Here is a 57,671-nt window from a genome sequence, read left to right as displayed (position 1 = left end):
AAGCCGCTCAGCACGGCTTCCATCACTTCTGACCGGCTCATCGTTCATCTCCAAGCATTCGATTTTTCTTAGATTATGGCAAAACCGCCACCAGATTGCAATGAGAAAACAATCACTAGCCGGGCAACCTTGGGACTTCGCCCTTTTTCCGTTCCAGACTCAGGAAAGTGTTTACATTTCCAATTTTTTGTGTTTATATTTAATCATAAATATAAAATATGTTTAAGTTTTATACACTTTTACCCGTAAGAAGGGAAGATGCGCGGATGGAAAGCTTATTGAGGAATGGTTTGTTATTTCTGTCTAAAAATCGCCTCGCCAACCGTGCCGCGAAGAAGTACGGCTTGCGATTCGGCGCCCGCCGCTTCGTCGCCGGCGAGCAGATTGAGGATGCCATCGCAGTGGTTCGGGAACTCAATGAAGCGGGGATTGAGGCCACATTGGATCATTTGGGCGAATTCATTCTAACAGAGGAAGAAGCGCTGGAATCGACCCAATTCTGCATACGAACGCTGCAGGAAATTGAGAGGAGCGGTGTTCGTTCGAACCTCTCCCTCAAGATGACCCAGCTCGGGCTGGATCTGTCCCGGGAGCTGTGCATGCGCAATATGCGGGCCATCCTGGACACCGCCGCCGCCTGCGGCAACTTCGTGCGCATCGATATGGAGGATTACGCCCATAATGAGGCCTCCATCGATATTTTCTGCGAGCTGCGCGAGGAATACGGCGACACGGTCGGTCTTGTCATTCAGGCTTACCTGTACAAGAGCGCGGACGACATCGACAGGCTGCACCGGTTCCGGCCGAATCTGCGGCTCGTGAAGGGCGCCTACAAGGAATCGCCGGACGTCGCCTACCCGAATAAGGCAGACGTTGACCGCAATTTCATCCGGATCATCGAGCAGCATCTCGGCAATGGTGACTATGCCGCTATTGCCACCCATGATGATGCCATCATTCAGCATGTCAAGCACTTCGTCGAAGAGCGCCAAATCCCGCGAAGCCAATTTGAATTTCAGATGCTCTACGGCATTCGCACCCAGGCGCAGCACGATCTCGCAAATGAAGGATATAAGATGCGGGTATACGTTCCATTCGGGAACGATTGGTATGGCTATTTCATGCGCCGCTTGGCGGAACGGCCGGCGAACGTAGGTTTTGTGCTGAAGTCTCTCTTCAAATCGTAGGTATTATTCATATTTCATAATAATCATATTGGAGGGATTGGGTATGACGATGGTGGAATACCGCAACGAACCGTTTACCGATTTCAAGCAGGAACATAATCGGCAGGCGATGCTTGCCGCGCTGGAGAGCGTCCGTGCCCGGTTGGGGCGCACCTATCCGCTTCGTATCAACGGCCGGAAGATCATGACCGACAGAAGCATCGTATCCGTCAACCCCGGGCGAGTCAAACAGATCGTCGGCTATGTCGCCCAGGCCGATGCCCATCTGGCGAACCAGGCGATTGCCGCTGCGGATGCCGCGTTCCGGGATTGGCAGCATGTCGCCCCGGAGGTTCGGGCGGGCTATTTGTTCAAGGCGGCCGCTCTCATCCGCCGGCGCAAGTTCGAGTTCTCCGCCTGGCTTGTGTATGAAGTCGGGAAGAATTGGGCCGAAGCGGATGCCGACGTCGCCGAGGCGATCGACTTCCTGGAGTTCTACGGCCGGGAGATGATCCGCCTCGCCCAGCCGCAGCCGTTGACTCCGCTTCCGGGCGAGGACAATCGGCTGACCTACATCCCGCTCGGCGTCGGCGTCGTCATACCGCCATGGAATTTCCCGCTCGCCATCATGGCCGGTATGACCTGCGCCGCTCTCGTCGCCGGCAATACGGTCGTGCTCAAGCCGGCTTCGGCATCGCCGGTCATTGCAGCCCAATTCGTCGAGCTGATGGAAGAAGCCGGGCTGCCGGCCGGCGTGCTGAATTTCGTCCCCGGCTCCGGAGGAGAGATCGGCGACCTGCTCGTAGATCATCCGCGCACCCGCTTCGTCTCGTTCACGGGCTCTCGCGATGTCGGATTGCGGATTAACGAGCGGATTGCGCGCCCGGCGGCAGGCCAGATCTGGATCAAGCGGCTGATCGCCGAGATGGGCGGCAAGGACGGCATTGTCGTGGACAGCAGCGCCGATCCTGCGGAGGCTGCGGACGCGATCGTCGCATCCGCCTTCGGCTTCCAGGGGCAGAAGTGCTCCGCCGGCTCCCGCGCCATCATCCATCAGGATCTGTATGAAGAGGTGCTCCGGCATATCGTCGAGAAGACGAAGCAATTAACCGTCGGCCTGCCGGAAGAAAACCATCCGATCGGACCGGTTATCGATGAGAGCGCCTATAACAAAATTCGGGAATACATGGATATCGGTGCGGGGGAAGGGCACCTGGTTGCCGGAGGAGACATCGCGGAAGGCGACGGCTACTATTTGCAGCCGACCGTAATCGCGGACGTACTGCCGAATGCCCGCATCATGCAGGAGGAGATTTTCGGCCCGGTGCTTGCCGTCTGCAAGGCGGATGATTTCAAGCAGTCGGTCGATATATTCAACAATACCGAGTATGGCCTGACCGGATCGGTGTTCAGCCGGAACCGCGAGCATCTGGAATACGCCCGGCGCCATATGCACTGCGGCAACCTATACTTCAACCGCAAATGCACCGGCGCGCTCGTCGGCGTCCATCCGTTCGGCGGATTCAATATGTCCGGTACCGACTCCAAAGCGGGCGGGCGCGATTACCTGCTCTTGTTCACCCAAGCGAAGCTTGTTTCTGAGAAATGGTAATACCGCCGGAAGTGTTGACAAAGAAAAATCCCGGGACAAAGGCCCCTTGCCGCCTCTGTCCCGGGCTCCTGTCGCCGTCCCCTAATCGCGCTCTTACAAGGGGACGGCGTCCATATAATTTATGATTGCCGTGCCGTCAGCCGACTTGATAGGCAACCGCCTTCTTCCAGCCGGCAAATTTGTCCTGACGTTCTTCTTCCCCCATCTTGGGAACGAAATGTCCGTCCTGGGCGCAAATTGATTTCAATTCCTCTTTATCCTTCCATAAGCCTACGGCCAGGCCGGCCAGGAATGCGGCGCCCAACGCGGTGGTTTCCTGCACCTTGGGCCGCAAGACCTCTGTTCCGATAATGTCCGCCTGGAATTGCATCAGGAAGTTATTTTGCACCGCACCGCCATCCACCTTAAGCTGCTGCAGGCTGATGCCGGACTCCTCTTCCATGACGCTCAGCACTTCCGCCGACTGATAGGCAATGGCTTCCAGCGCCGCACGAATCAAATGCGCCCTCTCCGTTCCCCGGCTTAATCCCGTAATCATGCCCCTGGCGTGAGGATTCCAGTAAGGGGTTCCCAGGCCGGTGAAGGCCGGTACGAAGTAAACGCCGTTCGTATCCGGAACGGACATTGCCGCTTGCTCACTGTCGGAGGCCCGTTCCACGATCCCCAAACCGTCGCGCAGCCATTGAATGACCGCCCCGGCCGTGAAGACGCTTCCTTCCAGCGCATATTCAATTTGCCCGTCGATTTCCCAAGCCACGGTAGTGAGCAGACCTCTGCGGGAAGCAATAGGCTTCGGACCGGTATTCATGAGCATAAAGCAACCGGTTCCGTAAGTATTCTTAGCCATTCCTGCGGAATAACACGCCTGACCGAACAGCGCCGCTTGCTGATCGCCAGCCGCTCCCGCAATAGGAATGTCGATCCCGTCTCCCAGCAAAGAAGTATAGCCATATACCTCACTGGACGATTTCACTTCAGGCAGCATGCTGCGAGGAATAGACAGGCGCTGCAGGATTTCATCATCCCAATCCCGTTCATGAATGTTAAACAGCATGGTCCGGGATGCATTCGATATGTCCGTAACGTGAATCTTCCCCCCGGTCAAATTCCAGATGAGCCAGCTATCGATCGTCCCGAACAACGCTTGGCCGGAATCAGCCTTCTCCCGGATGTGCGGATGATTCATCAGCAGCCATTGCAGCTTGGTGCCCGAGAAATACGGATCGGTCACAAGCCCCGTCTTCTGGCGGATTTTCTCCTCCCATCCATCCGCTTTCAACTGATCGCATAGATCGGCCGTCCTCCGGCACTGCCAGACGATGGCCCGATGTAAAGGCTTCCCGGTTTCCCGATCCCAAACAACAGTGGTTTCCCGTTGGTTCGTAATCCCGATACCGGCAATATCTTCCGCCTTCACCTGAGCAGCGGCATCCCGCATAACCTCCAGCTGCACCCGCCATATTTCTTCCGCATCATGCTCTATCCAACCCGTCTGCGGAAAATGCTGGGTAAACTCCTTCTGAGCCATGGCCACCCCTTGCCCCGAACGGTCGAAGAGAATAGCCCTGCAGCTTGTCGTCCCCTGATCCAGCGCTAGAATATATTGTTTCGGCATTGTACCCCTCCCGCTTTCGAAAAAAAAGATCATGAATTCCTATATATCCATTCTAACATACTTCAAGCCGGTCAAGGGCTGGCAAACCTTGCAGCCAGCCCCGTCCGGGCCTCTGTCCTTCTTACTGTCCAGGATAGGATTTGGCAGGAACCGCCCGTACCGTTTCGAACGCTTTGTTCAACCGCTCTCTCTGCCGTTCGGTCTCCGCTTCGTCCCAAGCCAGGCGATCGACCATAATATGAAGCACCGATTCGCTGATTTCCCGGGCGCGTTTCACGTTAAAGAACATCAATCCGGTGCGCCGGACGATAAAATCAACAGCCGATGCGGCCATCTCATGCTCGATGCAGTAATGCACCTCGGCAATGAGCGCCTTCTGCTCCACATCTAGCGCAGCTTCCTTCTCCCACTCGCGGATTTTGTTATAAATGACAGGAGTGTTGGAGCCATAACGGGAATACAGATAAGCGGCCGTTTCCCGCGCCAATCCGAGCCCCTCTCCTTCCCGGATAATCCGCTCCTTGTATTCCTCGTAGCTTACGCCGCCGGTTTCCCCGCCGCTGATGACCTCCTGATCCGTACTGCATGGAGGGTAGCTGGTCCCTTCCTCTGCGCCAAGCTGCTTGGCGACCAGATCGACCACCTTCTCCGCCATCTTGCGGAAGCCGGTCAGTTTACCGCCGGCAATCGTAATAAGACCCGATTCGGCTACAAAAATTTCGTCCTTCCGGGATACCTCGGACGGCTTCTTCCCATCTTCGTGGATAAGCGGGCGGAGACCGGACCACATCGACTCGACGTCCGAAGCCTTCAGCTTCACGTTTCGGAACGCGGCATTCACTGCATCGATCAAGTAATCGCGGTCGGCATCCGTTGTCCGCGGCTCTTCAATGGCATCCTTGTAGAACGTGTCCGTCGTTCCAATATATGTCTTACCGTCCCGGGGAATGACGAAGATCATCCGGCCGTCGGGAACATCGAAATAGGCCGCCTGCCGAATGGGAAGCTTCGAATAATCGACGACCAGGTGCACTCCTTTGGTCAGCAGCATTCTCTTGCCGACGATGGCATGGTCCTTTTCTCTGACCTTATCCACCCAAGGCCCGGCTGCGTTCACGATTTTCTTCGCATACAGATCGTAGCTCTCTCCGGTTAATTGATCGGTTACCCTGACGCCCACCACTTTGCCGTTGTCATACAGGAATTGTTCCGCTTTCGCATAATTGACCAGCTTCGCCCCGTTCCGGTTGGCGCATTTGGCAATTTCCATCGTCAGCCGGGCGTCGTCCGTCCGGTATTCGTAATAGTATCCCGAGCCTTTCAGCCCTTCTGTCTTGAACAGAGGCTCGATCTCCATCGTTTTCTCCCGGTTGAACATTTTGCGGCGTTCTTTTCTCTTCACTCCCGCCAGCAAATCATAGACGTACAACCCGACGGAGGAGGCCAGGTAACCATAAGTGCCTCCTTTATAAACGGGGAGCAGCATCGGAGCGGGAATAACGATATGCGGCGCATTGCGGTGCAGAAGCGCCCGTTCCCTGCCGACCTCCATGACCAGCTTAACCTCACCCTGCTTCAAATACCGCAGCCCGCCGTGAACCAGCTTCGTGGAACGGCTGCTCGTTCCCCATGCGAAATCGTTCATTTCGACCAGCGCTGTTTTCAAGCCCCGCCGGCTGGCGTCCCAAGCTGTGCCCACACCGGTAATCCCTCCGCCGATAATCAGCACGTCCTGCTTCTCCGCCTGCATCGCTTCCAGAATTTCCGAACGTTTCAATGCCGAAAATGTTTGACTCATCGCTGTATTTCCCCCTTTGTTCTCTATTATTTGCGGAGCGGAGAAAATACAAAAAACCCTTTGGCTCAAACTGTACACCTAAATAAAGGTGCAAGTTCAGCAAAGGGTTCTCTTATCGTCTCCGCCCATAGCTTTATGCATCGTTAATTTCATTATAGCTTAGCGCTTTTCCGTTGTCTATAACTTCATTTGCCACAGATCCGGTTCGCCTACCGAAACGGCCAGCGCCCCTGCCTTCAGAGCTTCGTGGACCTCTTCCTCTTCCCTAATCAGTCCGCCGGCAATAATCGGCAATTCCGTCATCTCGGTCAGCTCGCGAATCACCTTGGGCATCAGGCCGGGCATGATCTCCACCGCATCCGCGCCCGATGAGCGAATCGCTTTCATCCCATTGCGAATCGCCGTGCTGTCAATCAGAAAAAGCCGTTGAATGGCTTTCATCCCGTTTTCCTTGGCCATCCCGATCAAATGATTGCGCGTGGAGAGAATCCCGTCCGGATGAATATGGTTTGCTATATACTGAACCCCGCTCCGGTCCGAGGCAATCCCTTCAATGAAATCGAGGTGAACAAACACACGCCGGCCGCTGTCTCTTACTTTGGTGACCAGCTCCTGCAGATTGCCTATCGAGCCCATCAGCAGAAAAATAACATTTACCCGGCTGCCGAGAGCCTCCGCCAATTCTTCCTCCGACCGAACCGCAGCGATCACTTGATGCTCGACCATATCGACTATCCGCTCCACAGTCACGCCTCCCGCAAGGGCACGGCCGCATTGCAGCTATCCCCCGTTAGTCTCGTTGCTTTGCTGTATAGTATTTTAGCATAGAAAGCAAGTTTCATCTAAACTTATAGATATCATTCCGGTAGTATTTACTTTAATTTCCGTAACTAAGCAACCTTATCGGGATTGGATCGAAATTCCTTATGTCATACGGGTGAATGAGCCTGGTCCATGTTATTATCCCCGTCCTCCTTTCATGAATGAAGCACAGGGAGAATGGAAACCTTAAGCTTATCGCGAATGGATGATTAACAATAGATAAGGGGATGAACAAGATAATGAAAAAAGTGATGGTCTTTATCTTCTGTCTGCTGCTTATAGCCGCTTTGGCTGCTTGCGCCGGCAAGAAGGACGATGCCGGAACCGCAAGCCCTGCCCCGGGAGCACCTAACGGGGAAACCGGAAAGCAGCCGGCGACCACCGTCGATGCGGAAGCATTGTTTAAGCAGCACTGCATAGCATGTCATGGAGCTAATCTGGAAGGAAAGCTTGGAGGCAATACGAACCTGACGAAGGTCGGCGGCAAGCTGTCCAAGGATCAGATCGCGACCAAAATCGAGAACGGCGGCAACGGGATGACCGCCTTCAAGAACACTCTGAGCGCCGATCAAATCGATGCATTGGCCGATTGGTTGTCTACCAAGAAGTAGAAGGGCGCTTGATCCTTCATTAAAACCTCCACCCCGCTTATTTAGCGGATGGAGGTTTTATCTGCTTGATCGGCAAGCTTACGGGATTCCCTATGCTCGTACCCCGGTCTTCCTGCCCCGACGAATACCGGCCTGTCCGTTATGTGCCGTCACTCCGCCCTTTCGATTACCGCAAAAGCCGTCGCCATAGTTTCGCTATGGGAGATGCTTAGATGGATCTGTATATTTGCCAGGCCCAACCGGGTTAATGAAGCCTCCGACAATCGGCATTGCGGCTGCCCGTTCGAATCGGGAAGCACCCCGATGTCCTGAAAGCCTACCTGTCTGCCTATCCCGCAGCCCAAAGCCTTCGCCACAGCCTCCTTGGCGGCGAAGCGTCCGGCTACATATTCATGGAGCCTGGCCTGACGCTGTTCGGCCAGCTTTCGCTCATCGGGAGTAAGAACCCGCTCTACAAAGCGGGGGCCCGATGGCTCCTCCATCAGCTTCCGTACTCTCGCAATTTCAATAATATCGGTCCCGACTCCAATGATCACGTCTGTGTCCCTTCCTATCTAGGCAGGCGGCCTCGAAATTTGTCCGGTTCAAGTACTTATTCTAAACTCAACTTTCGCAGACTCAGATTGACGGGGATCCCTTATAGATAAAGGAAAATGCCCCGAAATAATAGGGTCTTGACAGAACAACACCGCTTTGTTTGGTTAAGTGGAAGTGTCAATAAACCATTCTAAACAAAGAAATAGCTTGATGATGCACCAAAATTTTAAATCACAGCTATAGGGGATGGCGTCCATTTTTATTGGCACTAAGCCTGAAAATCGTGCTTCATTATGATCTGTTTGCGGAACGTTATCCGGATGGATGACCCGGAAGCAGATAAAAACCCGCTTCCCGCGCCTTCGCTTGGGCTGCGTCTTCCACCGAGCTTTAAATATTTCTTATTCATCGTCCCGGCCGGGCTGTCCAGGAGCTGGATAACCCCGCCAGCTTACACAAGCTTTGTGACGCTACCTTCATTAGTGTGAAATTTGAAAACTACCTTAAAAAAATCTATTTATTTCCATTATCTGATGGTGCCACAGCCAGAGGCATGAGCGTCTAAATGGATTTCATCCAGTTAATTTTCTATATTCGGGGGAAATAGGAATATTAAATGGAAAACCTACAGTTAGTTTGCGCCAAAACAGCCGTTTCGCCCAAAGTTGCCCATTCTAACTGTAGTTTTTCCAGGTAGTTTGATCATTTTCGCCCATTCGCTTGAATTTAACTGTACAAAATACAGTTAGTCCCCCATGCAAGCTTGGTCGCACCGAAAGTTGAGTGCTAAAGACCAACACATTTGCAGGTCCAGCAGAGGATTTTCATCGAACTGATTCCACCGACCTTATTAAATGCCGGGGATCTTTTCCCGTTTATGCTTCGTACGGAGGTAATGCTTCTCTAGCTTCTCGGCGCTGGCCGGGTCAATCTCCTTACCTTCCAGGTAGCTGCTGTTATCCTCATACGAGACGCCCAGCTCCTTCTCGTCGGTCTGTCCTTCCCACAGTCCGGCTGTAGGCACCTTGTCGATGACGCTGCGCGGAACACCGAGCTTCTCGGCCAGTTGACTGATCTGCCGCTTGTTCAGCGAGCTGAGCGGGTTGATGTCGACCGCACCGTCCCCATATTTGGTGAAAAATCCGGTTAGTGCCTCAGAAGCATGATCGGTGCCGACAACGATCAAATTCAGCTCGAAAGCCAGGGCATACTGTACGACCATTCTTGTACGGGCCTTGATGTTTCCTTTGCCCGGAATGCTGATATGTTTGTGAATTCCAAGCCCCTTCAGGCTGTGTTCGACCTCCAGGGCGATTTCATCCACCGCCTCCTCAATATTCGTCTCCGTCTTATATTTCAAGTCGAACGCCTGCGCTACCGCGTAGCTGTCCTCAATATCCTCCTGCCGGCCATACGGCTGGAAAACTCCGAGGGTCATATATTCCTTACCCTCTTCCTGCGATAATTCGTCCGTTGCCTGCTTGCACAGACCGGCGGCTACCGCGCTGTCCAGTCCTCCGCTGATGGCTATGAGCAAACCGGAGGTCCCGCTATCCTTGACATACTTCTTAAGAAAATCGACTCTCTTGCGGATTTCCGCATCCACATCTATGACCGGCTGTACTCCGAGTGCTTCAATAATTTGACGCTGCAACGACATGGCCACTTCACCCTTTCCCTTTCATTTCAATAAATGGATTCAAGCACCGAATTTATCGGCTTGCTTTTGTTTCTCTGCTATCAGTTTAACCTTAGTTTGCGGAAAGCGCCCGCCAAAATCAAGTGGATTTTTACCTGTACTTTTGTTAGGATGACAGAAAAGACCCTGGTAGCATAGAGTCAATGGATAACATTCCATAATAGAGAGGAGAATCAGGATGATTGATATCCATTGCCACATCTTAGACGGTGTAGACGACGGGGCGAGCGACCTGAAGGAATCTGTCGCCATGGCCAGAATAGCTTATGAAGACGGTGTCCGCCATATTGTGGCCACTCCCCATTTCAACACGGTGTATCATGTCCCTAAATCCGTGACTTATCATAAAGTAAGACAGCTTCAGGATGCGCTGGAGAAAGAGGGCCTTCCGATCACCGTATCCTGCGGCCACGAAGTGACGCTTAAGAGCGCCGAGCAGTTCTATCAGCAGACGGAGAATGAAGAATACTGGCACTTGGACAGTGATAAAACCTTTATTCTGCTGGAGCAGCCCTGGGCGAATTATATGCCGGATTCCATTGAGGTCATTGACTTCCTGATCGCTAAGGGAGTAAGACCGATCATTCCCCATCCGGAAAGACACGGATTCTTCCGGGAGATGCCGGCCTTGTTAACCGGTCTCATCGAACGGGGAGCCTGGACCCAGGTATCGGCAGACAGCCTAGCCGGCCGCAATAACGAAGATGCCAAGAAATTCGCTCTATGGCTGCTGGAGAACGACCTCGTTCACACACTGGCTTCCGATGCCCATAACGTCCGGCGCAAGCCTAATGTCGGAGAAGGCTACCGGATCATCGCCGAGCATGCCGGGGAAGCCAGGAAACATGAAATCATCGAACGAATGAATCAAATTATCCCCGATGACGGGCAAGCAAATAAAAATCCTGTTACGGCTTAACCGCCTAACAGGATTTTTGGTTACCTTTTTAAATCTGAAGGTCTAACTTTAAAACGCGCCTATCACCGGCAATATTTATCGAAGGCTTGAGTCAGATCGTTCGCGATCATCTCGGCGGAACGGTCTTCAATCTGATGGCGCTGGATGAAATGGACCAGTTCCCCGTCTTTAAACAAGGCAATGGAAGGAGATGAAGGCGGATACCCGGTAATATATTCGCGGGCTTTAGCCGTCGCTTCCTTATCCTGCCCGGCAAATACGGTGAAGAGATGGTCCGGCTTGGCATCGTGCTCAAGAGCTCTAGCCACTCCCGGACGGCATTGGCCCGCGGCACAGCCGCACACCGAATTGACGACAAGCAGCGCGGTTCCCTTGGCGTTCTCCAAGTTCTCGACCACTTCTTCCGGGGTCCGCAGCTCCTTCACACCGATTCGGGTCAGTTCATCCCGCATCGGCTGAACCATATCTCTCATATATGCGTCAAAGGACATTGACATATCGTTCACTCCCTATATGCTAGTGTATAATCTTTATTTATTATACCGCCCCGGGGAGTGAATGCAAAGGCAGTCTTTGCAGGAAGCCCGGGCTTTGCTCGGCCCATCCTTCCTTATTCTTGTTCTTGCCCGTTTTTTCGCTTCCCTGAATCCTCTTCCGGCTCCCCCCTGCCCAGATTGAACTTGTAGGAGGAGTTTTTGTCCGGATGCATGAAAATCCCGCTTTGCGGAGGAATGCCTTTCTCAAAGTAATCGCGATTCTCATTCGAATGAAACCCGGTATCTTTGAACGGATGGACCCATTGATCCCCTGCCATCACTGCCGGATCGGTGTCTGTTGTCCACTGCTCCAGCGGAGAATTCTCGGATTCATAATCATGGTCTCCGATAACCACTCCGAACGAATTGACGAATGGCTTCCGAGGACCGCGACCCTTACGGAATTCCGGCAGAAAGTTTATTTCGAATGGATCGAGGTCTTCTTGTCCTGTCTGATCCCTTATCGATCCCTCGTCCATCTCCTGTTTACGTTCATCCATCTTCTTACCAACCTCCTAGGTAGATGGGCGGTTAGGTCCGTCCAGCTTCTTGCCGCGAGCCATCTCCTGCTCCTTACTGCGCCGCTCGTTCTGCTTTTCCTGCAGCTGCTGTTCCTTGGAGTTGTTGGATCGGTTCTTCATCGTCATCGCTCCTTTCTGCCAGTATTATGTGCCAACCCTATGCGATTTATCAGCCGCTTGAAGAAGATTCATTTCTATTCCTAAGGCCTTTAAGGTACAATATAACGGTCTACAAGTTCTGAAGTGAAATGAGGTTCGTAATGGAATGGACTATGATGTAATCGTCATTGGAGGAGGTCCTTCCGGCTTAATGGCCAGTATTGCCGCCGCCTCTCACGGGGCGCGGGTGCTCGTTGCGGATAAGGGAAACAAGCTTGGCCGCAAGCTTGGAATTTCCGGAGGCGGCCGATGCAATGTAACGAATGCGAAAGACATAGATGAGATCATTCTTAATATTCCGGGGAACGGGCGGTTTTTGTACAGTGCCTTCGCCGAGTTCAGCAACAAGGATATTATTGCCTTCTTCGAAGGCTTGGGAATTCCGCTTAAAGAAGAGGACCGGGGTCGAATGTTTCCGGTATCGGACCGGGCGCAAACCGTAGTGGATGCCTTGATCCGCAAGGTTCGCAGCCTCGGAGTCGACATTCTCGTCAACCAACCGGTGGAGCGCGTGCTCTACAAGGATGGGCGAACCGCCGGAATCCGTCTGGCATCAGGGCAAGAAATACGGTCGTCCTGCGTCATTATCGCTACAGGCGGCAAGTCGGTGCCGCATACCGGAAGCACCGGAGACGGGTATCCGTGGGCGGAGGAAGCCGGGCATACCATCACCGAATTATATCCGACCGAGGTGCCCATAACGTCTGGTGAATCCTTCATCCAGAGCAAGGAGCTTCAAGGGCTGTCCCTGCGTAATATTACTCTTTCCGTTTGGAATGCCAAAGGGAAAAAAATCATTACCCATGAAGGAGACATGATTTTCACGCATTTCGGCCTGTCCGGTCCGGCAGCGCTTCGCTGCAGCCAATTCGTCGTCAAGGAGCTTAAACGCTCCAACAAGACGACGGTCACTCTGACCATCGATCTCCTCCCGGAGCAAAACGCCGGGCAGCTTAGCGATGAATTGCTGGCACTGGCGCGGAAAGAATCCAGGAAAGCGATCAAGAATGTCCTTAGAGAGAGGCTTCCGGACAAAATGATTCCCCTTCTATTAAAGAAGGCGGGCCTTCGCGAAGACGTTACCTATGATCACCTTCCCAAGCAGCCTTGGGAGGAGCTTGTCCGGACGATCAAAGCCTTCCCCGTCGAAGCGAATGGTACGCTGTCGCTTAAAGAAGCATTCGTTACCGGGGGAGGCGTCCATCTGAAAGAGGTTGATCCGCGAACGATGCAGTCCAAGAAGATGCCCGGCCTATTTTTCTGCGGAGAGGTGCTGGACATCCATGGCTATACGGGGGGTTATAACATTACGGCGGCCTTCGCCACAGGCTATACCGCAGGCAAGAACGCCGCGGCTGCCAGCCGGTAGTAGCCTCCTAGGGTCGCGCGGAGGCTTGGACGGGGACGGACAACGTCCTTTTCTTAAGATCCGATAAGTAGTCGCCGAACCGCGCCGCCATAGGGCCGTTCTTGTCTTCTCCTCAAGAGGAATTAGTTAAAGTTGAAAAAAGACCCGCAATTGTGCAGGTCTTTTTCATGGTTTTGCTTGAAATCGGCCAAAGACATGCAATTGTGCAGGTAAATTCCGCCATTTTACTTGAATTTCGCGATTTTACGGTGAAAGACCTGCACTTTTGCTCGTCTTCTTCAATGTTGGCGCAGGAGCACTAGCGCCAGCACCGGTGCCGCACCAGTGCACCATTTTCAGCGGATGATTAGAGCAGAGACAGCCCCAAACCGGCGAGCGCGGCGAACGCTACCACCATCCAGGGTGGAAGCTTCCCGTATACCAGGAGTGCGAAAGAAGCCAGAGCCAGGCTGAAATCAGCGGAAGTATGAATCGAACTCGTCCATACCGGGTTATAAAGGGCAGCCAGCAGTATGCCTACCACCGCCGCGTTCACCGCCGCAAGCATTCCTCGGGCTGCGGCATGACGGCGGATGCGTTCCCAATACGGCATCACCCCGATCACGAGTAAAAAGGCGGGCAGGAAGATAGCGAGGGTAGCCACTATCGCTCCCCACCAGCCGTTCGCTACTGTCCCCAGATATGCCGCGAAGGTAAACAGCGGGCCGGGCACAGCCTGTGCAGCCCCGTAACCGGCGATAAACTGCTCCTGCGTAATCCAGCCTGCGGGAACTACTTCCCTCTCCAGAAGCGGAAGGACTACGTGCCCGCCCCCAAATACGAGCGAGCCTGAGCGGTAGAAGCTGTCGAACAGAGCGAGCGTATCCCAGGCAAGCAGCGACCGCAGCACAGGCAGCAGCACGAGCAGCAAGCCAAACACAGCCAGCGATACCGCCCCGGCTGATCTGCTGATCGGCACTCGGGAGAAGGGGCCGGGCTCCCCGTTATTCTGCCTGTACAGCACCCAGCCTAGTCCGCCCGCTGCGGCCAGCAGAAGGAGCTGGGTCCAGGCGGAGGGCCACAGCAGAGAAGTGATCGCAGCCCCGAACAATATGGCTATGCGACCGCGGTCCGGTGCCAGACTTCTCCCCATCCCGAGCACCGCCTGCGCCACCACCGCAACGGCGGCAATTTTCAATCCGTGAACCCAGCCTGTATCGGCCCATCCCAAGCCTTCAACCGCATAAGCAAACAGAATCATAAGCAGGACAGAGGGCAGAGTAAAGCCCAGCCATGCCGCCACAGCCCCGGTCCAGCCTCCCCTCATCAGGCCGATTCCAATGCCGACCTGTGAGCTTGCAGGTCCGGGCAGAAACTGGCATAGCGCGACCAGATCCGCATAGCTGCGGTCATCCAGCCATTGTCTGCGCTCAACATACTCATTGCGGAAATAGCCCAAATGGGCAACCGGTCCCCCGAAGGAGGTCAGTCCCAGCCTGGCCGAGACTTTAGTTATTTCCCATAGCGAAGCCCAGGCGGGCTGCCTGGTTTTCCTGCGGCCTCGGTGATGCTCCACCCTACTTCCCCCGTTCCTAAAAAACTCATCAAAATTCCTTATGGCGCTAATCATATACCACATCAAGTAAAATGAAAACAGGGGCTGTCCAAAAAGTCCATTTTAGAGTAAATTGCAGTGAAATGAAAAACCCAAGAATGTTGATTTTACGGCATCCTTGGGTTTTGCTTTTTTTTAGTTAGCGGGCTGAAATACCACTTTTCGGACAACCCCATTTTAATCTAACCTTAATAAACTTTCATCGATTTCTCGTATTCCTTCTTCTCCCCATTCGCCAAAGTGACTCGTACCTCTACGGTCCATTCCCCGGGGAATGCCAGCGAGGAGCCCTCGTAACTATATACATACTGTGTATATCCGGGAAACCAGCCCTGTTCCTTATTGGCGGAAGCCGGCTGCAGCGGAATCGGGATCGGTTCAATTCCGTCTTCGTTAATATGCTTAAGAATCATCTGAACCTTCTGCGGCTCTCCCTCTTCCTTAGGAACCCAGACTTGAAGGGTGAACGTGTTGCGCGCTCCAGGTATATTCGGAGCAATCTTGGCCGTCATATGGAGCTCTTCCCCCATCTCATGCCAGTTCAATGGCTTATTGGGGGGCAGCGGATTCAGAGCGGTCAGCACTCCGACAATGGAAACTATCGCTACCATAAGCCCGATTTCGATTTTGACGGCCGTCATTAAAGAACTGAATTTCTTCTTCTTAATAAAGCGTCTGACGACAATCCCGGCTACAATCACGATGAGCACCAGACTTATCTTGATCAGCAGCGCGGTTCCCCACTGGGTATACAGCAAATAAGCAGGGTTCGGAAGGAACAGGAGCAGAATGAACACGCCTGACAGAACGAGCAATATCATGCTGTCCAACGCCAGGAAAGAAAATTGCGGCAGAAACTGCAGAGCATGCTCTCTGTTCCTGCGCCAATGCGCCGTAAGGTATAGCAGTCCCCCGACCCAGACGGCCGCAGCCAACAGATGGATCAGATCTATCAGCACCGCATTCTTGCCGTCTACCAGGCCATTCGCGTGGCCGGTGAAGCTCTTGGCTGCCAATAGCAGCACAAGCCAGGCCGCATCGGCCAGCCTGGAACGATGCAGAATAACAAATCCGAGCAGGGACAAGCCGATGGATACCATCCATGAAATGGCCTTGGAGGTCCCGATGAATGAAGTGAGGTTCTCCGTCGTCCATTCTCCCAATGCGGACGGCAGCTCCACTGCGACGAGCAGGATAAGCACCAGAAGATAGGCCCGCTGCAAGCCTAACGACCACTTCCGGTCAATCTGGGCGACCAATTCGGGTGTCCTGCGATAAAACAATCTCCAGAACACCCATCCGGTCAAGCAAAGCAAGCTAATGTAATAAAGTATTTTGATGAGATAAGCAGCATATTCTAACAGCCCCATCTTCCAGGAAAGCTTGCCGGAGCCGCTTAATGCCGATCTCTGGGCCGCCAATTGGGCGGGATCCGGCTCTCCGATGGTGAATACGTAAGATCCGGCGACGGTATGACCATCCGCGGAAGAAACGCGGTACGTGACGGTGTACGTACCATTCTGAAGCTTGGGCAGCCCGACACTAAGCTCCTGCCTGTCCTCGCTCAAAACTGCTTTCTCCCGGGTGACTTCGTTCTTGCGGTAATCCACCACTTTGATCTGCACGTTAGGCTCCAGCGCCTGATTAAACGTAAGCACAATCCTTTCCGGAGATTCCTCCAGCTGGCTATCCTCTCCGGGAACTGCCTGGATCAAGGATGCATGTGCCGATACCTGCTGAGGCCATATAAACAGCATCAGCAGCGCTATAATTAACCAATGCCTTGCTTTAAGCAATTGCTTCGGTCCCCTTCCTGCCTTTATCTAGTCTGAATGTTACAATAAATTCGGCTAAATGCACAACGATTTTATATTGGAGAAAAGTGCATGTCTTACGCCTATCTCTTCACCATATCGATTGACGCCCACGAACGGTATGGCCCATTAGGGCTATAATCATGAACTTTTAATGGCAAAACAAAGAGCCAAACCGGGATATGCCGGTTCGGCCTTCTTGTCAATCGCGCCTTGTTCCAGGCTGATGGATTATCATTATGATTATCTTTCATCCAATCTTATACGGTAAGCGTCATTATGATACCTTTCTTCGTCTTGCCCAGCTTCAAATGATTCCAAATGCCGGGCTTGTCCGAAATGACCTCAATGAGTTCCCCGTTATCATCATATACGAAGATCACGTTGTTGCGGTCAAACTCGGTATCACATTGAACGCAGTACCAATGCTTAATCGATGAGATGAAATTAACGTTATGTGTTTTCTGGCAAACCGGACATTTCTTAGCCTCTTGCTTCTGTTTCCTTCTTCTGGATCTTGTGGATGCTTTCGCTTCCTGAGGCTTTGCCGCAGATTTTACATTAAATTTATCCAGCCAGGATTTGACGGTTTGTGGTGTGGTGATCATCATCCTTTCCTCCCTTGCATTGAAAATGCCAAAGACAATTTCAACTGATTTCTTATAAGGATACATTGCTTACCTTAATTTGAAATTAAAAAAATGTGACTAAAAAGTACACATTTTCTTAAAAATTTATTAAGTTTTTAAGATTTTCGGCACATTCGGCGATTTCTTTAAGTTTTTTGCAGCTTTTCAAAAGTTTGTACTTATACAGAATATCGTAGTCAGAGCTTTTTCACAATAGTTTGGTTAAAGACACCGTCACTCCTTCCGGCCGACGATATTCTAAAGGCGGTTGCAAATTGGTTAAACGGGCTGTAACTTTTACCAATCTTAAACGTGTATTGGGTGAAGGGGGGAGTCAATGAAACGAAAATCGTTGGACGAAATCTATCAACTATACATGAAAGACGTGTACCGTTATTTGCTCTCCCTTTCCTGCGACCATCATACGGCTGAAGATTTGGTCCAGGAAACCTTCTATCGGGCGTATTTGTTCTTGGAGCAGTGCCGGGAAGACAAAATCAAACCCTGGCTTTTTAAGGTGGCTTATAACGCATTTGTTGATTTCAAGAGAAAAGAAAAACGAAGCGATGCAAAAGAAGCCGGTTATTTTGAACAGCTTTCCGATGCCGGCACCCCGGAAACGGAAATCATGCGCCGGGAATATTGGGGAGGCATTGAACGGACGATTGCCGGTCTGCCCGACCATCAGAAGCAAGCGATATTGCTGTACGATTTTCACCAGTTGTCCTATAAAGAAGCCGCCGGCATTATGGGAGTCAGTTTGTCCCATTTTAAAATATTGCTGTTCCGGGCGAGGCAAAAACTGCGGCTAAATCGAGAAAGGAATGATGTCGATTGAGCGAGCGCTTTAAACAACAACTGAAAGATTACGCCGAAGGCAAGCTTTCAGCCGAAGAAAAGGCGGAAATGGAAAAAGAGCTGGAGAAGATGGAAGCATATCAAGCCTATTTAGATGAAGTCATGGGCGAAGAAAACCGGCTGGCCAGGCAAGAATCCCAGCAAGATGAGAGTGATCCCCACGCGGCCAAAAGAGAAAGAAGGATCATTCAGAAAGGGAAATGGCGCGCCCGGATCAGCAATGCATGCACGGTACTGGCGATTTTTATAATCTTCTCGATCGTCAGCTCCCTCATTACTGCACTGTATTTCGGCACAGGCTCTCCGAACCGTGCTGAACTATATCGAGACGTTATTCGTTCGGCCGTAGCTGTTAGTCAACCCAATGTCTCGTTAAATTTAAGCTTTAATACCAACGCATATTACAACGTCGATTTCAAAGGCCAACTGAACAAACAGATCGGCGATGCGCGCATCAATATCGGCGATTTTTCCATGAATATGTTTCTTGGCCTGCCCCGCAGCAAAGACGTTGTATGGCGAACGGAAACGGAACCGCAGCGTTTCGTATTTGTCGACCCGAACCGGACTAAACTGTATCAGGGGGAAAAGAAGAAGAGTGCGGAATCGGGGTTTGCGGGAGAATGGGCGACTCTGGATAAGCTGCCTGAAGGTACGGTGGCGGAAGCTTTTCTTTCCCTGGACCGATTTTATTCGACTGAGGAGCTTCTGAAGATATTCGATGGCAAAAATATGTCTCCGGAATGGTTCGCCGTCTATACCGGAGATGATTCCGGAACCATGAGTCCGATTGGCTTTCCCTATTATCCGATGTGGCACCATGACGATTGGACCATGACCGGTCAAACGGTAGAGAAACGCGGTCTGTTCGGAAAAACTGTCTCACGGGGGTATTCCGCCCCTCCGGTCGATTCATTGGACGGCAAGATTCGGAACGAAAATTTTATGAAGACACTGTACTTGCTGCAGAAGTATAAAAGGATTGCGAATTATGTGGCGTTTGATCTGAATTTAGATGCACGGATTTCCTACCTTGAAGAGAACGGAATCCAATTGTATGGAGTTGCTGTTACCGGGCCGACCAAAGAACTGTTAAAGCTGCGGGACGAAGACTGGATCGCTTCGATACAACTGGGCGAAGTCCGCTTATGGAACTGGAATGATCGTTAGCCGCCGTCCAAGAATAAATCCATCCATCCAAGGAATATTAAAAACGGATTTCATATTCAATGGAGGAGGGATTTCATGGCGGTTACTGAAGCCATAAACCAGGCAGCGGCCGCGCTGCCCCGGCTCAAGGATCAAATTGCTGTCGTTACGGGGGCGGGCTCCGGAATCGGGCGTGCGGCCGCGTTGAAACTAGCGGAGCACGGAGCGAAAGTATGCCTTGTCGATTTGAAGAACAACCGCAGCGAAGCCGTCGAGCAGCAGATTAAACAGGCGGGGGGCGAAGCGGTCTTCGTCGATACGGACATTTCCGACCCTCAGCGGGTCCAACAAGCCATCCGGGCAGCAGCCGACCAATGGGGGAGGATTGACATCGTCTTCGCCAATGCGGGAATTAACGGCACCCTGTCCCCTATCGAAGACCTGACCCCCGAAGATTGGGATCAGACGCTAGCGACGAATCTGAAGGGTACTTTCTTAACGGTCAAATATGCCATTCCGCATATGAAACAGAACGGGGGCAGCATCATCATTACAAGCTCCATTAACGGCAGCCGCAAGTTTTCCGGCTTCGGCATGTCCGCTTACAGCACGTCGAAAGCGGGACAGCTCGCCTTTGCCAAGATGGCCGCTCTGGAATTGGCGCGTTATAAGATCCGGGTAAACGTCATTTGTCCGGGAGCCATTCAGACGAATATACAGGAAAATACCCATCCGACACCGGCCGTAGAAGCTATTAAAATTCCGGTTAACTATCCGCAAGGCAATCAGCCGTTGGAGCATGGGCCGGGGCAGCCGGAGCAGGTCGCCGATCTGGTCCTGTTCCTCGCCTCTAACGAATCCAGCCATATAACCGGTACGGAAATATTCATTGATGGCGCCGAATCGCTTCTATAAGCCAAAGAGGGGCCGCCCTGCAGATCATCGTCGATGATTTGACGGGACGGCCTTTCCCATTTTCGAAACTATTGAGCCCTAATCTTGCTTAAAGCCTATAATAGCTTTCATAGAGCTCCAGCGCTTCCGATCTCTCTTCATCATTGCCGTAAAATAGGTTTTTAAGCAGAGCCTTCTTCCTTTTAATGGAAAATGGCTTTCGGGGCTGCAGCAGCGGAAGCTCCTCTTCCTTGACATCGTTCCATAGCCGATAGATCAATACTTCCGCATTGCGGTCATACCGGATCAGACGGGATGGACGGAAGCGCAGCCCGGCAAATAACGGCAGATTCTCGGGCATGGCCGGACCGCACTCATCCCGGACAAGCGCCTCCAGCGTCCGCTCATTCTCGAAGGTCACCGCAATCGCCTGGCATATGCGTGTTTCCCAGGCCGGATGAAGCTTCCCGTGCCGGGAAGTAATTCTTCTGCGGGAAATTCTCGTCAAATCCGACACCAGCAGGGTGGTTTGGCCTTGCGGAAGTCCGCGAAGCTTCCCCACCGTAAAGACGTTGGCATATTCCGTCTTGCGCTGGCTGGTGGCCGGGATGACGGTAATATCCTCAAAATACGGATTATCCTCCCATACCACAGCATAGTGCCCCCCGCTATATTCCGATCCGACACCCGAAAATTTGCAGTGGACGATATCCCTCCGCTCGTAATGGGGAGTAAATTTGCCCCGGGCATCTTTAGCGAGCCTCACCTGCTCGCATTCCGAAAATAAACGCAGCTTAAACCATAAGGAGTTTATGTTTGGTGTATATTCGCCCTCCAGGAAGGGGGCTGCCGACGGCCCGATCAGCATTGGAGCGGGCAGTCCCATCGCAGAAGGCGCTTCCTGGGGCTTTCCATTTCGGGATCCGTTCTCATGAAGTACGCTTGAAGCTTCGCTCATGAACCCGTCAGGCATTCCAAACGTATTGTGCTGCGCCTGATGATCCCCTGTCGGAAACAGCGAATGATCCACGGCCACCGGCTCCTTTCTTTCCCTGCTCGCCAAGATGTGCTTTTCAGAGATTTAGTTTGCCGGCAGACCGTTCTCTTTATTCAATGGAAAAGGCAATTCTCCCATGGTCCGTTGGAACATCCCCCATCTCTTCGACGCGGCGGAACTCCAATTCGGATATAAGGACGCCTTCCCTTAACACCTGCTCAAAACGGCGAACGGCCTGCTTCCCTTCATCATCCCCATCGATAACCAGTCGAATCCGCTTATCGATGGGCAGCTTCATTTTTTTCCGCTGATCCTGAACCGCCCTTACCAGCTCGCGCACTGCTCCCTCCTGCACAAGTTCAAGGGTAAGGCGGGTATCGAGGGTGACGGTGATCCCCGCTCCGGATGCGGAAGCAAAGCCTTCTTTGGGACGCTGATCCACCAGCAGCTCATCCAATTCAACCCTCATCGCTTCCCCGTCTTCCATCCATTCGAAGAAGCCCTTACTCAGTTCCTCCCGAATCTCGTCGGGGCTCAAGTCCTGCAGACGCCGTTGTATTGCCGAGGCCGCCTTACCGAATTTGGGACCGGCCATTTTCCAATTCAGCTTGACGGTATAGTCTACGAAGCGCTCCAGATCATCGGATCGTTGAACGGTCTTCACATTGATTTCTTCCGCAATGGTTTCCTCATAGGCAGCAAGATCGAAGTCGTCGGCCAGTGTCACCGTAAGTCCGGATAATGGCTGTCTCGTTTTGATCCCGGTTTCGTTGCGAACACTACGGGCCAACTCTACAATCTTGCGGGCGGTTCCCATCCCCTGCTCCAGACCAGGGTCGATCTGCGCTTCATCATATACGGGGAATGGCGCCAGATGGACGCTGGACTTCTCCCCTCCCAGATTGAGGTACAAATCTTCCGCGATAAACGGGGAATATGGAGCGATCAGCCGGCTAACCGTCAGAAGAACGGTCCTCAATGTCTGGTAAGCGGAAATTTTGTCCCTGGTCAGGCCGCTTCCCCAGAAGCGGTCCCGGGAGCGGCGGATGTACCAATTGCTCAGTTCATCTATGAACGCTTCTATAGTTTTGGCCGGATTGAGGAAATCATAGCCTTCCAATCCGCGTGCCGCCGCCTGAATGGTGCTGTTTAGTCTGGAGAGAATCCAGCGGTCCAGCGGGTGGTCCGGCCGCAGCGCTTCGTGCTCCTCATGGCGGAACCCGTCGATTCCGGCATACAGCACATAGAAGGAATGGGCGTTGGTGAGTGTATCGATCACCTTCGATTTGGCTTCCGCTACAAGCTGCTTCGAGAATCTTTTGCTGTTCCACGGAGCGCTGTCGGCCAGAAGAGCCCAACGAAACGCATCGGCGCCGAATTCCTCGATCACTTCCCAGGGGTCCACGACGTTGCCCTTGCTCTTGGACATTTTCTGACCATTCTCGTCGAGGATATGTCCCGTAGACATGACGGCTTTATAGGGAGCCCGGCCATTTAACAGAGTAGAAACGGCCAGGAGACTGAAGAACCATCCCCGGGTCTGATCAATTCCTTCGCAGATCATATCGGCGGGATATTGTTCTTCGAATACCCGCTCGTCACCGAACGGGTAATGGTACTGGGCAAAGGGCATCGATCCGCTGTCAAACCAAACATCGATCACTTCGGGGGTGCGCTCCATCTCCCCGGAGCATTGCGGACAGCTCAATCTGATTTCGTCCACATACGGCTTATGCAGCTCGATATCCGTCCCCAGAGGGGCCGCTGCACGGCGCCGCAAATCTTCCCGGGACTCCGGTGCGTATTCGCAGCCGCAATCACGGCACAGCCATACATTCAGAGGGGTTCCCCAGTAACGGTTGCGGCTGATGTTCCAATCCACCAGCTCCTCCAGAAATTTGCCGAACCTCCCTTCCCTTATATGGCCCGGATACCAATCGACCTGCCTGTTGTTCTCGATAAGCTTCTCTTTGACGGCTGTTGTCTTGATGAACCAGCTTTCCATCGCATAATACAGCAGCGGAGATTTGCAGCGCCAGCAGAACGGATAGCTATGCTCATAGCGCTCCTTGGAAAACAGCAGGTTCCGGGAGGCAAGGTCCTTCACGATATCGACGTCGCAATCTTTGACGAAGCGGCCGGCGAACGGCTGCACAGCCTCCACATATCGGCCGGAGGAGTCCACGACCTGCAGCATGCTGATGCCGTTCTCCTGGCAGGCCCGGTAATCATCTTCCCCGTGTGCCGGAGCGATATGGACAATCCCCGTTCCATTCGCATCGCTGACGAAATCGGCTCCTATAACGATATGGCCCTGTTCGACCGAAGCGAAATCGAAGGGAGGCCGGTAAGCCGTCCCGATTAATTCGGAACCCCGGTGTACCGATAAAATCTCATAATCGCCGTTCATAACTTGTGCGACACGATTCTCGGCCACGATGAACACTTCATCCCCCTGCCGGACTCTCGCATAGGAAAGCTTGGGATTAACCGCCAGTGCCGTATTGGCCGGCAAGGTCCAAGGGGTGGTCGTCCATGCGAGGAAGAGGTCGCCTGTCGTCATGGAAGCAAATTTGACCGTGGCACTTAAATCTTTGACATCCTCATAGCCTTGCGCGACTTCATGGGAGCTGAGCGATGTCTGACAGCTTGGGCAGTATGGGCTGACGCGGTGTCCTTTGTAAAGCAGCCCCTTCCCATGAATCTGAGACAAAATGTACCAGACACTTTCGATGTAATCATTGGTCAGCGTCACGTAGGGGTTATCCAGATCGGTCCAATATCCGATGGCCTCAGTCAAATCCCGCCACTGCTTCTCATATTCGAAAACGCTGGCCTTGCACCGGTCCACGAATTTCGCTACGCCATAGCGTTCGATTTCCTGTTTGCCCGAGATGCCCAGCTGCTTCTCAACTCCAAGCTCTACCGGAAGCCCGTGCGTATCCCAGCCGGCTTTGCGGACGACCCGGTAGCCCGTCATCGTCTTGTAGCGGCCGATAAAATCTTTGATGACCCTGCCGAGTACGTGCCCGATATGCGGCGCTCCATTGGCCGTTGGGGGCCCTTCATAGAACACAAAATTCGGCCGGCCGGCTGCCTGTTCTACGGATTGGGCAAACGTGCCGTTCTTTTCCCATTCCTTCAGGATTCTTCGTTCCCGTTCTCTGGCTTTTTCCTTTACGTCCACCGGTTTCATAAACGTTGTCCCCTTTCTTCTTCCAATCCATAGGTCCCGTTCAGATCAACAGATTGAACAGAACCGGGTCTTTGTTCAGCTCGACGTATTGGAAGCCTTTCTTCTCCATTCTGTCGATAAGAGGCTTGTAGTCCTCCCGGCTCTTCAATTCAATTCCGACAAGCGCCGGCCCGTTATCCTTGTTGTGCTTCTTCGTATATTCGAAGCGGGTAATATCATCGTTCGGACCGAGCACATCATCCAGAAATTCACGTAATGCCCCTGCGCGCTGCGGGAAATTGACGGTAAAGTAATGCTTCAAGCCTTCGTAAATCAGAGACCGTTCTTTAATCTCCTGCATCCGGTCAATATCGTTGTTACCCCCGCTCACAATGCAGACGACATTCTTGCCGCGGATTTGCTCCTGGTACAGGTCCAGTGCGGCGATGGCAAGGGCGCCGGCCGGCTCGGCCACAATGGCATTTTCATTGTACAAATCAAGAATGGTGGTGCAGACCTTGCCCTCCGGCACTAGCAGCACATCATCCAGCACCTCTTTACAGATGGCGCTGGTCAGCTCTCCTACCCGTTTGACCGCGGCCCCGTCAACGAATTTATCGATGTTATCCAGCGTAACCACTTCGTTATTCGCTATCGCCTGACTCATGGAAGGAGCCCCGCTCGGTTCCACGCCGATCACCCGGGTTGCGGGACTGATCGTCTTGACGTAGGTGCCTACCCCGGAAGCCAATCCGCCGCCGCCAACGGTAACGAACAGATAATCGACGGCACCGTCCATGCTCTCCAATATTTCCATTCCGACGGTTCCGTTGCCCGCTACAATCTGGGGATCATCGAACGGATGAATAAAGGTCATGCCGAATTGTTCACAGGTTTTTATCGCTTCGGAGTAGGCGTCATCGAAGGTATCCCCGGTCAGAATGACTTCTACGTATGGGCCTCCGAACAGCTTCACTTGCTTGACCTTCTGCCTTGGGGTTGTGCTGGGCATAAAGATTTTCCCCTGAATCTGCAGAAGATTACAGGAATGAGCTACCCCCTGGGCATGATTTCCTGCGCTTGCGCATACGATTCCGCGAGCCAGATCCTCCTCCGGCAAGGTACGGATCAGATGATAAGCCCCCCGGATTTTGAAGGACCGGACGACCTGCAGATCCTCTCTTTTCAAGAATACATTGCACTCATAGCGGTCCGACAAAATCTTGTCCCTCTGCAGCGGGGTTCGCACAATCACTTCCTTCAGCACATGATGCGCATAAACGATGTCTTCCATGCCGACCGCTTTTTTCGTGTTCGATTTGTTCATTATTTTTGGCCCCTTCCTTTTCCTTCCAAGGATTGTTACTTAATAAATGTTGCAACGGACTTCAAACCGGGCTGCAGAGCCGGAGCTTGAGGAGCGTGTTCAACAGAATTTAATTGCAGCAGCAAATAAAAAAGCCCCGCCCCAACAAAGGGACGAGACTTTAGCTCGCGATACCACCCTAATTCCGCCGTGCCTGCTCCAATAAAATACGCAAACAAGCACTGCGACACTCTGCAACGTACCATCATACGCGTTCCTTGTAACGGCGGACTCCCGGTAAAGCTTACTACGAACGTTCAGCTTTACTTCTCTGAGATGATTTTCAGCTATGTTCTGAACATTGGCTTTCAGCGGCATGCCAACTCTCTGGGGAACAAAATCACAGCCTACTCTTTCTCTTCAACGAATTTATCAGAAAATTAATTTAATAATAGTTATACCTCGTTTTATTTTCGTTGTCAATGCCTGGGTTTACAGATGGACCCCTGCGGAAAAATGGTTATAATCTTCCCCGGACGGATCGAACGGCTCTTGTTCTTCGTCCCCTGGAGTGTCATCCGATAATAGCTCCCCATCCGAATGAAGATATTGCTCCGGCCAGTCCTCGTTCACGGTATGAGCAGGAATAGGGACCGCATCCATGTCATAGGCCGAGGCCAGCACCGTTTCTTCTTGACCGTTCTGCGTTTCCCGCAATCGGCCGCCATATGCCTGGGCAATTTCCAATGCGGAGGTAAGATCTCCTTGCTCAATTGTAATATGGACTACCGCTTTGCTTTTATAACCCAGCTCATTCAGCATATCGCAAGCCTGAGCGGCCGATCCGGGCTGATCGAACTCAAAGGCAACGGTATCTTTCATTAAGATCAACTCCTAAGCATGGTCGTAGTTAATGATAGGTTAACCTTTAGGAAGAAGCTTAATACCCCCCATTTGCATCGGCCGTTCTTAATCCTGTACTTGATCCGGATTTTTCCGGTTATTTTTCAAACATCGTCAGGACACCCGCTGCCCAATAAGCGAACATCCCTCCAACGGGTAGCAGCAGCAGAGCCCCCCACCAGGAAAATAGAGCCGCCCCCATCACCGCGCTGATCACCGCAAAACCGGGAATTACCGCCAAGCCCACCGATTTGCGGGCCGCCTCGCGAATCACTCCGTCCTTCCACGGGAACATTCCGAGCAAGGGGCCGGACCGGGTCTCTTTCGCCGCAAGCTTCACCATGCTCGCCAGCAGAAATGCCGCCGCCAGCCAAAGCACCCATTTCATCGGGTCAGGCAGGGTCAGCATGGCGAAGGAACAGACGGAAACCAGCTGAATGTACAGCATCACCGACGATCTATTCCGGAAAAATAATTTAATCCCCGCCTCGGCCAATCCGTTAACTGAGTTTCTCTTCTTAAACAGCCGGTTGGAAGAACGGAACAAGAAAGGGCGTTTGCGGCTGGATTTCGGCCGTGCGGGAACGGAGTAAGCGAGAATAAAGCCCGCCAGCAGCATTTTCGCTTCGTAATCACTCTTGATATCCTGCTGGATCGTTCTCAGATCCCCTACCTTGCTCCGCCATAGGATCTGTCCTGTTAATACAAGCACAAGGGATATTAGAAGAGCCAGCGGCTGAATCGGCAGGAGCCAATAACTGACGGAGATATAAACGGCGCAGGAAATGACGAACCAAACGATATGCAGCCAAAGATTTCTCAAGCCCGGATACCTGCTGTCCAGCCATTTCTGAATGAGCTGCAAATTCCATTTGCTTAGAAAGGTAAAGATACCGAGCCAAACGACATACGGAACATTAACCGAATAAATCCGTATCAAAAAAGGAGCCAGCAAAGCCATTATGAGGGCCGTCAACAGGAACTGTTTCGTCAGACTGTAGATCAGTCCCGTTCTCCGGAGCTCCCTGATCCAGTGAGGATGCTGCAGCAAAATCAACTGGTCGGCATTTTCCAGAAAAAATCGGAGCTTACCCGAACAGACATATAAAAACAGTACGAAAGCACATAGCGGGAAAGGAATGAAGGCGAACCAATCCGGAGGGGACGATATCCAGGTATAATATTGCAGCCCTGCGAAGAACAGCGCGGGAATGACAATATACAGCGCCACAGTCCAGTCCACGGCCTGCCTTAGAGCTTTCCACTGAAATCCGGCGTTCTCTTTAATTCTCCGCCTAACCAATAGCTTCGGTGTGATCATGGTATCTCTTCTCCTGTTTCGGACAGTCCTGATCCCTTTCAGGTTATTAGGCCGCCCTGTATCTATAACAATTGGTGATTCGGGTTCACAATAGGGAGTTGAAGCATTCAAAGAGCGTTTCGCCCGGCAGACCGCATTGCTGCTGAATCGATTCCAGATCGCCCCGGGCGGCCAATCGCCCTTCATTCATAAGCAGGAAGGAATCGCATATCCTCTCCGCCGTATCCAGCACGTGTGTCGACATTAACACACCGGCGCCCTGCTTGCGTTTCTCATTCAGCATATCGAGAAAATCTTTAATTGCCCGGGGATCCAGCCCTATGAAAGGCTCATCCACGATATAGAGGGCGGGCTCGTGCAGAAACGCCAGGATGAGCATGACCTTCTGCTGCATCCCTTTGGAGAAGCTGGACGGGAGATGATGGCGGACCTCCGTCATTCTGAAGGTGGCCAGCAGCCTCTCCGCCCTTGCCTCGAATACGTTCTGATCCAACTCCCAGGCGCTGGCGGCCAGCTCCAGATGCTCCCACAAGGTCAGTTGATCATAGAGAATCGGCTGCTCGGGAATATAAGAATAAGTTCCAGCCATCGAAATTTCGCCGCGGAAATCCTGGAGGAGGCCTAAAATAGCTTTTACGGTCGTGCTCTTACCGGCCCCGTTGGGGCCTATCAGTCCAACTAATTGCCCGGGGCGGATGGAGAATTGAATCTCTTTAATGACTCCATCCCGTTCAGCGTATCCTGCCCGCTCTATGTTAACCCGTAACAGTTCGTCCGGATTGAGTGGTGAAGTCCCGGCGGATTCCTGTGTGGATATGGATGTTTGTTCGGTTTGCATGGCTTCCCTTCTTTCTTTCAAGATAAACCGAAACCGTTTTGCTTATAATAGCCTCGCTAGAAGCTTTCTTTTATTACTCTATTACGTTATCCGGATGCGATCCGTTTCAAGCTTCCCAATTAAGATCTATAGCATTATAGCCCCTATAGGCCGTTTTTAACGCTTCACCATTTCCATTTCACTTTTATTCCTCTCCTCTATAGCTAGAACCTCCCTTGCTGCTTCTATGAAAGATAAGATGATAGGTGAAAGCCATTTGTCTTTATGCCATAACATCTGTGTATACACGTGCAGGTCCGGAATTTGCCAAGGAAGAGCAACAAGATCGCCCCGTTCAACTTCGGCCACCGCTGTTACTTCAGGAAGAAAGGCGATACCGATTCCCGTAATGGCACATTGTTTAATGGCTTCGGCATTATGAAACTCTAAATACGTAATACTATCAATGCCCTCTTTCTCAAATTGCCGGTCAAACATGGTTCGATAGGGACAACCCTTTTCATTCGTAAGGAACACTTGTCCGTGAAAATCCTCCAGCCGCAGTACATCCAGTTTCGCGAGTGGATGGTCTGGAGCGACGAATAAGCGGAAAGTTTCTTCCACCAGCGGCTCCACTGCAAGTCCGCTTGAGCGAATGGATTCGTCCAGCATAAAGACGACATCCGCGGTTCCCTCAAGGAGCGTTTGCTTGAGCTCTTGATTTGGAACGGAACGGAAGATGAGACGCACTCCCGGATGGCGCGAACGAAATAGGTGAAAGACAACAGGAAGCCGGTAGGCGCAAAGAACCTCGTTGGCACTTATCGTTAGGGTGCCGCTTAAATCTTCATTGTCATGAACGACGCTGCGAGCTTCGTCCAATTTGTTTAGCACGCCTTGGATATGAGGTAATAAGCGTTTACCTGCGCTTGTGAGAACGAGCTGCTTGCCCAAGCGGTCAAAGAGACGAACACCTAGCTCATCCTCCAATGCTTTTATTTGCATCGTGACATTGGAGGGGACATAGTTCAGCACTTCCGCAGCCCGACTGAAATTTAAAGTGGATGCAACCGTACAGAACGTAATCAGTTGGCGCAATTCCATCATACGATCCCCTTTCACTTTCAATATAATTGAACATTAGATTGAATTCTATTCACTTTTCTTGAGACTATCACAGATCTATACTAACAACAAGAAAGACATTCTAGAGGTATGTTTCATTTTGAAGGGAGAGACAATACGATGGATTATGAGATTTTTGATTTGGGTGACGTAACCCTGCAATCAGGAGTGACATTACCAAGCGCTTTTCTTGCTTATAAAACTTATGGAAGATTGAATGAAAAGAAAGATAATGTCATCGTCTATCCAACCGCTTTTGGCGACCAGCATCCTCAGAATGAATGGTTGATTGGAAACGGCATGGCACTAGATCCGCAAAAATATTTCATTATCGTTCCCAATCTGCTTGGCAACGGATTATCTTCGTCTCCCAGTAACACGCCTCCTCCATTCGACCGGGCTAATTTTCCGCAGGTAACCATCTATGACAACGTTAAATTCCAGCATCGGCTGGTGACCGAAAAATTCGGCATTCAAAAAATCGCTCTCGTCGTTGGATGGTCAATGGGAGGCATTCAAGCATTTCAGTGGGGGGCAAGTTATCCCGACATGGTGGAACGAATTGCGCCTTTCGCCGGAATTGCCAAGACCTGGCCTCACACGTATGTAGTTCTGGACGGGATGAAAGCTGCACTCATGGCTGCAGTAGGCTTCGATTTAAGTAAACTAAATCAGTTGACTTCTGCAGATATGCGCGCCGTTGGTCGTGTCTATGCGGGATGGGGCTTATCGCAGGCATTTTACAGAGAGGAACTTTATCGTGAGTTGGGATATGACTCATTGGAAGATTTTGTGGCTGGCGTCTGGGAAGATAGCTTTATGAAGATGGATCCGCACAATGTATTGGCCATGTTGTGGACGGGCCAAAATGCAGATATTAGTGCAAACCCGACCTATAACGGAGATTTCGATAAGGCACTCAAAAGCATTAAGGCGCTTGCCTGCATTATGCCGGGGAGTACGGATCTCTTCTGCTCAGCGGACGATAACGAATACGAGGCTAACCTTATACCTAATGCTGTTTTTAATCCGATCGATTCGATCTGGGGCCATATTGCCGGTCGCGGAATCCACAGTGCCGACAATCAATTTATTGATGAAAACCTAAAACGCTTGTTGTCGCTTGTTACAAACGGATAGTGCGGATGGTATAATGTCATGCCGCCGAACGGCTTATAGTACTCATAACACCTCGGGCGGGATTCTATCCCATTCCGCTGAGCATCGCCCAAGAATATCGGATCCCGTTGGTAGTCGCGACAGTCAGATCGTGACGATGAACGGTACGACAGGCGAAATAACGGTGCAGCAATAGCTTCAACTGCGAGAGTGCCGATGACTATCGGCACTCTGAGCTTGGAAGGAGATTATCTTCCGTTATTGAACCATCTATTGCAATCAGTTACACACGAAAAGTATCCGTTGCAGGCCTAGAATAAATTGACCAGCTTATAAATGACATAGGCCAGAACCATGGAGATAGGAATCGTAATGACCCAGGTCATAATCATCCGTCCGACGGTTCCCCAATTGATAGAACGGTAGCGGACGGCACTGCCTGTCCCGATAATAGCCGACGTAATGACATGTGTTGTCGATAAGGGCATTCCGAAATGTGTAGCGGTCTGCAGAACGACGGTAGATGTCAAGTCCGAAGCAAATCCATTCATCGGCTCGATTTTAATAATTTTCTTACTTACGGTTTTGATAATCTTCATTCCGCCGAAGGCTGTTCCAAGTCCCATCGCGGTAGCCGCGGCTGCCTTAACCCAGAAAGGCACATGCAGCTCCTGTTGGAAATCTCCTGCCACCAGGGCAAAGACGATAATCCCCATCGCCTTCTGAGCGTCGTTCGCGCCATGGGAGAAGGCCTGCGCACCGGCAGATACGATCTGCATCAGACGGAAATTGCGGTTAACCTTGCTGGGTGAGCGATTCCCCAACAGAAGGATAATCCAGCGAATAATATGCAGCACGATAAAGCCGACCGCAAACGCGATGATCGGAGATAGAATAAGTATAATGATGATTTTGTTGAAGCCGGTCCAATTAATCGCATCCATCCCGGCTCCGGCGAAGACAGCCCCTCCCAACGATCCAATCAATGTATGAGAGGAAGAAGAAGGAATACCGAAATACCACGTTACCAAGTTCCAGACGATAGCGGATATTAATGCTGCAATGACAATTTGCATACCATTCTCGATATGGAAAGGATCGGCAATGCTCCCCCCTACATTCTTGGCCACTCCTTCGAACAGGATAGCACCGACGAAATTGAGAACCGCCGCGTACATAATTGCGACTCGGGGTGTCAAGGCTTTGGTAGATACCGAGGTAGCTATGGCATTGGCCGTATCATGAAACCCGTTGATAAAATCAAAAATAAGCGCCAGTAAGACAATTATAATAATAACAGTCACGCCGGATCCCCCTATTAAGTATTAACTTTTGCAGAATTTATGGAATGCCAGAGGCTTATTTTCGTCTGTCATTTGTTTCGAGAATGAAACAACATTCAAATGATACCATAAAAAATTGAGATTTCGTAAATATTTTTTGACTTTATTCTACACCGTTCGAGCGGACGTTAACGAAACTTTAACATTTATCCCAATGGCGGCTACAATCATCCATAAGCACGTCAAAAAGAGCGATAGAAGAATTACTCTCTATTCTTCCCATCGCTCCAAAATTCCATCATTTAAAAATAAAAAGCCCGACTTTTAGAACTTTTTAATGATAGCGGTTACAAAACCTCCCACCAAACCGGCAAGCAGGAATAAAACAGCCGCCCCTGTAAGTAGAAACATGACTCTCTGAGTATATGGCTCTAACTGGCTGTCCCCGCAATGCGGGCACCATTTGGTTGTCTTCGATATTTCTTTAGCGCAGGTCTTGCACTTCGAATTAAGACCCATAGCTCCTGCCTCCGATCATCCGCTCGTAATAAATTAATCCCACAAAACCATCTTTATATATACGACATCTTCACAGGCTGTTATGTTCCGGTCCAATATAAATTTATTTCTCCATTCGGCCGGGCCGGATCGAGAAGGCAGATGACTGCAAAAATGATATTACACGAGAAATTATATACTCGCTTACTCCTCAGGGCTTACTACCGCCACAGAGCGATAATGATTCTCATTATCGAACGACTCAATAAAAAAATTCCCTCTATCTTAATTATATGAAGGCCAGGCTTTATTGTCGACCAAATCACGGTAAACTTTGTTAACATTTAGAGAAATTTGCATTCAGCACATGCGCCGAACAGACGAATTTTTGAGCTTCCAGTGCGCTTTTTCTTAGTTTAAATAGCATCTTGAAAAACACAACAATTTATGATATAGTTAACACTTTCTCTAAAAATACCCACAAAATAAAACGATGGCGAAGCGCGGTGAACTTGAAATTGCCTGATTAGGCGCAACCCGCCTGAAGCGTCAGGTCGCCGGTTTCCCGTATGGAGGTAACTGATTTGGATTCTACCCGTCAAAGTGCCTATCAAGAGGAACGTCATCATCTGGAGCGGACTCTGTCCGTTCTCGAGTCCCGGCTCCAAGAGCTGGAAGCGATTGCAAGGTATTACGGAACAGACTTCACGGAGCAGGCGCTCGAATCTGCCCGGGAGAAGGCCCGGCAGAAGCTGGCTAAGGCTCTGGTGGAGCCGTACTTCGGCCGTCTCGATTTCCAGGAGGAAGGCAGCGAACAGAAGCAGCCGCTCTATATCGGCAAATCCGGAACAGAGGATGAAGATTCCGATAATCCGCTAGTGGTTGACTGGAGGGCGCCGATTGCGAGCCTGTTCTATTCCTATACCGGCGGAGACGGCCCTGCAACCTATGTTTCGCCCGACGGCCCGATATCCGGAACCGTCCATCTTAAACGCAATCTGGTGGTCCGAAACCGGGAACTGTCGAGAGTGGTGGACACTTACGTCCGGGGCAGCGCCAACCTGGGAGTAACGGATGAATTTCTCCTTTACCGGTTAGGAGAGAACAAGGATCATCGACTTAGAGACATTGTTTCCACGATTCAATCCGAGCAGGATCAAATTATCCGCGCACCCAAAAATACGGCGCTGGTCATTCAGGGAGTGGCAGGAAGCGGTAAAACGACCGTCGCCCTGCACCGTCTAGCCTATTTATTATATCAATACCGGGAGAATATCCGTGCCGAACGCATGATCATCTTCGCCCCTAACCGGATGTTCCTGGATTACATCTCGGGTGTGCTCCCCGAATTGGGTGTAGGGGACATTCAACAAACTACGTTCACGGATTGGGCGCTCGAACTGCTTGATAACGAAGTGACTCCAGCCGACCCCTCCCCCCATCTCGCTTATTGGTTCAGGCCCGGTCCCGATCGTCCATCAATCCATGAACAGATCCCCGGACTATATAAAGGCTCCACAGCCTTCAAGGATCTGATCGACAGTGCTCTCCAATACTACGATGAGAATGGTGTCCCCTCGCAGGACTATGAGCCTCTCCCCGGAAGCTTGCTGCCGGCCGCAACTATCCGCCATTGGTATTACGTGGATAACCGGCATGAGCCTCTGGCCAGGAAGAGGGAACGCACCTTAGCCCGGATCAAAAGATGGCAGGAGATGGAGCTCGATAATATATGGGAGGCCCATCTGAAGAAAGAGTACAAGAAGAAGGCCAATGCCAAGTGGAGAGCCTTCGCCAAGGGCTGGCACGAGATGACTCCTCTCACTTTCTACTCCCAGCTCTTTGACCCGGCCAAGCGGCTGATTGATTTTCCCCCTTCTTTATTAGCCCGGATTCCCCGCCCCGTGGCGGAGCTTACGGCCAAAATATTGAAGAAGAAACAAGCGATGTGGGAAGACTTGGCACCCCTTGTTTATATACGCCATCGTTTATACGGTATAAGCGGACTCCGATTTGACCATGTAGTCATTGATGAAGCCCAGGATTTCTCCCCATTCCAGATCGTCCTGCTGAAGCTTCATACCCCCGGGGATTCCTTCACTATTCTCGGCGATTTGGCGCAGGGCATTCATTCCTACCAGGGAATAGAGCAATGGGAAGCCTTCATCGAGCTGTTTCCGGAAGATCAATCCGCTTTCTACCGGTTAAGCAGAAGCTACCGATCTACAATGGAAATCATCCGGTTCGCCAACGCCGTCCTCTCGGAATATTTCGAGAGTTTCCGTCCGGCGGTCCCTGTATTCCGCAGCGGGGAGAAAGTTAAGCTGGTCCGGCTCTCTGAAGGGCAAACCGTCGATTGGGTCAAGAAAATGACGATTCAACTTCGGAAAGGCTCCTCCGAAACAGCGGCCGTCATTACCCGAACCGGCGAACGATCCGCAGAAATTCATGCGGCGCTGGAGGCTGCAGGGATCTCAGCCACTCTTATCCAAGCGGATAAGACGGAATACGCCGGGGGGCTATCGGTTCTGCCGGTGTATTTGGCCAAGGGACTGGAATTCGATGCGGTGCTTCTGCTCGATGTCGATTCCTTCCATTATGACGGCGGCATCCAGGATGCCAAGCTGCTGTATGTAGGAGCAACAAGAGCGCTCCATGAGCTGTGGGTGCTGTACGAAGGGGAACCCTCTCCGCTCTTGCAGTGGGAAGTCGGGGATTTTGCCGAATATGTGGACGGGGATATTTGATCGTTTTGGGGAAATGTCCCGCAAAGTGAACGTATGTATTCTTTTACGCATCCTATCAGGGGAGAGCCCCCCTGACTTAACCTCGAAAGAGGGGCAATACGTTACTTCGCGAGGGGGCCCGGAGCAACGGCTTCCGACTCGGCGGTTGTCTCCTGCAGGAGAGAATCCTCGGAAGACGCCCCTCCGTTAGCCACAGTCACAATGACATAGCTGAGAATAACGATGAACGACAGAAACCCTAATAGGGAAGGTCCTTCCGTATTATAATCGTCCATTAGTTTCCCTCCTAACGGTCATACTTCCATATTTTCCATTAGGATGGTTAATAATGGGCTTTTCTATTCTTAAATATCGGCAGAAATAGCGACGCAAGGATAAACGGCTAACGCCGTCCTTTGGACAGGCGCGTTTTCCGATGAAATATTAAGTGCCCGGGACAGAGATCCCGGGCCTTACATCTATGCAGCCGATTAGCTTGATTTATATCTTTCGTATGCCGTCGAATAAATTTCCAAATACTCGGCTAACCCCATCTTTTTAAGCGTATCCACGTAGGTATCCCATTCCGAGAACGGGACTGCCCCGGTAATAAATTTCGCTCTCATCTCTTCCATATAAGCATTGATATCCGGGTGCAGAGACTGATATCTTTCGGACTCCTCCTCCGTAAAGGTAAATACCGGCCACACCTCTTTGGTCAAATACGGCTCCAGCTTGTCGGTTGCTTCTATAGAAGCAGGCAAGGATTCTGCCCCTTTGAAATATTTCTGCCGGACAATTCCCGGATAGCTGCCGCCCGGCCATGTCACATATTTAACCAGCGCCTGTTCCAAGGTGAGTCCTTGCGGATTGTTCTTAATTTCATCCGTATATTCAATTTGTCCATCCGCTGTTTCTATATAGCTCTTATCCTTGAAGCCCATGAAGAACATCTTGTTGCCTTCCTCGCTATAGAAATAGTCCATCCAGCGGACAGTGGCTTCCGGATATTTATTCTTGTCGGTAATGACGAACGCTCCAGCCCCGGTAAGTGAAGAACGGCTGGGCACAAGGCGATCTCCGAACGGCCCTTGCAGTGCCGGCAAGCCAACGAAGCTCTTCTGATTCATCAGAGTCTCCGGGCTTGTCGTAAGTACGACCCCGTAAGTATTTTCCGCACCTTTGGCAAAGAATTCATTAGCCTTCAGTGTAAAGATCTCCGGCTCCAACAAGCCTTCCGTATATAACATATTTAAAAATTGCAGCAAATCCTTGTACCGTTCGTCAGCCGGAACATAGCGAAGCTTGTCCGTCTCCGGGTCCATATCGATATTGCTATTGGCTACCCCGCGGTTCATCAAGCCCCAATACCCGCTAAGCTTGAGGATCACATCCGAGATACTGTAAGAACCGAACGGAATTTCATCCGGCTTCCCGTTCCCGTTCAGATCCGTCTTCTTAATGGCTACAAGAAACTCATAAAATTCATCCACCGTTTCCGGCTCCTTGATGCCCAGGGCATCCAGCCATTCTTTGTTATACCAAAGCTTCGCTCCGATCAGAACGGAAGTAAAATCCGGGTCGTAAATCGTCGGCATTCCGTATATATTTCCGTCGGGCAAGGTCATCCCCTTGCGCAGATCGGGATTTTCATCCATTAATTTCTTGAGGTTGGGGGCATACTTGTCAATCAGATCATTCAATGGGATAAATATCCCCTGAGAGCCGTACTTGGCCAGGTCCTGAGTAGTAATCCGGGCGGTATGGAAGGCATCCGGGTAATCTCCGCCGGCCAGAACCAAATTGCGTCGTTCCGTCAAGTTATCGAAGGGGACCAGTTGAAAATCCACATTAATATTTGTCATCTTCGCATATTCCTGCCAAAGCATCGTCTCATTCCAGTTATTGGCGGTTGTCGCCGACTTTCCAGTGAAGAAGGCCAGGTTTATCGGTTCTTTCATTATCGGAAACCCGGTCGCATTGAAGTTGCTTTCCTCCTTGGGCGTCCCTCCGTCACCTCCGCCTCCCTCTGTACCGCTCCCGCTCCCGCTGCCGTTACCGCCGCCTCCGCCGCATGCTGCCAATAAAGATACGGACATAGTTGCTGTCAGCATAACAGCTCCCCACTTCTTAACTTTCATTTCTAGACCTCCCTGAGATAGAGTTTAAAAATGTATTTTTATGAAGCGGAATGCCGCCTGCATCTGAAGACGGCTGTCCGCAGTTCATACGGGCTAACCTTTCAATGCGCCGATCATAACCCCTTTGACGAAATACTTCTGCAAGAAGGGATACAGCGCGAGAACCGGCAAGTTGGCGACAACGACGACCGCATATTTGATCGCCTCAACCTCCATGACCTTCTTGGCAAGCGAATCGTCGGCCATATCGATCATATCCTGCATCTGTCCTTGAATAAGAATTTCCCTCAGGACCAATTGAAGGGGATACTTGGCACGGTCCGTTAAATAAATCAACGCATTAAAGAAAGCATTCCAGTGGCCAACCGCATAGAAGAGAATCATCACCGCTATAATAGGCATGGATAACGGCAGCACCACTCTGAATAAGATCTGAAAGTTATTGCAGCCGTCAATCGAAGCGGCCTCCTGGATTTCGTACGGAATGCTGCTCTGGAAGAAGGTTCTCATAATGACGATGTTCCAGACGGATACCGCATTCGGAATAACCAGCGCCCAGAAGGTATTAAGCATTCCGAGATTTTTAACCAACAGATAAACCGGAATCAAACCTCCGCTGAAGAACATCGTAAACACTATGAATGCCGTAATCACGTTGCGCCCCTTAAAGTCTCGGCGTGACAGCGGATAAGCCGCGCACGTTGTCATGACCAGATTGATTGCCGTTCCCAGCAAGGTATAGAAAATTGTGTTGCGGTATCCCGTAATGATGTCGTTATTCTCGAAAATTCTTTGATAGCCAACGAAGGTTATATCTTTGGGCAGCAGCCAAAGCTCCCCTTTAACCACTGCATTCGGGCTGCTTATCGATGCGCTGAGAACAAAGACGAGCGGATACAGCACAACGATAGTAAGCACGATCAGCAGCAGCGTATTGACGAAATCGAATACTTTGTCTCCCCGGGAATGATCTACCATATATTCCGCCCTCCTGTCACCATAGGCTGGTTTCGTTAAGCTTTCTCGCCGTAAAATTGACCAGCACCAGCAAAATAAAGTTAATCACAGCGTTGAACAAGCCGACCGCAGCCGAGAAGCTGTACTGCGCCCCCAGAATCCCGCTACGATATACATAAGTCGCTATAACATCCGAGGCTTCCATATTTAGCGAGTTTTGCATCAGGAACACTTTCTCAAAGCCGACTCCCATGATCGATCCCACATTCAGGATCAGCAGAATGACAATGGTCGGCAGAATCCCCGGCAGATTCACATGCCAGATTCGCTGCAGACGGGTCGCTCCGTCCACCTTGGCGGCTTCATGCAGTTGCGGATCTATCCCGGCCAGGGCAGCCAAATAAATAATGGAGCTCCAGCCCATTTGCTGCCAGACACCTGACAACACATAAATCGTCTTGAACCACTTCGGCTCGGACATGAAAGCAATCGGCTCTCCGCCGAAGAAGACGATAATTTGATTAACCAAACCGCTCTGCGGCGACAGGAACATAAGGAGCATTCCGACCAGCACGACGGTGGATAGAAAGTGAGGAGCGTACGTCACCGTCTGTACGAATTTACGGAAATACTTCATGCGCACTTCATTAATCATCAAGGCCAGAATAATCGGAGCGGGAAAACCTACGACCAGCTGATACAAGCTGATGCCGAGAGTATTCTTGATCAGTCTCCAAAAATAATAGCTGTCGAAAAACCTTTCAAAATGTCTGAATCCGACCCATGGACTTCCCCATATTCCTTTCGTGGCTATAAAGTTTTTGAAGGCAATCTGAACCCCGTACATTGGGAAATACTCAAAAATGATGTAATAAAGGATAACCGGAGAAATAATGACGTAGAGCTCCCAATTTTTACGAAACGGCTTTAAAAAGCGGGACAATTTAGAAGGCCGGGTTGCCGGCGCTGAATTAGGAACGGTTGGATTTGGCAACGATTCATTCACCTCTTTTTTTGTAACGGAAATGTTATCATTGGTTTCTCCTAAGAAGACAAGCTCTTTCTCTATGACGGAGAAATATAATAGCGCTTTCATTCTTTGCTTGCATCAAATTGCAATATGCGCCGGCTTTACTCAATCATTTTGATAACATAATTATGATAGCGCTTTCCATAAAGTGACTTCCCTTAATGCATTTTTCACCCCCTCGAATATCCGGAGCTTCATTGTTAGATAAATTCGTTCTTTAACATCCTATTTTTGATTCCGCTGTACAATACTTTCCTGTTAAGGCTAATCCTTTACTTGATGTGGTCGTGTTACTAAAGGAGCAGAATAACGCGAAGAGGAAGTGACAATATTTCCAATTAAGTGAATTTTTTTGTAATAAAATTATCTCATTACAGGTGGGCTGTCAAGGAAAATACCTCCCGGTTTTCGTTAAGTTAATGTAAAGCCTGGATGAAGCCTCGCGGGACCGGCAGTCGTTGTCCCTCATAAAGTGCAACAAAAAAAGACAATAAGAAAACAGTACCAAGCGAACAAAATACAGTCCCTAATTGTTCGTATTCAGCACCGGGTTTTCTCATCGTCTCTACCCGTCATACCTATTCCCAAACTTAAGATATTCAATTTTTCATACCCGGCTTGTTTCTACAATAGCTCGAGCAAAAATGTAACAAACAGTTACAATTTACGTAGAAAGCGTTTTCTTAATCTAATAAATATTATCGTTTGTATTGATCAATATTGCAATAGATATCAGAAAATTTACTTTATTTTTAATATTATTTTTTTTCAATAAATATATTGTTTACAATTAAACACATTGACTAGCGGTCAATTTCTCCAGATTTTTTTGCCAAAAAACCCAAACAAATTCATATAATAAATTCATGAACAAATTATTGCTATTCTTTAATTAGTCATGTATTATGACTAATATAACATGTAAACGCATACACCAAGGAGGAATGACATTTGAGTGGATTAGATTGGGGCGTTATCGGTTTATATTTCTTATTGATGGTCTTCATTGGTTTTTCTGCTTTCAAGAAAGTGCAAGGATCTAAAGATTTCTTCGTTGCCGGAGGAAAGCTGCCTTGGTGGTTATCCGGAATTTCTCATCACGTTTCCGGTTATAGCGGAGCGGTGTTTGTAGCTTACGCCGGCCTTGCATATACCCATGGATTCAGCTTATATGTATGGTGGGCTATTCCGATTGCTATTTCAGTCATTGCAGGCGCTTATATTATGGCTCCCCGCTGGGCCAAATTAAGAACGAAGCTGGATATTGAATCCCCCACCGAATATTTGGCCATGCGATTCAATATTCCGACTCAGCAGCTAATTGCCTGGAGCGGAGTTTTGCTGAAGCTGTTTGATGTCGGTGCCAAATGGGCGGCTATCGGTATCCTGCTCAACGGCTTTACAGGCATCCCGATTATTTACGGAATTTTAATCTCGGGGATTGTCTCGCTCATTTATATTACCGTGGGCGGATTATGGGCGGACATCTGGACGGACTTTGCCCAATTTGTCGTACAAATTATCGCGGGAATTGTCATGTTCGTTGTCGTGGTGCAAACTCTCGGCGGCATAAGCTCCATTACCGGTATGTGGGATCAGCTCCCTCCGGCCAACAGCCAGCCGTTTAACGAGCCTTATTCTCTCGGCTATGTCATTGTATACGTTTTCGTTGTCTTCTTAAGCTACAACGGCGGTACTTGGAACCTTGCAGCGCGGTATATCTCTTCTCCTTCAGGCAAAGAAGCGAAGCGTGCCGGTTTGCTCTCGGGTATTCTTTATCTTATTTGGCCGCTTATTTTGTTCTTCCCGATGTGGGCAGCGCCAATTATTCTGCCGGGTCTCAGCCAACCGGATCAGTCCTATTCCCTGCTGACTCAAGAGCTTCTGCCGGTTGGACTTATCGGACTTGTACTCGCTTCCTTGTTTGCGGCAACCATGTCCATGACCTCCTCTGATGCCAATACCATCTCGGCGGTCATCACGCGGGATATTCTGCCGGTCATGAACAAAAAGTTCAGAGGCATCGATCAGAAGCTTTCGTTGAAAATTGCGCGGATTACTACGTTTACCTTTACATTTATTACACTCGTGATCGCTATTTATTCCGACGTGTTCGGCGGCGTACTCGGCCTGCTGATCACTTGGTTCGCCGCTCTGGTAGGCCCGGTTTCCATTCCAATGCTGCTCGGACTGCTGCCGGCCTTCAAACACAGCGATTCCAAAGCCGCAATAGCTTCCATTCTTGGCGGGTTCATTATGTTCGCCTTTACCAAGGTGGTTGTCGAATGGCCACTATATATTGAAATCGGGGCACCTGTCTTCACTGCCGGTATTATCTTCATCTGGATGGGGCTTATTAACCGGGGCAAACCGGTACGGCCGGAAATTGAAGACCTGCTGCAATCCATCAGCAAAAGTGATGAAGATTTGGCCAAAGACATGGCAAAGTAGCTATATAAATGCGGCACACCCCTGAACTGCGAATGGAATTAGCCAAATATAGCTCTTTCCTGATATCCTCATGCTAAGAGGATAGATAGAGAAAAGAGGGATCATTATGGCAATCAAAGGGCCTGGCTTGTTAAGAGAGCAAAATCAGAAGAAGCTTATCCATTTACTCAGGAAACATAAGCAAACCTCCAGAAAAGATCTGGCCAAGCTAATGGGGGTCAGTAAAAATACAATCTCCTTAATCGTCGATCAATTTATCCATGAAGGCGTGATTAAAGAAGTTGGGATCAAGGACAGCCGTAGAGTGGGCCGTCCCAAAATATTGATCGAGCTTAATGCCGATGCCTTCAAATCGCTCGGTGTTACTCTATCCAACGAATCCGTTGATTACGTTGTAACGGATTATTGCCTCAATATCATCGATAAAGGCTCCGATAAAGTGGACAGCCGGCAGGTAGGCGAAGTAGTTGCCTGCCTGACCCGGCTCATTCAAAGGACCAAGCAAGCACATGACGGATTGATTGGCGTGGGTATAGGCATCCCCGGAATCGTAAATACGGATGAGGGCATTGTGTATGTTTCCACGAAGCTGGAATGGAAGGATGTCCCCCTCCATTCCTTGCTCACCCAATCCGCCGCGCTTCCCGAGCATATTTCCCTAACTATCCAAAACAGCGTGAAAATGACGGCCTTATGCGCTTCGTTAACGGAAGAGCTTCACCATAACCCCAGCTTCTTTTATATTCGCATTGGTGAAGGGATCGCCGGGGCCTTCTTTCAACACGGACAAATTTGGGACGGGGTCAGCTGGACTTCGGGGGAGATCGGCCATCTTCCTGTGGAGCCAGCGGGACCGCAGTGCAGCTGCGGCCAAACCGGCTGTCTGGAGCAGATGATCAGCATCCGCTCCTACGCCCAATGGATGTCCGAGCACGAGCAGGCTCCCGCCCAGGAGCAAATGGATGATCTGCTGAAGCAATACGGTAAATATTTGGGCGTGGCATTAATCAGTGTAATCAACATTATGAATCCTGGCCTCATAGTCATTGACAGCCCGTATAATTCGAACGCTTATTTCAAACAGGCCTCGCTGAATTATCTTGCGGCCAACGCTCTGGAGATTCCTCTGAGCAAAACTAAAATCGAGTTCAACGAACAGCCGTACATGCAATCACTAGGCGCGGCCGTCGCGGTTATTCATAATTATGAGCATTGAAGTCGCCTGGCCGTTAGGCAGGAAGCTGCGCACCGGATTATCTGGAAGAAGAGCGAAAATGCCTTTGATGATCAAGCGCTCTGTAGAATGAATTAGCAGCGATGACATGGGCTCTGACAACCTGCTATGCAGCGCCTTAAAGCGCCCCGGAAAAAGCGTAGGTTGGTAAATTTAATACCAAAACATTCACCTTTAAGTGAAGAGGTTAATTCATTCATGTGGTGTTGCTGTCAAGGGCATGTGCGATTAACTACGTCCCTTGGCCGAATTAACACCTAACTCTGAGCTGGTTAATTGATCTATTTTCCATTATAATAATTTTTAAGTGACGAAGAACGTCCCGATCCATTCCTATATGAATGGAACCGGGACGTTCTTTATTTTATCAGGGAGGTGCTATAGCCCGGATGAATTTCGAAGAGGCCCATACTGAGTTTATCCAGTATCATTTGCAAAGAAGAGCGGGAGAACGAAGAGATCGTCTCGCTCGGGGACACCGGGAAGCCGAGAAATTATTCTGCCGCAACATATGGTGGCCGCTGCATGAGAACTTCAATGATCTGCACCCGGAATTCGAAGTGCTGGATTGGCGGGGATTATCCTATTTCTGCGACTTTGCCTGGCTTTCGCGGCATGTGAAGCTGATTATAGAAATCAAAGGCTTCGGCCCCCATGTACGTGATATGGATAGGCGAAAATATTGCAACGAGTTGAACCGGGAAACTTTTTTATCGGCTCTAGGGTTTCAGGTGATTTCCTTCGCTTACGACGACGTCGCTAACCGACCTGAGTTGTGCATTACTTTGCTGCGCATGGTTCTTAGCCGCTACCACCCCGATTCTTCTTCTGTCAGCGTGGATAGTGTGGCGGAACGAGAAATCGTCCGTCTTGCCTTTATGCTTGCTCGTGCTCTGCGTCCCATCGATGTGAAAACTCATTTAAACATCAACCAACGCACTGCAGTGCGCATGCTCAAATCACTCTGCGATAAAGGTTGGTTTATGCCAATAACTGGTTCGACAGGCAAACATGTTGTGCGTTATGAACTTAGACGAGGCATCCTTCAGCATTGGTAGAAAACCTGCAATTTTACATCTTTTGAATGAGTTGTGGCTTGGTTGGAAAAAATTGCTGCAAAAATACATGCTTTTGAGCTTCAAATTGAAGCAATGCCTCTCATTCACTGAAATTCGTGTATTTTTGCAGGCTTTTCCCTTACAATAGGCGATTTCCGTGAAAAAAGATGCACTTTTGCTTCTTTTGGGGGCCGGCAGCCGGCATGAGGGTTGACCTATCACCATGCGAGGACCGCAATGGCGCCCCCCTCGCGGCTTGCGAAGAAAAAAGCCGGCCTCTTGAGCTGCGACAGCACAGGCACGGACGCAGTCATCGCGTACTTGAAAGAAAGCCGTCCGGTGGGCCGGACGGCTCTTTTCGCTTATTAAAACTGAAGGATGCCTGACGTATGCAGGAATACGAGAAAAACAAGAACAGGCGCTACATAACGCAGCATGAACAACCATACCCGGAACCAGCCTGCTCTCAAGCCAGAAGCCTCGGCCGCTCCTTTCCAATAGTAGCCTGCAAATATCGTAATGGCGAGACCGCCAATGGGCAGCATGATATTGGAAGTGACAAAATCGACCCAATCAAAAAAGGATTTGCCCCCAAATGTGAGAGCGGACACAGCGCCTAACGATAAGACAGATGGAATCCCCAGGACAAAAAGGATCGCTATAATGATGCAAACGGCCTTGGTCCTTCCCCAGTGAAACCGCTCCATCGCATAGGAAACCGGAACTTCAAGCAGGGATACGGCCGAAGTCAGTGCCGCAAAGGCGAGCAGCACAAAGAACAAACCGCCAAACAGCGTGCCAAGCGGCATAGCCGAGAAGGCAGCCGGCAATGCAATGAAGACAAGGGAAGGGCCCTGGTCAGGAGCAATGCCGAAGGAGAACGTCGTCGGGAATATGATTAACCCGGCAATGAAGGCATAGATAAGATCGCCCGCTCCGATAGCCAGCGATGCTGTTCCGAGCGATTGCTCCTTGCGCACATAGGAGCCGTACGTCAGAAGGATTCCCATTCCGAGCGATAGCGAGAAGAAGGCATGTCCAAGCGCTACCAAAGCGGCTTCCGCCGTCAACTGCGAGAAGTCCGGCTTCAGAAAGAATGAAACTCCCTCTTCCGCCCCCGGCAAGGTGATAGCCCTTACCATCAAAATCAGGAGAAGAATCACCAGACTAGGAATGATGAGCTTGTTAAACTTCTCAATCCCCTTGGCAATCCCGAGAATCACGATTCCTCCCGTAATAAGCAAGGCAACCAATTGCCACACGACCGGCCAATAGCCGGAAATAAACCCGGAGAATTGGCTGCTAAAATCCTCGCCGCTAAACAGCTTGCCGCTAAAGGCAGAAACCGCATAATGCAGAGTCCAGCCTGCGACGATAATATAGAAGGACAAAATTAAGAAAGGGGCAATAACCTGCAGCAGGCCGACGCTTGTCCAGCCCCGTCTCCCTCCTGCTCTAACGAAGGACGTCGCCGCACTTCCCCTTCCGCTTCTTCCTAATGCCAGCTCAGCCAGCAGGACAGGCAAACCGATAATAATCAAACATACAATAAACAACAAGAAAAAAGCGGCTCCACCATGTTCCCCAGTAATATAAGGGAATTTCCACATGTTCCCTAACCCGACAGAACTCCCTATAGCCGTTAGAATAAATCCGGCGGACGAAAAGCGCTCCTGCTTTCGACTAAGCTCCAAGTTGCTGAATTTTTGATCGTTCATTGACTCGACTCCAATTTTTGCGTTTGAATGCATTATACAATATTAGCTCAGTATTTCGTATATGTACTTTTATCCTATAAGTTATATGTATAGAAAGGCTTAATTTTTTTAATGCATAATAGTTCAACTTTCGCAAGGTAAATTCGGCTTATTAGGCTGATGTGATCGGCAAAACATTAGCTCGGGCATAGATATTGCATATATAGAAAACATCGCTTCGGTTGCTGAAAAAAGGACAACGCAATAGCGTATTGGCTAAAAAACGATCGCTTAAAGCAGTAACGGTTGCTGCAGACGCTATTCCTCAAAAAATGCATACTCTGAAAATCTAACGGTTGTCATCGCCGCTAATAGGCGCCTTTTTCATCTCAAATCCATGGAAAACAGCAAAATAACATCACCCGCAACCGTTAGATTTTGAAAGTGGCTAAAATCAGCTACTTAACGGCCGTGGCAACCGTTAGACCATGTAGTGGAAAAAACTCCTATCGGATTATTCATGGATGAGCGACTATTCTAATGTGGTAAAAAAACAAGGTGCGCTTATTCAGCACACCCCGCTTGTTCCATTTAACCGAGTTTTACCGGCTGGCCCTTCTTGATCGACTCATAGGCGGCAAGCGCCACTTCGGTCGATCTTAATCCGTCCTCCCCGGTAATCGGCACTTCGCGATTATCACGAATAGCATCCAGGAAGCCGCGCACGAGGCCTTCATCCATTCCGTCGGCCCAACTGCTCCATTGAGCCTTCATCTTCTCATCATTATACACTTCGTTCTTCTGTGCGAAGGAATCTACGGAGATGACCCCGCGGGTTCCGATAATCTCCATCGTGACGTCTCCCCAGGTCGGGAATGACTTCGGTCTGGACCAGCTTGTATCGAGCACGGCCACGACTCCATTCTCGTACTTGACATGAACGAGTCCGGCATCATCCACTGCAATATCATGGAATAAGGTTCCCGCTTCTGCGTAAACTTCCTTCACCCTGCTGCCCAAGAACCAATTCATTAAGTCCATGACATGGACGGTATGATCTAGAACCGCTCCGCCGCCGGACAAGGACGGCTCAATGAACCAGCCGCCCGGCATGGTTCCGCGGTTAGTGCCTTTGATCGCGAGAATTTCGCCGATTTCTCCACGTTCAATCGCTGCCTTCGCTTCGGTTACTGCAGTAATATACCGACATGGAAACGCAGTCATCAACTGCACTCCGTTGTCCTTGCAGACGCGGATCATCTCCTCCATCTCTTCAACCGAGACTCCCAGAGGCTTCTCACATAGAACATGCTTGCCCGCATTGGCCGAATCGATCGTCAACTTCGCATGGTGCACGTTCTCCGAACAAATCACCACCGCATCGATATCCGTCTCCAGAAGCTGACGATAGTCTTCATAATAAGGGATCGAATGCTTCTCCGTTAATTCCTGAACACGGCTTTTCACTTCATCGGCAATTCCGGCAACTTCCACATTGGGGATGTTCATCAGCGCCCGGAAATAACTGAAGGCATGGCCGTGGGCAAAGCTGATCATTCCGACTTTAAGCGCTGCTGTCATACGTTCTCCCTCCCGGCTTCACTTTGAAACTGGCGCATATCAATGACCGCTCCCGTACGAATAGATTCGAGCGCGGCGAGAGAAACCTCCACCGCCCGGTATCCGTCCTCCGCTGTAACAAGCGGCTCGGCTCCTGTCCGAATGCACTCCAGAAAATGTTCCAACTCATAATAATACGGATCGCGCAGCGTAGGACTGGCAGTGCGGGAAACCGTCTTGCCTCCGTCTTCGCTGTCTGCTGTTTTATGAATGCGTACTGAATGGGTCTGCTCACTGTTAAAGCGGACCACCCCTTTATTGCCGGCCACTTCCACTGCCGTAGTGAATGGCCCCGGATAACCCCAGAACGCTTCCAAATTGGCCATAGCCCCATTATCAAATCTTAAAGTAACTAAAGAATAGTCCATATTTTCCGTGCTGCGCTCCATGGCATAAACGCTCTTGATCTCTCCGGCAATTCCACGGACAAAATCGATATCGTGGATCATCAGATCCATAATGACTCCGCCGCTCTTGCTCTTGTCGTTATACCAGGCTTTGGTTTGTCCAGGACGGCCGCCGATTCTCTTCGTATGTACAACTCCAACATTTCCTACGGCACCATTCATGACTTGGCGGGTAATATCCTTATAGCTCGGGAAGAACCGGACGACATGGGCGATGAATAAACGGACGCCGTTGGTCTTACAGACTTCTATCATTTCGCGGGCTTCGGACAAAGTTGGAGCCATTGGCTTTTCACAAATAACGTGCACGCCGCGCTCCGCCGCCTTGATCACATACTCCTTGTGCAAATGGGTGGGCAGGCAAATGCTGACCGCCTCCGGCTTGGCCTTCTCGATCATGTCTTCAAAGGAAAAGTAAGGCTGCGTCTCATATTGCTCTGCCGTCGCCCTGGCTGCTTCTTCAACGAAGTCGCATACTCCGACCAATTCTGCGCCGGGCAATTCGCGATAGGCGTTCGCATGAGTTTTCCCCATAATTCCGCAGCCGATGACTGCTACCTTCATATCGAAAACTCCTCCTACGTCTTAATTAAGATTGTTTAAAAAAGAAACTGTCGGGTACGAACCCGCCCACTCGAATGCGGAAGGATCAGCCCCCATGGACATTGTACAACTTATTGAGGACAAAAAATACAAAAAAAAGAAAAAATAATTTTTTGTTGAAGAAATAATCGGAGCTTTAATCCTCAAACCCTCAGTCCGGCCATCCGGGCGGCTGTCGGGAACAAACTCACCTTCGCAGCATCACTTTATATCCGCCTGCCGTACAATTCACGGAACTCGGTCGGGGTCATCCCTTCGTGCTCAAGAAAGCGCTTGTTGAAATAGCTTGCATTCGGATAACCGCACTCTTCGGCAATCCGTTTAACCGGCCAGTCCGGCCGCTCGAGAAGCTGCTCCTTGCCGGCTTGGATTCTGCACAAGGTGATGAAGGCCAGCGGTGTCATTCGGGTGGCCCGCCGGAACAATTTGCAGAAATAGAAGGTACTCACTCCGGCTTGCTCCGCCCAATAGTCGAGGTTAAACGGCTCGCAAGCTTGCTCCTGCATAAGCGGCAGCAGCTCGTCAATCCGTTCCGTTGAAGGGGCCGATCCTTTAGCCGGCATGAAGGGAACCGCCTGCGACATAAATTCGACCAGCAAAGCATACATAAGTGTCGTCAGCTTCGCATCGTGAAGCAATACATGCCGCTCCGCTTCCTCCATCAGCCGCTGATGGGCCTCTTCCAGCGGTTCCAGTTGCCTGATCGACCAGAGTGTGGAGCGTTGAATCCCCATTCCGATCAGAAATTCATTCAGCTTCTTCCCGTAAAAATGGACCCAGCGGATACTCCAGGGCTCTTCTTCGGAGGAATAGTAACGCTGCCGCTCATAAGGGTAATACAGGAATGCATCCCCTCTCCCAAGAGTATGGATAGCGCCATCGAGTTCGACATATCCTTTGCCCTCCAATACAAAATGAATACTGTAATCGTTCCATGCCCCTTTGCTGCGGTCAACTATGTGCTCGGGCTCGTCCCAATACCAGCCTACCGAAACCGGAAGACAGAGCAGGCGGTGCTCCGGTATGGTGGGCAGATGCCTCTGCCGCATCACCATGGCCATCCCCTCCCCTCGAGGACAAAATCGTGTTATTGACATCAATATTTTATTATATTCATTTTAAAATTGCTGGTTTATAATAACAATAAATTTTTAACAAGGAGCTGAAGACATGAGCAGAAAGCTTCGCTGGGGCGTAATGGGATGCGCCAATATTGCCATAGGGTCCGTGATACCCGGGATTCAACAGTCTTCCCGGGGAGAAGTAATCGCCATTGCGAGCCGGGACGAATCCAAGGCGCGGGAAACCGCCGGAAAGCTCGGAATTGCCAGATCATACGGAAGCTACGAGGCGCTTCTGGAGGACGAATCGGTCGATGCCGTATACATCCCCCTCCCTAATCACCTGCATAAGGAGTGGACCATCCGCGCCGCAGAAGCAGGCAAGCATGTACTGTGTGAGAAGCCCTTCTCCATCGATGCCGGAGAAGCGGAGGAAATGACCGCAGCCTGTTCCCGGGCGGGCGTTCACTTGGCCGAGGCATTCATGTACCGTCATCATCCCCGGTATAACAAAATCCAAGAGATCATTGCCTCCGGAGAGCTTGGGGACCTGCGTGGAATCCATGGAACTTTCACCTTCAACAGCTCGGCGAATACCGGCAATTTCCGTTTTAATCAAGCAATGGGAGGCGGCGCTTTATATGATATCGGGGTATATCCGATCAGTGCGGCTCGTTTGGTTACCGGTTCGGAGCCGGAAGCGGCCATTGTTCATGCCTTCTTCTCCGAGCACCATGACGGCGTCGATATGATGGCTTCCGGGCTGCTGGAGTTCCCGGGCGGGATCGCTCTGACCTTCGATTGCGGAATGTGGGCCGCCTCCCGTAACACACTCGAGATCTTGGGCACGGATGGCCGGATTGAAGTACCGTCTGCCTATGTGTGCGATCCGAACAGCCCTAGCGTCTTCTACGTCACCGTACGCGGACAGAGACGGGAAGTCGAATTTCCGCCGATGAACCATTATTCCCTTCAGGCGGATGATTTTGCCGCTGTAGTATTGGACGAAGCCGCGCCGGCCTTCGGACAGCAGGATTCCGTTCGGAATATGCGTGTGCTGGATGCGTGCCTGGAATCGGCCCGGACACGTTCGAGAGTCGTTATTCCACATTAGGAGGTTAGAGGCGATGAATTTTATCTCCATTAATGGTTTAGAGACGAAAGTATCGCAGCTCATTATGGGCTCGGACTATTTCATGCCGGAAAAGATCGATCTAGTGAGCGAAATCCTAGAGGCCTATATCCGTATCGGCGGGAATACTATCGATACCGCCCACATCTATTGCGGGGGCAAAAGCGAAGTCGCTATCGGCCTGTGGTTGAAGCAAAGAGGCAAACGTGAGGATATCGTGATACTGACCAAGGGGGCGCATCACGATGCTGCGGGGCCGCGAGTTCATGCGGAAGCCATTCGCCAAGACTTGCTGGAAAGCCTCGAAAGACTGCAAACGGATTATGTAGACCTCTATGCCCTGCATCGTGATGATCCGAACGTTCCCGTCGGCCCGATTATGGAAGCGCTCAACAGCCACATCGAGGCCGGACGAATCCGGGCCATCGGCGCCTCCAACTGGACGCACCAGCGGATTCAGGAGGCCAACGATTATGCTGCCCGGCACGGACTGACGGGCTTCTCCTTCAGCAGCCCCAATCTGAGCTTGGCCAAGGCCAAGGAGCCTTATTGGGAAGGCTGCGTGTCCGCAGACGCGGATACGTGCGCCTGGCATACGGCCAGCGGGCTTCCGCTGCTGTCATGGTCGTCGCAGGCCCGCGGCTTCTTCACGGGAAGATACCGCCCCGATGACCTGAGCGATCCGGACACGGTCCGCGTGTTCTACAGCGAGGCCAATTGGGAGCGCCTGCGCCGGGCGGAAGAGCTGGCCGCCAAGCGGGGAGTCACGGCGATTCAGATCGCTCTCGCTTACGTTCTGAATCAGCCCTTCCCGACCGCCGCCCTGATCGGGCCCCGGAATCAGGCCGAGATGGAGTCCTGCGCGGAAGCGACCCAAATCCGGCTGACACCGGAGGAAATTCGTTGGCTGGAAGACGTGGAAGCCTGATTTTTTTGTATCACTTGTATCACCCTCTATACTTCAAATCAAGCGGAGAACCTGATATAGGTTCTCCGTTTTTTGTATTCAGCAATCCTTTCAATCCTTTCCTGCAATCACGTATCTTACGGCGAAATTTTGGGCAAACCAACGAGGAAATCCTTTTTGGAAGGGAGAGTTCAATCTTGTTAAGAAACGAATCGGATCGCACGGTCGAAGCCACGGACAATGGACAGATTTCCGATATTCACCAGATCACCACACTAATCGTTAACCTCTATATGATCGGAAAACCGAAGGAATCCGGTGCGGCAGACTGGGTGCTGGTCGATACAGGCATCGGCCGCTTTGCGAACAAAATTATCGGTGCTGCCGAAGAACGATTCGGAGTAGGCAGCAAGCCGAAGGCGATCATTCTCACCCACGGACACTTCGACCATGTAGGCACCGTTATCGAGCTGGCCGATCATTGGGAAGTTCCCGTCTTTGCGCATTCGCTCGAGCTTCCTTACCTTACGGGGCGCAAGGATTACCCCCCTGCCGATCCTACCGTCGGAGGTGGGCTGATGGCCGGAATTTCTCCCCTCTATCCCAATGAAGGGATAGACTTGGGCGGCCGGATCGAGCCCCTGCCATCGGACGGCAGCGTTCCTTCCCTGCCGGAGTGGCGATGGATTCACACGCCAGGGCATACCCCCGGACACGTTTCCCTGTTCAGGGAGAAGGACCGGACGGTCATCGCGGGTGACGCTTTTATTACGGTCAAGCAGGAATCCGCTCTGTCCGTCATGACTCAGACCAGGGAAATCCATGGTCCGCCCGCCTATTTCACAACCGATTGGCAGCAAGCCCGAGAATCGGTTCGGAAGCTCGCTGCATTAAATCCGGCCACTGCCTATACAGGTCACGGTCAACCGATGTTCGGCCGGGATCTCGCCGGGCAGCTAGAGACTCTGGCCCGGGATTTCGACCGCTTGGCCATTCCGGACCAAGGCCGCTACGTTCACCAATAATCTGGCAGGTTTTGATGCTCATAATCCGGGAAACATCATATCACACTAACGGGGAGTGAGGAGGTGAGATAATGAAGAAGATCAGCTTGACCCTTATGTCTTTAGCTCTGTCCTTCATGTTTGCTTTGACGGCTAGCGCCGAGTCTTCTCCTGCTCCTACGACAACCAATCACACTTACGGAGTATCGGAGCCGACGGATAAAACGACCGTACCGACTCCCCCGGCAGGCTCACCTGATCCAAATACGACTGTAGATGGAGTTAGAGGTACCGGTCTAGACGGGACGCCCCGCGGCACAACCACTATGGATGGGACTAGAGGTACCGGCACAGACGGAACGACTCGCGGCACGGGCGTGACCTATAGACCTTACGGAACAAGAGCCCAGACCTACACTACCCGAGAAACGGGGAACTACGGAAACTGGAGCTGGTTAGGTTTGTTGGGTCTGGTGGGCTTGGCCGGCTTGACGGGCCGTAACCGCGAACGGAACGGAGACCGGGATCCCCAACGTTAATCTTCGGCATGAACCAAACTTCAAGATGGCTTGAATATCCAGGCGGATTTTCAGGCCGTTTTTTTCATCGGATGATAAGGAGATGCAGACGAGCATGAATGGATATGAGCCGCTGGATGCCCGCATTGAATACACGGTGTGGTACGATAACGGGCAGGATGACCAAGGTGTGGCTGAGTTCAACAATCGTGAGGAAGTGGATCAATTTAGCGCCCATAACCGGGTCATTCGCACGGAATTATTTATAGGAAACAAAGAATAGCAATTCGGATAGCCGTTCCGGTTCACGAAACAACCCGCTTTAATAGCGGGTTGTCGTCATCAATAGTAATTAGATTACCATCGAAAGTTAAAAAAATACTATAGGATTACAACGTCTCCTTCGTTTACAATCTTATTTGTAATCGTTTTCAATGAGTTGATCATAACGAAGGGGATGAAAGGATTGAAGAATGTTAAATTCCGTACCACATTCATGCTGTTATGTTCGCTAGTCTTAATCTTATTCCTTGCCGCCTGTAATTCGGATAAGGGAGCTAACGAGCCGACACCGACGCCGGACGCCACCAACAACAACAAGGATGGGGATCAAGGGCAAGGGCAGTCCAACTCTAACGATAAGAAGCTCACGCTGAAATGGTTCGTAAACGGCTCCAACAATTCAAGCTTGCCCCCTAAAGACAAAGATTTCGTAAGAAAGACCATTGAAGAAAAATTCAATGTCGACCTGCAAATCGAACATATGCAAGTCGGCGCGGATTTCATCACCAAGCTGAATCTGATGATGGCCGGTCGGGATGTTCCAGATATGTTCATGTCCGACGGCGCCACTTCCAACACCTATATTAAAGACGGATTAACCCTGGATATGACCGGACTCGTTACCCCGGAAAAAATGCCAAACTACTTTAAATACTGGGTTAAAGAGGATGAGCTAGAGCGTTACAAAGTACAGAATAAATTTATGCGCGCCCCGGTCCCGTTCGCCAAACAGCAATACGTTTCCTACTACGTTCGACAGGACTGGATCGACAACCTGAAGGCCAAGGGGGTCGATGTCGATATCCCGACAAATTATGAAGAAATGATCGAGGTCATGAAGGCGTTTACCTTTAATGATCCCGACAATAACGGCAAAGATGATACCAAAGGGTTTACGACCGTCGGCAACGGAACCCTCCCTTACGTCTACTGGCCGGAATATTTGAAAAACGGCCTCTATGGACTCGGATTGGTTAATGATCAATTGGTGGACGGTTATTCCGATCTGAAAGTCCAACAAGTGCTAGACGATATCCGCAAGGTCATTGACATGAAAGTTGTAGATGAAGATTGGTTTTTACAAAAAACAGGGGAAGACATCAATAAGGCCGCGCAAGGTAAAGCGGGTATTTTCTGGAGCGGGTCCCGGTTTGCCGCTTTAGACAACGATCCGAACAGCGTTCAGTTCAAAACAAAAGAGATTCTGAAATCCGCCGGGAAAGCCGAAGAAGCGGAAAAGGTCGACTGGCAGCCCTTCCACCCCTTTGCAGACACCGGTGTAGCGACAGAAGCCTTGCCCGGCAACCCCTTTATGTTCGGCAAAGACACCCCGCTGGAGAACGTAGAAAGAACTCTGCAAATTCTGGACTGGATGGCCAGCGAGGAAGGGTTCCTGTTGGTCCGCTACGGGCAAGAGGGCGTCCACTACAAGAGAGACGGCAATACCATTACGCTGGATGCGGATGCCTACAAACGGGATGTCGTCGACCAGGGAGATTTCCTGAACATATACCAGTTCTTCGCTACGGCGGATGAGCCTCAGGTATTCGGGCTCGAGGTGGTCCGTCCCACGGAGACGGATCGCGACCGCGCCATCCTGGAGAAATTGAGAACTTATAAATACCTTCCTTCTATCGGAACGAACGTAGCTCCGCCGGAAGGGTATAATCTGGCAGATTTCCGCAATCAGTTATATTCGGTTCTGAGCAAGATCTTGTTCGAAGAACAGGATGCCTCCAACTGGCCGACATACCGCGAGGAGCTGATGGATAAATACGGCGGGCGGGCCGTCTTCGAAGCCTATGCGGAACAGATGTCCAAGGCTCATGGGCGTACAATTACTTTCAGAGACAAATAAATAAGTCGTTGTCGTATGGCGCTTGATGGTATGAATTGGCGGATATCGCGGGGAAAGCTTTCTTTCTCTGCGGTATCCGATTTTTCAACAGACCAGCCAAGCTATTAATTTCTCGACAAAGGAGTCTGTGCAGATGAAACCAGAAATCGCTATGCCGCTAAAATCGAAAAAATCGAAGCCTAAAATCCAGTGGAAATCGATTTATCGGGCCCGTTGGTTTTACCTGATGATGCTGCCCGGTTTGGCTTACTATCTTATCTTCTCCTATTTGCCGATGGGCGGACTGATCATTGCCTTCAAGGATTACAACCTGCTCAAAGGAATTTGGGGCAGCGAATGGGTGGGGCTGGATAACTTCCGGAGAATTTTTGCCTCCCCTGATTTTTTCATCATTTTCCGCAATACGGTTCTTATAAGCTTTTATCGCATTATTTTCGGGATGTTCCCCGATGTTCTGCTGGCTTTGATCCTCAATGAAATCCGGGTAGCCTGGTTCAAGCGGATCGTACAGACCATTACTTACGGTCCCCACTTTCTCTCCTGGGTCATTGTATTCGGACTTGTATTCGCCTTCCTTGCTCCCGGCTCCGGGCTGTATACCCAATTTCATCAGAACATGGGGTGGGGAGAGGTCAATCTGATGACCGACAAAAACTTCTTCCGGCCACTGCTAATTATTACGGACTTATGGAAAAGCACCGGCTTCGGCGCCATCATCTACCTGGCTGCCTTAAGCTCCATTAACAGCGAGCTGTATGAGGCCGCAGTCGTTGACGGCGCCAGCCGCTGGCGGCAGATCTGGCACATTACGCTGCCGGGGATCCGGGATGTCTTCCTGCTGCTGCTTATCTTGCGTATCGGGCATATTTTGGATGCCGGATTCGAGCAGGTGTTTATTTTCCTGAATGCCCGTGTTTATGAAGTCGGCGACATCATCGATACCTGGGTTTACCGGCAAGGTCTAGAGAAGCTGGAATTCAGCATTTCGTCCGCTACAGGCTTCTTTAAATCCATAGTCGGCTTTATTCTCGTCCTGGGAGCCAATAACCTATCCAAGAGAATGGGCGGCTCCGGAATTTGGTAAAAGTTGAACTTTAACTAGCATCAGGTTAGGAGGCATAGTTATGTCATTAGTACTGCATAAAACGAAAACAGATCGTGTCGTTGACGCCATTCTGTATATTATTCTCGGCTTGTTCGCCCTCGCCTGCTTGTTTCCAATCTATTATGTATTCATAATGTCCATTACGCCATTCTCGGAGGTGTTGAGCCGGGGCGGCTTCGTCATCATACCGAATTCCGTTACCTTCGATGCCTACAAGGAGATTTTCTCCAGCCAGCGCATTCCGCAGGCATTGAAGATTACCGTATTCGTTACCGTGGTAGGAACCGCCTTGAACCTTGCCACGACCATTCTGCTAGCCTACCCGCTATCCAAGAAATTCGTTCCGGGACGCAATTTCTTCCTGCTGGCCATCGTGTTTACGATGCTTTTTAACGGCGGACTGATCCCTACCTATCTCGTCGTCCGTGGAGTCGGATTGACCAATACGATCTGGGCGTTGATTATCCCGGGACTGGTCTCCGCTTTTAATATGCTGATTGTCAAGACTTACTTCCAGAACCTCCCCGACGAAATAGAAGATGCGGCGAAGGTGGACGGCTGCGGCGACTTTCAGACCATGTTTCGCATCGTGCTGCCCCTCTCCATGCCGATCATTGCAACGATAGGACTCTTCTATGCTGTCGGACATTGGAATGATTTTTTTAAGGCCATTCTATATATAAGCGATAAATCCCTCTATCCTATCCAGCTTGTTCTGCGCAATATGATCCAGAATCCGAACGTCAGCCAGGAGCTGCAATTGATGAACAGCCAGCTTATGCAGCAGCTTCCTCCGGAAACGATCAAGATGGCCACGGTCGTCGTAGCGATTCTGCCGATCCTTGCGGTTTATCCGTTTTTGCAAAAGTATTTTGTCAGAGGAATGCTGATCGGTGCGGTTAAAGGGTGATATTAAAGGGTTTCCCGGCCTTCTGATCGAATGAATAGATATCAACTTAAATTTCGAAAGTACCGTTCATTGAAAACATAAAAAAGTGCCCAAATCTTTGGTAGAATGGTGTTTGTCGAGAACA

The 57,671-nt window shown here is 50.7% G+C and carries 50 protein-coding genes and 1 other annotated feature (1 of these 51 running past the window's edge); of the genes, 22 read left to right on the top strand and 28 right to left on the bottom strand.

Annotation, left to right across the window (positions count from 1 at the left end; translation table 11 throughout):
- Positions 1–41 carry the 5' portion of a sigma 54-interacting transcriptional regulator gene (locus FS806_RS08455; RefSeq protein ID WP_225312511.1) on the bottom strand. The gene continues 1,246 nt to the left of window position 1, outside the view, so only the first 41 of its 1,287 coding nucleotides appear in the window; the start codon lies at positions 39–41; its stop codon lies off the left edge, out of view.
- A gap of 225 nt (positions 42–266) precedes the next feature.
- On the opposite strand from FS806_RS08455, the gene FS806_RS08450 reads away from it, so the two are divergent.
- Both FS806_RS08450 and pruA read left to right on the top strand, forming a co-directional pair.
- Positions 267–1,187 carry a proline dehydrogenase family protein gene (locus FS806_RS08450; protein ID WP_144934451.1) on the top strand — a complete coding sequence of 307 codons (921 nt, stop codon included), beginning with the start codon at positions 267–269 and terminating at the stop codon, positions 1,185–1,187.
- A gap of 43 nt (positions 1,188–1,230) precedes the next feature.
- Positions 1,231–2,778, top strand: coding sequence for an L-glutamate gamma-semialdehyde dehydrogenase (pruA, locus tag FS806_RS08445; protein ID WP_144934449.1), 1,548 nt, complete (start codon positions 1,231–1,233; stop codon positions 2,776–2,778).
- 136 nt (positions 2,779–2,914) lie between these two features.
- On the opposite strand, the gene glpK is transcribed toward pruA, so the two are convergent.
- The 3 genes from glpK to FS806_RS08430 form a co-directional block, all read right to left on the bottom strand.
- The gene (gene glpK / locus FS806_RS08440) at positions 2,915–4,393 is read right to left on the bottom strand and encodes a glycerol kinase GlpK (RefSeq protein ID WP_144934447.1); all 1,479 of its coding nucleotides are present in this window, start codon (positions 4,391–4,393) and stop codon (positions 2,915–2,917) included.
- Between the two features lie 121 nt (positions 4,394–4,514).
- Positions 4,515–6,191 carry a glycerol-3-phosphate dehydrogenase/oxidase gene (locus FS806_RS08435; protein WP_144934445.1) on the bottom strand — a complete coding sequence of 559 codons (1,677 nt, stop codon included), beginning with the start codon at positions 6,189–6,191 and terminating at the stop codon, positions 4,515–4,517.
- Between the two features lie 177 nt (positions 6,192–6,368).
- Entirely contained in the window at positions 6,369–6,935 is a 567-nt protein-coding gene (locus FS806_RS08430; protein ID WP_186328271.1) for a glycerol-3-phosphate responsive antiterminator, read from the bottom strand.
- 317 nt (positions 6,936–7,252) lie between these two features.
- Here FS806_RS08430 and FS806_RS08425 point away from each other — a divergent pair, with 317 nt between their 5' ends.
- A complete protein-coding gene (locus FS806_RS08425) occupies positions 7,253–7,624 on the top strand; it encodes a c-type cytochrome (RefSeq protein WP_144934441.1) in 372 nt (123 codons plus the stop codon).
- A 149-nt stretch (positions 7,625–7,773) separates the two neighbouring features.
- Here the strand turns inward: FS806_RS08425 and acpS are convergent, their stop codons facing one another.
- Together acpS and nadE are read right to left on the bottom strand one after the other, a co-directional pair.
- On the bottom strand, positions 7,774–8,160 hold the full coding sequence (gene acpS / locus FS806_RS08420; protein ID WP_144934439.1) for a holo-ACP synthase: 387 nt from the start codon (positions 8,158–8,160) through the stop codon (positions 7,774–7,776).
- A gap of 851 nt (positions 8,161–9,011) precedes the next feature.
- Positions 9,012–9,821 (bottom strand): ammonia-dependent NAD(+) synthetase, encoded by an 810-nt coding sequence (gene nadE / locus FS806_RS08415; protein ID WP_144934437.1) that lies wholly within the window; start codon positions 9,819–9,821, stop codon positions 9,012–9,014.
- Positions 9,822–10,038: 217 nt separating this feature from the next.
- Here nadE and FS806_RS08410 point away from each other — a divergent pair, with 217 nt between their 5' ends.
- A complete protein-coding gene (locus FS806_RS08410) occupies positions 10,039–10,779 on the top strand; it encodes a tyrosine-protein phosphatase (RefSeq protein ID WP_144934435.1) in 741 nt (246 codons plus the stop codon).
- 62 nt (positions 10,780–10,841) lie between these two features.
- Here the strand turns inward: FS806_RS08410 and FS806_RS08405 are convergent, their stop codons facing one another.
- From FS806_RS08405 to FS806_RS26640, 3 genes are all read right to left on the bottom strand, one after another.
- Positions 10,842–11,276: a BrxA/BrxB family bacilliredoxin gene (locus FS806_RS08405; RefSeq protein WP_144934433.1), complete on the bottom strand. Its 435-nt coding sequence runs from the start codon at positions 11,274–11,276 to the stop codon at positions 10,842–10,844.
- 113 nt (positions 11,277–11,389) lie between these two features.
- Positions 11,390–11,815 carry a DUF3905 domain-containing protein gene (locus FS806_RS08400; protein WP_144934431.1) on the bottom strand — a complete coding sequence of 142 codons (426 nt, stop codon included), beginning with the start codon at positions 11,813–11,815 and terminating at the stop codon, positions 11,390–11,392.
- Between the two features lie 15 nt (positions 11,816–11,830).
- Positions 11,831–11,956, bottom strand: a complete 126-nt coding sequence (locus FS806_RS26640) for a hypothetical protein (RefSeq protein WP_255452992.1) — start codon at positions 11,954–11,956, stop codon at positions 11,831–11,833.
- 145 nt (positions 11,957–12,101) lie between these two features.
- Here FS806_RS26640 and FS806_RS08395 point away from each other — a divergent pair, with 145 nt between their 5' ends.
- Both FS806_RS08395 and FS806_RS26090 read left to right on the top strand, forming a co-directional pair.
- Positions 12,102–13,364 carry a BaiN/RdsA family NAD(P)/FAD-dependent oxidoreductase gene (locus FS806_RS08395; protein ID WP_144934429.1) on the top strand — a complete coding sequence of 421 codons (1,263 nt, stop codon included), beginning with the start codon at positions 12,102–12,104 and terminating at the stop codon, positions 13,362–13,364.
- A 101-nt stretch (positions 13,365–13,465) separates the two neighbouring features.
- Positions 13,466–13,666: a hypothetical protein gene (locus FS806_RS26090; protein WP_222126616.1), complete on the top strand. Its 201-nt coding sequence runs from the start codon at positions 13,466–13,468 to the stop codon at positions 13,664–13,666.
- 44 nt (positions 13,667–13,710) lie between these two features.
- On the opposite strand, the gene FS806_RS08390 is transcribed toward FS806_RS26090, so the two are convergent.
- The 3 genes from FS806_RS08390 to FS806_RS08380 all read right to left on the bottom strand — a co-directional run bounded on the left by FS806_RS08390 (position 13,711) and on the right by FS806_RS08380 (position 17,383).
- Positions 13,711–14,919 (bottom strand): chromate transporter, encoded by a 1,209-nt coding sequence (locus FS806_RS08390; RefSeq protein WP_260982030.1) that lies wholly within the window; start codon positions 14,917–14,919, stop codon positions 13,711–13,713.
- A 227-nt stretch (positions 14,920–15,146) separates the two neighbouring features.
- Positions 15,147–16,754: a copper resistance CopC/CopD family protein gene (locus tag FS806_RS08385; RefSeq protein ID WP_144934425.1), complete on the bottom strand. Its 1,608-nt coding sequence runs from the start codon at positions 16,752–16,754 to the stop codon at positions 15,147–15,149.
- A 278-nt stretch (positions 16,755–17,032) separates the two neighbouring features.
- Positions 17,033–17,383 carry a hypothetical protein gene (locus tag FS806_RS08380; RefSeq protein WP_222126615.1) on the bottom strand — a complete coding sequence of 117 codons (351 nt, stop codon included), beginning with the start codon at positions 17,381–17,383 and terminating at the stop codon, positions 17,033–17,035.
- A 355-nt stretch (positions 17,384–17,738) separates the two neighbouring features.
- On the opposite strand from FS806_RS08380, the gene FS806_RS08375 reads away from it, so the two are divergent.
- From FS806_RS08375 to FS806_RS08365, 3 genes are all read left to right on the top strand, one after another.
- On the top strand, positions 17,739–18,239 hold the full coding sequence (locus FS806_RS08375; protein WP_144934421.1) for a sigma-70 family RNA polymerase sigma factor: 501 nt from the start codon (positions 17,739–17,741) through the stop codon (positions 18,237–18,239).
- Positions 18,236–19,429, top strand: coding sequence for an anti-sigma factor (locus FS806_RS08370; protein ID WP_144934419.1), 1,194 nt, complete (start codon positions 18,236–18,238; stop codon positions 19,427–19,429). Before FS806_RS08375 ends, FS806_RS08370 begins: the two co-directional genes overlap by 4 nt.
- Positions 19,430–19,504: 75 nt before the next feature.
- Positions 19,505–20,323, top strand: a complete 819-nt coding sequence (locus FS806_RS08365) for an SDR family oxidoreductase (RefSeq protein WP_144934417.1) — start codon at positions 19,505–19,507, stop codon at positions 20,321–20,323.
- A gap of 88 nt (positions 20,324–20,411) precedes the next feature.
- Here FS806_RS08365 and FS806_RS08360 read toward each other — a convergent pair whose 3' ends face one another.
- The 7 genes from FS806_RS08360 to FS806_RS08330 all read right to left on the bottom strand — a co-directional run bounded on the left by FS806_RS08360 (position 20,412) and on the right by FS806_RS08330 (position 29,925).
- A complete protein-coding gene (locus FS806_RS08360; RefSeq protein ID WP_222126614.1) occupies positions 20,412–21,365 on the bottom strand; it encodes a type II toxin-antitoxin system PemK/MazF family toxin in 954 nt (317 codons plus the stop codon).
- A gap of 43 nt (positions 21,366–21,408) precedes the next feature.
- Positions 21,409–24,495: an isoleucine--tRNA ligase gene (gene ileS, locus FS806_RS08355; protein ID WP_144934412.1), complete on the bottom strand. Its 3,087-nt coding sequence runs from the start codon at positions 24,493–24,495 to the stop codon at positions 21,409–21,411.
- Between the two features lie 40 nt (positions 24,496–24,535).
- On the bottom strand, positions 24,536–25,801 hold the full coding sequence (gene ilvA / locus FS806_RS08350) for a threonine ammonia-lyase IlvA (protein ID WP_144934410.1): 1,266 nt from the start codon (positions 25,799–25,801) through the stop codon (positions 24,536–24,538).
- A gap of 145 nt (positions 25,802–25,946) precedes the next feature.
- Positions 25,947–26,213, bottom strand: a binding site (T-box leader).
- A gap of 59 nt (positions 26,214–26,272) precedes the next feature.
- Positions 26,273–26,662, bottom strand: a complete 390-nt coding sequence (locus tag FS806_RS08345; RefSeq protein ID WP_144934408.1) for a hypothetical protein — start codon at positions 26,660–26,662, stop codon at positions 26,273–26,275.
- 118 nt (positions 26,663–26,780) lie between these two features.
- Complete coding sequence (locus FS806_RS08340) at positions 26,781–28,004, bottom strand: ABC transporter permease (protein WP_186328270.1); 1,224 nt, start codon at positions 28,002–28,004, stop codon at positions 26,781–26,783.
- An 85-nt stretch (positions 28,005–28,089) separates the two neighbouring features.
- The gene (locus tag FS806_RS08335; protein ID WP_144934404.1) at positions 28,090–28,842 is read right to left on the bottom strand and encodes an ABC transporter ATP-binding protein; all 753 of its coding nucleotides are present in this window, start codon (positions 28,840–28,842) and stop codon (positions 28,090–28,092) included.
- A gap of 156 nt (positions 28,843–28,998) precedes the next feature.
- Entirely contained in the window at positions 28,999–29,925 is a 927-nt protein-coding gene (locus FS806_RS08330) for a LysR family transcriptional regulator (RefSeq protein ID WP_144934537.1), read from the bottom strand.
- Between the two features lie 141 nt (positions 29,926–30,066).
- On the opposite strand from FS806_RS08330, the gene FS806_RS08325 reads away from it, so the two are divergent.
- Positions 30,067–31,086 (top strand): alpha/beta fold hydrolase, encoded by a 1,020-nt coding sequence (locus FS806_RS08325; protein ID WP_144934402.1) that lies wholly within the window; start codon positions 30,067–30,069, stop codon positions 31,084–31,086.
- 290 nt (positions 31,087–31,376) lie between these two features.
- Here the strand turns inward: FS806_RS08325 and FS806_RS08320 are convergent, their stop codons facing one another.
- Positions 31,377–32,369, bottom strand: coding sequence for an inorganic phosphate transporter (locus FS806_RS08320; RefSeq protein WP_144934400.1), 993 nt, complete (start codon positions 32,367–32,369; stop codon positions 31,377–31,379).
- A 1,061-nt stretch (positions 32,370–33,430) separates the two neighbouring features.
- Here FS806_RS08320 and FS806_RS08315 point away from each other — a divergent pair.
- Positions 33,431–35,593: a HelD family protein gene (locus FS806_RS08315; protein WP_144934398.1), complete on the top strand. Its 2,163-nt coding sequence runs from the start codon at positions 33,431–33,433 to the stop codon at positions 35,591–35,593.
- A 101-nt stretch (positions 35,594–35,694) separates the two neighbouring features.
- Here FS806_RS08315 and FS806_RS25700 read toward each other — a convergent pair whose 3' ends face one another.
- The 4 genes from FS806_RS25700 to FS806_RS08300 form a co-directional block, all read right to left on the bottom strand.
- Positions 35,695–35,868: a hypothetical protein gene (locus FS806_RS25700; RefSeq protein WP_186328269.1), complete on the bottom strand. Its 174-nt coding sequence runs from the start codon at positions 35,866–35,868 to the stop codon at positions 35,695–35,697.
- A 195-nt stretch (positions 35,869–36,063) separates the two neighbouring features.
- Positions 36,064–37,713, bottom strand: coding sequence for an extracellular solute-binding protein (locus FS806_RS08310; RefSeq protein WP_144934396.1), 1,650 nt, complete (start codon positions 37,711–37,713; stop codon positions 36,064–36,066).
- A gap of 93 nt (positions 37,714–37,806) precedes the next feature.
- Positions 37,807–38,691 (bottom strand): carbohydrate ABC transporter permease, encoded by an 885-nt coding sequence (locus FS806_RS08305; RefSeq protein WP_144934394.1) that lies wholly within the window; start codon positions 38,689–38,691, stop codon positions 37,807–37,809.
- 16 nt (positions 38,692–38,707) lie between these two features.
- Positions 38,708–39,613: an ABC transporter permease gene (locus FS806_RS08300; protein ID WP_225312522.1), complete on the bottom strand. Its 906-nt coding sequence runs from the start codon at positions 39,611–39,613 to the stop codon at positions 38,708–38,710.
- A gap of 1,038 nt (positions 39,614–40,651) precedes the next feature.
- Between FS806_RS08300 and FS806_RS08295 the strand changes: the two genes are divergently transcribed.
- From FS806_RS08295 to FS806_RS08285, 3 genes are all read left to right on the top strand, one after another.
- A complete protein-coding gene (locus FS806_RS08295) occupies positions 40,652–42,151 on the top strand; it encodes a sodium:solute symporter family protein (protein WP_144934390.1) in 1,500 nt (499 codons plus the stop codon).
- 106 nt (positions 42,152–42,257) lie between these two features.
- Positions 42,258–43,367, top strand: coding sequence for an ROK family transcriptional regulator (locus tag FS806_RS08290; RefSeq protein ID WP_144934388.1), 1,110 nt, complete (start codon positions 42,258–42,260; stop codon positions 43,365–43,367).
- Between the two features lie 407 nt (positions 43,368–43,774).
- A complete protein-coding gene (locus FS806_RS08285) occupies positions 43,775–44,443 on the top strand; it encodes a DUF559 domain-containing protein (RefSeq protein ID WP_144934386.1) in 669 nt (222 codons plus the stop codon).
- A 365-nt stretch (positions 44,444–44,808) separates the two neighbouring features.
- On the opposite strand, the gene FS806_RS08280 is transcribed toward FS806_RS08285, so the two are convergent.
- From FS806_RS08280 to FS806_RS08265, 4 genes are all read right to left on the bottom strand, one after another.
- Positions 44,809–46,161, bottom strand: coding sequence for a sodium-dependent transporter (locus FS806_RS08280; protein WP_144934384.1), 1,353 nt, complete (start codon positions 46,159–46,161; stop codon positions 44,809–44,811).
- Positions 46,162–46,731: 570 nt separating this feature from the next.
- Positions 46,732–47,721 carry a Gfo/Idh/MocA family protein gene (locus FS806_RS08275; RefSeq protein WP_144934383.1) on the bottom strand — a complete coding sequence of 330 codons (990 nt, stop codon included), beginning with the start codon at positions 47,719–47,721 and terminating at the stop codon, positions 46,732–46,734.
- Positions 47,718–48,731 carry a Gfo/Idh/MocA family protein gene (locus FS806_RS08270; protein ID WP_144934381.1) on the bottom strand — a complete coding sequence of 338 codons (1,014 nt, stop codon included), beginning with the start codon at positions 48,729–48,731 and terminating at the stop codon, positions 47,718–47,720. The genes FS806_RS08275 and FS806_RS08270 overlap by 4 nt, the downstream gene beginning before the upstream one ends.
- Before the next feature lie 245 nt (positions 48,732–48,976).
- Entirely contained in the window at positions 48,977–49,825 is an 849-nt protein-coding gene (locus tag FS806_RS08265) for a helix-turn-helix transcriptional regulator (protein WP_144934379.1), read from the bottom strand.
- A 115-nt stretch (positions 49,826–49,940) separates the two neighbouring features.
- On the opposite strand from FS806_RS08265, the gene FS806_RS08260 reads away from it, so the two are divergent.
- The 8 genes from FS806_RS08260 to FS806_RS08235 all read left to right on the top strand — a co-directional run bounded on the left by FS806_RS08260 (position 49,941) and on the right by FS806_RS08235 (position 57,547).
- On the top strand, positions 49,941–50,945 hold the full coding sequence (locus FS806_RS08260) for a Gfo/Idh/MocA family protein (RefSeq protein WP_144934377.1): 1,005 nt from the start codon (positions 49,941–49,943) through the stop codon (positions 50,943–50,945).
- Between the two features lie 13 nt (positions 50,946–50,958).
- Positions 50,959–51,891, top strand: coding sequence for an aldo/keto reductase (locus tag FS806_RS08255; RefSeq protein ID WP_144934375.1), 933 nt, complete (start codon positions 50,959–50,961; stop codon positions 51,889–51,891).
- A 176-nt stretch (positions 51,892–52,067) separates the two neighbouring features.
- On the top strand, positions 52,068–52,895 hold the full coding sequence (locus tag FS806_RS08250; protein ID WP_144934373.1) for an MBL fold metallo-hydrolase: 828 nt from the start codon (positions 52,068–52,070) through the stop codon (positions 52,893–52,895).
- 71 nt (positions 52,896–52,966) lie between these two features.
- A complete protein-coding gene (locus tag FS806_RS26635) occupies positions 52,967–53,413 on the top strand; it encodes a WGxxGxxG family protein (protein ID WP_225312514.1) in 447 nt (148 codons plus the stop codon).
- Between the two features lie 94 nt (positions 53,414–53,507).
- Positions 53,508–53,675, top strand: a complete 168-nt coding sequence (locus FS806_RS25690) for a hypothetical protein (RefSeq protein WP_186328268.1) — start codon at positions 53,508–53,510, stop codon at positions 53,673–53,675.
- Between the two features lie 183 nt (positions 53,676–53,858).
- Complete coding sequence (locus tag FS806_RS08245) at positions 53,859–55,532, top strand: type 2 periplasmic-binding domain-containing protein (protein WP_144934371.1); 1,674 nt, start codon at positions 53,859–53,861, stop codon at positions 55,530–55,532.
- Positions 55,533–55,665: 133 nt separating this feature from the next.
- Positions 55,666–56,616 (top strand): ABC transporter permease, encoded by a 951-nt coding sequence (locus FS806_RS08240; RefSeq protein WP_144934369.1) that lies wholly within the window; start codon positions 55,666–55,668, stop codon positions 56,614–56,616.
- Positions 56,617–56,656: 40 nt separating this feature from the next.
- Positions 56,657–57,547, top strand: a complete 891-nt coding sequence (locus FS806_RS08235; RefSeq protein ID WP_144934367.1) for a carbohydrate ABC transporter permease — start codon at positions 56,657–56,659, stop codon at positions 57,545–57,547.
- Positions 57,548–57,671: the final 124 nt, after the last annotated feature.

The sequence above is a fragment of the Paenibacillus sp. 32O-W genome (assembly GCF_007679495.1).
GTDB lineage: Bacteria > Bacillota > Bacilli > Paenibacillales > NBRC-103111 > Paenibacillus_L > Paenibacillus_L residui.
This window is presented reverse-complemented; position numbering and strand designations above follow the sequence as displayed.

Excerpts from the sequence above, each read along its gene's own strand:
- FS806_RS08270 (WP_144934381.1), bottom strand. The coding sequence starts at position 48,731 with ATGAAGGTAGCAGTCATCGGCTGCGGAATTATGGGGAAAACTCATGCG.
- glpK (WP_144934447.1), bottom strand. The coding sequence starts at position 4,393 with ATGCCGAAACAATATATTCTAGCGCTGGATCAGGGGACGACAAGCTGC.
- FS806_RS08340 (WP_186328270.1), bottom strand. The coding sequence starts at position 28,004 with ATGATCACACCGAAGCTATTGGTTAGGCGGAGAATTAAAGAGAACGCC.
- FS806_RS08395 (WP_144934429.1), top strand. The coding sequence starts at position 12,102 with ATGGACTATGATGTAATCGTCATTGGAGGAGGTCCTTCCGGCTTAATG.
- FS806_RS08435 (WP_144934445.1), bottom strand. The coding sequence starts at position 6,191 with ATGAGTCAAACATTTTCGGCATTGAAACGTTCGGAAATTCTGGAAGCG.
- FS806_RS08290 (WP_144934388.1), top strand. The coding sequence starts at position 42,258 with ATGGCAATCAAAGGGCCTGGCTTGTTAAGAGAGCAAAATCAGAAGAAG.
- FS806_RS08380 (WP_222126615.1), bottom strand. The coding sequence starts at position 17,383 with ATGATGATCACCACACCACAAACCGTCAAATCCTGGCTGGATAAATTT.
- FS806_RS08365 (WP_144934417.1), top strand. The coding sequence starts at position 19,505 with ATGGCGGTTACTGAAGCCATAAACCAGGCAGCGGCCGCGCTGCCCCGG.
- pruA (WP_144934449.1), top strand. The coding sequence starts at position 1,231 with ATGACGATGGTGGAATACCGCAACGAACCGTTTACCGATTTCAAGCAG.
- FS806_RS08280 (WP_144934384.1), bottom strand. The coding sequence starts at position 46,161 with ATGAACGATCAAAAATTCAGCAACTTGGAGCTTAGTCGAAAGCAGGAG.
- nadE (WP_144934437.1), bottom strand. The coding sequence starts at position 9,821 with ATGTCGTTGCAGCGTCAAATTATTGAAGCACTCGGAGTACAGCCGGTC.
- FS806_RS08240 (WP_144934369.1), top strand. The coding sequence starts at position 55,666 with ATGAAACCAGAAATCGCTATGCCGCTAAAATCGAAAAAATCGAAGCCT.
- FS806_RS08260 (WP_144934377.1), top strand. The coding sequence starts at position 49,941 with ATGAGCAGAAAGCTTCGCTGGGGCGTAATGGGATGCGCCAATATTGCC.
- FS806_RS08325 (WP_144934402.1), top strand. The coding sequence starts at position 30,067 with ATGGATTATGAGATTTTTGATTTGGGTGACGTAACCCTGCAATCAGGA.
- FS806_RS08400 (WP_144934431.1), bottom strand. The coding sequence starts at position 11,815 with ATGGATGAACGTAAACAGGAGATGGACGAGGGATCGATAAGGGATCAG.
- FS806_RS08305 (WP_144934394.1), bottom strand. The coding sequence starts at position 38,691 with ATGGTAGATCATTCCCGGGGAGACAAAGTATTCGATTTCGTCAATACG.
- FS806_RS08410 (WP_144934435.1), top strand. The coding sequence starts at position 10,039 with ATGATTGATATCCATTGCCACATCTTAGACGGTGTAGACGACGGGGCG.
- FS806_RS26640 (WP_255452992.1), bottom strand. The coding sequence starts at position 11,956 with ATGAAGAACCGATCCAACAACTCCAAGGAACAGCAGCTGCAGGAAAAG.
- FS806_RS08335 (WP_144934404.1), bottom strand. The coding sequence starts at position 28,842 with ATGCAAACCGAACAAACATCCATATCCACACAGGAATCCGCCGGGACT.
- FS806_RS08265 (WP_144934379.1), bottom strand. The coding sequence starts at position 49,825 with ATGGTGATGCGGCAGAGGCATCTGCCCACCATACCGGAGCACCGCCTG.
- FS806_RS08255 (WP_144934375.1), top strand. The coding sequence starts at position 50,959 with ATGAATTTTATCTCCATTAATGGTTTAGAGACGAAAGTATCGCAGCTC.
- FS806_RS26635 (WP_225312514.1), top strand. The coding sequence starts at position 52,967 with ATGAAGAAGATCAGCTTGACCCTTATGTCTTTAGCTCTGTCCTTCATG.
- FS806_RS08375 (WP_144934421.1), top strand. The coding sequence starts at position 17,739 with ATGAAACGAAAATCGTTGGACGAAATCTATCAACTATACATGAAAGAC.
- FS806_RS25700 (WP_186328269.1), bottom strand. The coding sequence starts at position 35,868 with ATGGACGATTATAATACGGAAGGACCTTCCCTATTAGGGTTTCTGTCG.
- FS806_RS25690 (WP_186328268.1), top strand. The coding sequence starts at position 53,508 with ATGAATGGATATGAGCCGCTGGATGCCCGCATTGAATACACGGTGTGG.
- FS806_RS08345 (WP_144934408.1), bottom strand. The coding sequence starts at position 26,662 with ATGAAAGATACCGTTGCCTTTGAGTTCGATCAGCCCGGATCGGCCGCT.
- FS806_RS08405 (WP_144934433.1), bottom strand. The coding sequence starts at position 11,276 with ATGTCAATGTCCTTTGACGCATATATGAGAGATATGGTTCAGCCGATG.
- FS806_RS08330 (WP_144934537.1), bottom strand. The coding sequence starts at position 29,925 with ATGGAATTGCGCCAACTGATTACGTTCTGTACGGTTGCATCCACTTTA.
- FS806_RS08235 (WP_144934367.1), top strand. The coding sequence starts at position 56,657 with ATGTCATTAGTACTGCATAAAACGAAAACAGATCGTGTCGTTGACGCC.
- FS806_RS08310 (WP_144934396.1), bottom strand. The coding sequence starts at position 37,713 with ATGAAAGTTAAGAAGTGGGGAGCTGTTATGCTGACAGCAACTATGTCC.
- FS806_RS08425 (WP_144934441.1), top strand. The coding sequence starts at position 7,253 with ATGAAAAAAGTGATGGTCTTTATCTTCTGTCTGCTGCTTATAGCCGCT.
- FS806_RS08450 (WP_144934451.1), top strand. The coding sequence starts at position 267 with ATGGAAAGCTTATTGAGGAATGGTTTGTTATTTCTGTCTAAAAATCGC.
- FS806_RS08275 (WP_144934383.1), bottom strand. The coding sequence starts at position 47,721 with ATGACAGCAGCGCTTAAAGTCGGAATGATCAGCTTTGCCCACGGCCAT.
- FS806_RS08285 (WP_144934386.1), top strand. The coding sequence starts at position 43,775 with ATGAATTTCGAAGAGGCCCATACTGAGTTTATCCAGTATCATTTGCAA.
- ileS (WP_144934412.1), bottom strand. The coding sequence starts at position 24,495 with ATGAAACCGGTGGACGTAAAGGAAAAAGCCAGAGAACGGGAACGAAGA.
- ilvA (WP_144934410.1), bottom strand. The coding sequence starts at position 25,801 with ATGAACAAATCGAACACGAAAAAAGCGGTCGGCATGGAAGACATCGTT.